This window comes from Pseudarthrobacter sp. rb (genome assembly GCF_056389225.1).
Genome location: NZ_JBWJAR010000002.1, coordinates 347906 through 403925 on the forward strand (window position 1 = coordinate 347906; position 56020 = coordinate 403925).

Here is a 56020-nt window from a genome sequence, read left to right on the forward strand (position 1 = left end):
CGCCACCGTACTGTTCACTGCGTGGCCAGATGGAGTTGGCCCGTTGGGTGACGCCTTCGGCCGCACGAAACGTCCAGCCGCCGGCATCATGGCGGTCCGGTGCGGGCCATGCTGCGTCCATGGCGGCTTCAAGGCCCAGGGGTGCGGGGTGGACCCGGCTCGGTGTGGTCACGGGGCTGTTCCTTCCTTAACGGCAGGAGGTCCCCCGGGCAGACCGGGGAACCTCCAATGATTGCGGCCTTGGGCCACTAACCGTGCACTACTGCTTGTCTTCGGGCTTCTTCACTTCCGGCTTCTTGGCCTCCGGCTTGAAGTCCACGCCGGCCTCCTTGCGCTGCTGGGGCGTGATGGGGGCCGGTGCTTCCGTGAGGGGGTCGTGGCCGCCACCGGACTTCGGGAAGGCGATGACGTCGCGGATGGACTCCACCCCTGCCAACAGCGACACCACGCGGTCCCAGCCGAACGCGATACCGCCGTGCGGGGGTGCGCCGTACTTGAAGCCCTCCAGCAGGAATCCGAACTTGGTCTGCGCGTCTTCCTTGTCCAGGCCCATCAGTTCAAAGACGCGCTCCTGCACGTCACGCTGGTGGATACGGATTGAACCGCCGCCGATTTCGTTGCCGTTGCAGACAATGTCGTAGGCGTAGGAGAGCGCCGACTCGGGATCTTTGTCGAACGTGTCAAGGAATTCCGGCTTGGGTGAGGTGAAGGCGTGGTGCACGGCAGTCCACTGGCCTCCGCCGACAGCAACGTCGCCGGAGGCAACGGCAGCGGCGGCCGGCTCGAACATGGGTGCGTCCACAACCCAGCAGAAAGCCCAGTCCGTGGGATCGATCAGGCCGGTACGGTGGCCGATTTCCACGCGGGCCGCACCCAGCAGGGCGCGCGAGGGGGTCTTTTCACCAGCGGCGAAGAAGATGCAGTCGCCGGGCTTCGCGCCCACAGCGTCGGCCAGGCCGGCGCGCTCGAACTCGGTGAGGTTCTTCGCCACGGGGCCGGCGAGTTCGCCGTCCTCCTTGTACAGGACGTAGGCAAGGCCCTTGGCGCCGCGCTGCTTGGCCCATTCCTGCCACGCGTCCAGGGCACGGCGTGCCTGGGAAGCGCCGCCGGGCATGACCACGGCACCCACGTAGGGAGCCTTGAACACGCCGAAGTTGGTGTCCTTGAAGAAATCGGTGAGCTCGGTCAGTTCCAGCCCGAAGCGAAGGTCCGGCTTGTCGGAGCCGTACCGCGCCATGGCGTCGGCGTAGGTGATGCGCTGGATGGGCGTCGGGATGTCCGCTCCGATGAGCTGCCACACTGCCTTAACGATGTTTTCGCCCAGCCGGATGATGTCGTCCTGGTCGACGAAGCTGGCCTCGATGTCCAGCTGGGTGAATTCCGGCTGCCTGTCCGCACGGAAGTCCTCGTCGCGGTAGCAGCGTGCAATCTGGTAGTACTTCTCGAACCCGCCCACCTGCAGCAGCTGCTTGAAAAGCTGCGGGGACTGCGGGAGGGCGTACCAGGAACCCGGGGCCAGGCGTGCCGGAACCAGGAAGTCACGGGCGCCTTCCGGCGTCGAACGCGTCAGCGTGGGCGTCTCAATCTCCACGAAGCCCTCCTGGTGGAGCAGGTCGCGCGCCACCCGGTTGGCCTCGGAGCGGAGGCGCAGGTTGCGGCTGGGGCCGGGGCGTCGCAGGTCAAGGTAGCGGTGCTTGAGGCGGGCTTCCTCGCCGACTTCCACGTGTTCGTCAATCTGGAACGGCAGGGGGTCGGAGGTGTTGAGGATGGTGACGTCCTCGGCAATGACCTCGATCTCTCCCGTCGCGAGGGCGGGATTCTCGTTACCCTCCGGACGCTTGGATACGGTGCCCGTGACCTGCAGGACGTACTCGTTGCGCAGTCCGTGGAACACTTCTTCCTCGCGGACCACCACCTGGGCCACGCCGGAAGCGTCGCGAAGGTCAACGAATGCCACACCACCGTGATCACGACGGCGGCCCACCCAGCCGGCCAGGGTTACGGTTTGTCCAATGTGCTCGGAACGAAGGGATCCGAGGTCATGTGTGCGCAGCACAGCACGCCTTTCTGCGGGAAAACAGTGGGAAGTTTCAATATGATCGTTGCGGGAACGATCCCGTCCGAGTTTACCCGCTGGAAAGGGAATGCCGCCGCATGAGCGAACCGCAGCAGCTGCAGCGCAGGCTCGGGACCTTTGATGCCACCGCGATCGGACTCGGTTCCATGCTGGGCGCCGGCGTGTTTGTGGTGTTCGCTCCGGCCGCGGCGCTGGCAGGGAATCTTCTGGTCCTGTCAGTACTGATCGCAGGAGCGGTGGCGTACTGCAACGCCGTGGCCTCTGCCGCCCTCGCCGCCAAGTACCCCACCAGCGGCGGTACTTATGTGTACGGCCGGAACCAGCTCGGCGAGTGGCCGGGCTTCCTGGCAGGCTGGGGTTTCGTGACAGGCAAGACGGCGTCCTGCGCAGCCATGGCGTTGACGTTCGGCAGCTACGTGGCGCGGGATTATGCGGTCCCGGTTGCTGTGGCCGCCGTCGTGGCGCTCACCGGAGTCAACCTGTTCGGCATTACCCGGACCGCCCTGCTGACACGCATTCTGCTGTGCATGGTCCTGGCGACGCTGGTCTTCGTCGCCGTGGCCGCGTGGCTGGGCCCGCACGCCGCGGCGGAACTGACCGGGCCGCCGTCGGGCAACCCGGCGGGAGTCCTGCCGGCAGCCGGGCTCATGTTCTTCGCTTTTGCCGGCTATGCCCGGATCGCCACGCTGGGTGAAGAGGTCAAAGACCCCACACGGGCCATCCCGCGGGCCATCCTGGCGGCCCTGGCAGCCGCTTTCGCCATCTACCTGCTGCTGGCACTGCTCCTGCTGAACCATCTCGGAGAGCGGCTTGCCGCGTCCGGAACTCCCCTGCTGGACGCAGTATTGGATTCCCGTCTTGCCCCTGCCGCGCCGCTGGTGCAGGCGGGCGCAGCCGCTGCGTGCCTGGGCGCCCTCCTAGCCCTCATCACCGGCGTGGGGCGGACCACCCTGGCCATGGCACGGGAACGCGATCTTCCGGGTCCGCTGGCAAAGGTAGGCGGCACCCACACCGTCCCGTTCGTGGCGGAACTTGCCGTGGCCGCCGTCGTCATCCTGCTCCTGCTGACCACCAACGTGATGACGGTGGTGGGCTTCTCAAGCTTCGGCGTACTGGTGTATTACGCCGTGGCGAACGCGTCCGCCTTCACCCTCACGACCCATCCCGGCTATGCTCCCCGCTGGCTGAACGCCGTGGGGTTCCTGGGCTGCGTCGTCCTTGCCTTCACCCTGCCGCCGGCGCCCGTCCTGACCATGGCCGCGGTACTCGCAGCGGGGGTGGCCGGGCGCTGGCTGGTGCTGCGCCTCCGGCAGCGCCAGCCCAAGCGCTGAGTTCCCGGGCTACACGGAGGCTGCTGCGGGGGCGGTTGTTTCAACCTGAACCGTCAGGTCCTCCAGCGGCGGCATCCAGGTTTCGGGTGCCGCCAGCACCTGTTCGCCGGTACGGATGTCCTTGACCTGGTGCGTGCCGTCCTCGTCGGTGAACCAGACGAACGGGATGCCCCGCCGGTCCGCGAACTTGATCTGCTTGCCGAACTTTTCTGCCTTGGCCGCCACTTCAGTGGGAATGCCCCTGCTGCGCAGGAGCGCGGCGACGTCCTGGGCGCCGCCCCAGCTGTCGTCGTGGTTCAGGGCCACCAGCACCGCCGTGGGAACCGAACGGGAGGCCTTGGCCAGGTCCTGGCTCAGGATCCGGGACACCAGACGGGTGACGCCGATGGACAGCCCGACGCCCGGGAACTTCCGGTTGCCCTTGGACGCCAGGGCGTCGTACCGGCCGCCGGAGCAGATGGACCCGAGTTGCTCGTGGCCCACCAGCACGGTCTCCACCACGGTGCCGGTGTAATAGTCCAGGCCGCGGGCGATGCTGAGGTCGGCCAGCACCTTGCCGGGAGCCCGCTGCACGGCGGCATCGATGACCTGTTCCAGTTCGTCCAGGCCTTCATCCAGGAGCTCGTTGGTGACGCCGAGGGCCCGGACCTGCGCCACGAAGGATGTGTCTTCCGTGCGGATGGCTGCCAGCTGCAGCGCCTTGGCGGCCTGGTCATCGGAAGCGCCCAGTTCGCTCTTCAGCAGTTCAGCCACCTTGGCGGGACCGATCTTTTCAAGCTTGTCGATGCTGCGCAGCACGCCTGCGGTGTCATCGAGGCCGATGCCGCGGTAGAAGCCCTCCGCGAGCTTGCGGTTGTTGATCCGGAGGCGGAAGTCGGGGATGGGCAGGGCGCTGAGGGCCTCGGCGATGACCAGTGCAATCTCAACGTCGTAACGGAACGGAAGCTCGCCGTCGCCCACCACATCGATGTCCGCCTGGGTGAACTCGCGGGCCCGGCCTTCCTGGGGCCGCTCGCCGCGCCACACCTTCTGGATCTGGTAGCGGCGGAACGGGAAGGCGAGGTAGCCGGCGTTTTCGACGACGTAGCGGGCAAACGGCACCGTCAGGTCAAAATGCAGGGCCAGCGCGTGGGGATCCGCTTTGCCGCCCTTCACCGGGTTGTCGCTCTCATCCTCCTGGAGCCGGCTGAGTCCGTACACTTCCTTGTCGATCTCGCCCTTGCGGAGCAACTGACCCACCGTCTCCACAGCCCGGGTTTCGATCGAGGCAAAACCATGGAGTTCAAAGACCCTGCGCAGGGTATCGAGCACATGCAGCTCCACCAGCCGCTCCTCTGGAAGCCACTCGGGGAATCCGGACAGGGAGGCGGTGCGTGCCATGGGGAAGGTTCTCCTTAGGGATGGAAGGCGCGGCGCACTGCCGGCCACACCGTTCAGAGACGGCGTACGGCGGCAGCACAGCCGGCCATGCATAAACTATGTGCGGCAGCCAGTTTATGCGTTCCTCCGTGTGCATCTCTAATACGGCGGACGGCACTGACTCGCCGCTGATTCCTGCGCGCCGCGGCCAACCGCGGCACACCCGCAGCCCGACGATGAGGAGGACCCTTGCCGGCCAGTTCACGCAGTGCCCGCGAAACGAAACGGCGCATCCTGCAAATGGAAGCCAAGCGTGACTTCCGGCGCGACCAGGAGAAGCGGCGCAAACGCGACAACCTCGTGGCCGCCGGCGCGGGAACCGCCGCCGTAGTGCTTGCCGTCGTCCTCCAACTCACGGCGTTCGCCGGGAACCCGACCGAGGACGAGTATGCCGCCGCCCAGGCAGGCCTGACGGAGCCATCCGCCTCGGCCAGCGCCTCCCCCACTCCATCCGCTGCGGCAACCAACGGGCCGAACATCCCGGCCGCAGACACCGCTGCGGGCAAGACGTTCACGGGCCAGCTGCTGCTGAACGGCAGCCCGCTCGGCGTGGAGGTGGATGGAACCAAGGCTCCGCAGGCCGCCGCGGTCTTCAAGTCGCTCAGCGACCAAGGCTATTTCAACGGCAAGACGTGCCACCGGCTCACCACCGCCGACCAGTTCGGCGTGCTGCAGTGCGGCTCACCCAATGGCGACGGCCAGGGCGACCCCAACTACACGTGGGGCCCGTTGGAAAACACCCCGGCGGACAACATGTACCCCGCCGGCACCATCGCCGTGGCCCGTACCGGCAACAACGCCTACGGCAACGGGACACAGTTCTTCATTGTCTACAAGGACACGGCAATTCCGGCAGACGCGGCAGGGGGCTATACCGCGGTGGGAAAGGTGACCTCGGGGCTTGATGTGGTGTCCAACATTGCTGCCGCCGGCGTCACGCCAGGCGCCAGCGACACGGACGGCGCACCAAAACAACCAGTCACGATAGACTCGTTTTCTCTGAAGTAGGAGCCGGGCCGGCAAGGCCGCGGTGCAGTACGTGAGTATTTCCCTCCAAGCGAAAGACTTTTAGCGGTGACAGACAGTCAGAAATCCGACGAAATAGCAACAGGCGTAACCGAACCAACGGCTCCGGCCGAGGACGCTGCCGATACTGCTGCACAGGCCGGGCAGGCACCTGCGGCCCCCGAAGCAACCGCTTCAGAGGAGGGCACTGCTGAAGAGAGCCCTGTCGACGAGGGCACTGTTGATGAGGGCTCTGTTGAGGAGGCCACTGCGCAGGACGCGGAAGACCAGTCCGCGGCAGCCCCTGCCGCGGAGCCGTCCGTGCCTGCTGCCGCAGCCGCTCCGGGGCCCCGGCCGTCAGCACCGTCGCCTGCTGCCTTTGCGTCGCGTCCCAAGCCCGCTGCCGCCGCTCCCGCCGCCGCACCGGTGCCCGCTGCTCCCAGCACATCTGTCGCCGAGGCCTCCAAGTGGGGCCGGGTGGAAGGGGACGGCCACGTCTACCTGAATATCGACGGCGGCGAGCACCCCGTGGGACAGTACCCCGGCGTGAGCGGCGATGAGGCGCTGATCTACTTTGCGCGAAAGTACGACGACGTCGTGGCGCAGATCGTCCTCCTCGAACAGCGCGTCAGCTCCAAGGCTCCCAGCACCGACATGCAGAAGACGGTAACGCACCTGCGTGAACAGCTCGCCGAACGGAACATGGTGGGCGACCTGCGGGCAGCCGAGGCGCGCCTGGACAAGCTCGCCGCCGAGATCACCGAGCTGGAGAAGGCAGAGAAAGCCGAGCACGATGCCGTGCGTGCATCCGAGCTTGCAGCGCGTGAGGCCATCGTCACCGAGGCAGAGCAGATTTCCGGCCAGGATCCCGCCCAGACGCAGTGGAAGACCTCCAGCGCCCGGATGAACGAGCTTTTCGAGAACTGGAAGGCAGCCCAGAAGAGCGGCGTGCGGCTGGGCCGCAGCAACGAGGACGCCCTCTGGAAGCGCTTCCGGGCCGCCCGCACCGTCTTCGACCGTCACCGCCGGGCTTATTTCTCCCAGCTGGACAGCAACAATTCCGCGGCCAAGGCTGCCAAGGAAAAGTTGATCGCTGAGGCCGAGGCGCTTTCCACGTCCACTGACTGGGGCTACGCCGCCGGCGAATACCGCCGCCTGATGGACCAGTGGAAGGCATCGCCGCGGGCAAGCCGCAAGGACGACGACGCGCTGTGGGCCCGGTTCCGCGCCGCGCAGGACGTCTTCTTCACCTCGCGCCAGGCTGCCAACGACGAAATTGACCAGGAATACGCCGCCAACCTTACGGTGAAGGAGGCGTTGCTGGCCGAGGCCAACGGCATCCTTCCGGTGAAGGACCTGGCAGCCGCCAAGAAGGCGCTCCAGTCCGTCCGTGACCGCTGGGAAGAGGCCGGCAAGGTACCCCGGGCGGACATGGGCCGGATCGAAGCCGGGCTCCGGAAGGTGGAAGACGCCGTCCGCCACGCCGAGGAAGAGCAGTGGCAGCGGTCCAACCCCGAACGCAAGGCACGCACCAACAGCGCACTCTCGCAGCTGGAGTCCGCCATTGCCGGGCTCCAGGAAGACCTTGCCAAGGCCGAAAAGAGCGGTGACCAGCGCAAGATCAATGCTGCCCGCGAGGCCCTCGAGGCGCGCCAGGCCTGGCTCGACCAGCTCCAGCGTTCCGCCAGCGAGCTGTCCTAAGCTCTTCTTGCGCTGAGCTTCTTTGGCTTGGGCTGAAGGACACAGGCCCGGTCCCGGTTATCCACATAACCGGACCGGGCCTGTGCCCGTTAACCACGGTCCGGGCAGGATAGGGGTATGGCCACACCACCAGCATCCCCAGCCGCCGGACCGGCAAGGGAACCCTCCGCTTCCGCACCGGGGCCGGGCTGCCCGGCAGGGGGAACAGAGGCGGCCGCGGCGCCACGCTTTCCCGAACTGTACGCACCCGGGGTCCCCTTCGCCGGTCCGGAACTCCAATCCCTGGCCGCCGACGGGCTGCTGGCCCGGTTCCACCAACACGGTTACACGCTTCCAGGGTTGCCGGCGTCCCCGCAGCTGCGGGCAAGGGCAGCCGCGGGCGCTGTGCCGGCGGCCATCCGGCAGCGGGTCGTGGCGGGGCGGATGACTGCGGCGTGGATCTATGGCTGCGCGGCGGAACCGGACAGGCTTGCGCTCCTGGTTGATGCCAAGCGGCGGGTATCCAGCCTGCGGAATACCCGCGGCTGCACGCTTCACGAAGTGAAGTTGGGGCCGTTCGATGTGATCAGCCTGGGCGGCCTGATGGTTTCCAGCCCCTTGCGGACCGCCCTTGACATCGCCCTGCACGTGGAACCGGAGCGTGCCGTGCCGGCCCTCGCCGGCTTGCTGGCGCGCCCGCAGCTGGACGTGCAGTTGCGGCTGCTGGTGCGGGCCATCGAAGCAACACCCAGAGTGCCCCACAAACGGGCTGCCCTGGAAAAGCTCGCCCTGTTAGCTCCTGCGTTTGTTGCCGGTGGTGCGGTAGACGTCGAAGACCCCGTCGATCCTGCGCACGGCGCTCAGGACGTGGCTGAGGTACTTGGGATCGCCCATCTCGAAAGCGAACTTTGAGATGGCCACCCGGTCCGTGGAGGTGTGGACACTGGCGGCGAGGATATTGACGTGGTTGTCGGAAAGGACCCGCGTCACGTCAGACAGCAGTGATTTGCGGTCCAGGGCCTCCACCTGGATTTCCACCAGGAAGACGCTCGACTGGGTTGGCGCCCAGTCCACGTCCACGATCCGGTCCGGCTGGTCCTTCAGGTCCGAGATATTGGTGCAGTCGGTGCGGTGCACGGAGACGCCGGATCCCCTGGTCACAAAGCCCAGGATCGGGTCCGGTGGAACGGGCGTGCAGCAGCGGGCCAGCTTCACCCAGACGTCGCCCACGCCGCGGACCACGACACCGGAGTCGGAGAAGCGGACCTTGCTGACCTGGGTGGGGATGCTGACCTCTTCGACGTCATCATCGGCACTCTCGTTGCCGCCCAGGCTTTCGATCAGCTTTTCCATGACCGACTGGGCAGATGTGTGCCCGTCGCCCACGCCGGCGTAGAGGCCGGAGATGTCCGCGTATTTGAAATCCTCGGCCACGGCGGCCAGGGCCTCGTGCGTCATCAGCCGCTGCAGTGGCAGGTTCTGTTTGCGCATGGCACGCGTCAACAGCTCCTTGCCGCGGTCAATGGCTTCTTCGCGGCGTTCCTTGCTGAACCACTGGCGGATCTTGTTGCGTGCCCTGGCACTCTTGACGAAATGCTGCCAGTCCTGGCTCGGTCCGGCCCCCTCGGCTTTGGACGTGAAGATCTCCACCCAGTCGCCGTGGTTCAGCTCGCTGTTGAGCGGGACCAGCTTGCCGTTGACCCGGGCGCCAATGGTGCGGTGGCCTACCTCCGTGTGCACGGCGTAAGCAAAGTCCACGGGCGTTGACCCTGCCGGCAGAGCCATGACTTCACCCTTGGGCGTGAAGACGAACACTTCGCGGGCGTTGATCTCGAAGCGCAACGAGTCCAGGAACTCGCCGGGATCCGAGGTTTCCTGCTGCCAGTCCACCAGGGAGCGCAGCCACCCCATGTCCCCGTCGCGGGGGCTTCCGGGGCCCACCGCCGTGCGGTTGGGCTGGTCCTTGTACTTCCAGTGGGCCGCCACGCCATACTCGGCCCGGCGGTGCATCTCGTGCGTGCGGATCTGGATCTCCACCGGTTTGCCGCCGGGGCCGATCACGGTGGTGTGCAGGGACTGGTACATGTTGAACTTGGGCATCGCGATGTAGTCCTTGAACCTGCCGGGCAGGGGGTTCCAGCGCGAATGCATGGTGCCCAGGGCGGCGTAGCAGTCCCGGACGGAGTCCACCAGGACACGGACACCCATGAGGTCGTTGATGTCGTCGAAGTCCTTGTCGCGGACAATCATCTTTTGGTAGATCGAGTAGTAGTGCTTGGGCCGGCCGGTAATCGTGGCTTTGATCTTGGCCGCGCGCAGGTCCTCGGTGATCTGGTCGCGGATGACGCCCAGGCTCTTCTCCCGCTCGGGGGTCCGGTCCCCCACCATCCTGACGATTTCCTCGTACACCTTGGGGTAGAGGGCCGCGAACGACAGGTCTTCGAGCTCCCACTTGATGGTGTTCATGCCCAGCCGGTGCGCCAGCGGGGCGAAGATTTCCAGGGTTTCACGGGCTTTGCGGGCAGACGATTCGGCTGATACGAAGCGCCAGGTACGGGCATTGTGGAGCCGGTCGGCCAGCTTGATCATGAGGACGCGGATGTCCTTGGCCATGGCCACGACCATCTTGCGGACCGTTTCCGACTGGGCGGCCTCGCCGAAGCTGACCTTGTCCAGTTTGGTCACGCCGTCCACCAGCATGGCCACTTCCGGCCCGAAGTCCCGCTTCAGGTCCGCGAGGGTGTACGGGGTGTCCTCGACGGTGTCGTGCAGCAGGGCCGCCGCCAGGGTGGTGCCGCTGAGGCCAAGCTCGGCGAGGATGGTGGCCACAGCCACCGGATGGGTAATGTACGGGTCGCCGCTCTTGCGCTTCTGTCCGCGATGGCTCCGCTCAGCTACGTCGAAGGCGCGCTGGATGAGGTCGAAGTCCTCTTTGGGATTGTTGGCCCGGACAGTGCGAAGCAGCGGCTCAAGGATGGGCGAATAGGTGGCTGCTCCACGACCGGTCAGCCGGGCAAGGCGGGACCGGGTGCGCTCCCTCCGGCCGGGAAACGTTGCGCGTGATCCCGAATTGTCGACAGGAACCAGGGACCCCGGGCGCGCGGAGGATGCCGCACCGGCTTGTACACCGGCAGGACTTTTTTCTTCCTCTGCCGTTGGCGCCGACGCCGAACGTTCTTCCAATGAAGCACCCCTCACCACCGTTTAATTACTCCAGTCTATTCCCCCGGGCAGCCACTTTTATAACCGGGCGCGGACAGCCGAAGGCCGGGCAACGCACAGTGTGCATTGCCCGGCCTTTGATGGAGTGACGAGGGCCTGTGGCTGGCCGGTCAGGCTTTAGCCGGCGATGCCGGAACTGCCCGTTCGGTTGAACCGGCACGCCGCTGCTGGACGCGCCGCGCCTGCTTGACCAGGTCCGGTTCGCCCTGGCGGAGCCAGGCGTACATCGGAGCTGCGACGAAGATGGTCGCGGCAGTGCCGATGAGGATCCCGACGAACAGGGCCAGGGACAGGTCGCGCAGCGTTCCGGCACCAAGGAGCCCTGCACCGATGAACAGGATGGCGCCCACGGGGAGGATTGCCACCATCATGGTGTTGATGGAACGCACCAGGGTCTGGTTGACGGCAAGGTTGACTTCCTCACCGAACGTCCGGCGCGTGGATGCGTCGATTCCGGTCGTGTTTTCCCGGATCTTGTCGAAGACCACCACGGTGTCGTACAGGGAGTAGCTCAGGACGGTCAGGAACCCGATGATGGCCGACGGTGTGACCTCGAAATCGCTGAGGGCATACACGCCGGCCGTGATGAACATGGTCACGGCCATGCCGGCAAGCGCGGAGAGGGACATCTTCCAGGTCCGGAAGTACAGGGCCATCAGCAGGGCCGCGAGCAGCACGAACACCACCAGGCCGATCAGCGCCTGCTTGGTCACGTCAGCACCCCAGGTGGGGCCAACGAACGTGGAGGTCACCTCGTTGTCGGTGACACCGTAGGCGCCGGTGAGGCCCTGCTTGATCCGAAGGGTCTCATCGTCGGTCAGCTTGTCCGTCTGGATGCGCATGGTGTTGCCGGCCACGTTCGCAACGCGCGGAACACTGCCGGCGACCACATCAGTTACCGCCTTTTCGCCGATGGTGGCGTCGGTGGTCTTGACGTTCGAAACCGTGAATTCGGAGCCGCCGCGGAATTCGATACCGAGGTTGAAGCCACCCTTGGCCACCGGGATGATGATGGACAGCGCCACTCCCACCGCCGCGATGATGAACCAGATCTTCTTTGCCCCTACAAAGTCGTAGGAACGCTTTCCGGTGTAGAGCTCGTTGCCGAACGTAGCGAAGCCTGACATTACTTGTTCTCCTTCGCGGAGGTCTTGGACGAGCCGGCCAGCTGTTCCTGCTTCTCTGCCAGGCGCCGTTCAGCGATGGTCATGCGGCGCTCGGCCTCGGCCGCTGCGCCGGTGTTCTTGGTGCGGACCACCACGGGCTTGTCCTCGGGAGTGCGGACCCGGCCCGCGCCGCGGTACAGCGGCACGGCGCCCAGCCGTTCGGGATCCAGGCCGGAGAACTTGTGGCCTTCACCGAAGAACCGGGTGCGTGCCAGCAGCTGCAGCGTGGGGTGGGTGAACATAAACACCACGATGAGGTCGGCGATGGCCGTCAGGCCCAGCGTGAACGCAAAGCCACGGACGTTGCCCACGGCCACGAAGTACAGGACCAGGGCGGCCAGGAGGTTGACGGCCTTGGAGGCAAGGACCGTGCGCTTGGCGCGCTTCCAGCCGTTTTCGACGGCGGACACCAGGCCGCGCCCTTCGCGCAGTTCGTCGCGGATGCGCTCGAAGTAGACGATGAAGGAGTCGGCGGTCTGGCCGATGGCCACGATGATGCCTGCAACACCTGCCAGGGACAGCCGGTAGTTCTCCGTCCAGCCCAGGATCGCGATGGCCAGGTACGTCAGGGCACCAGCCACCACCAGAGAGGCAATGGTAACGAAGCCCAGGGCGCGGTACTGGAACAGCGAGTAGACCACCACGAGCAGGAGCCCGATCAGGCCGGCCAGCAGGCCCATGCGCAGCTGTTCACCACCGAGCGTGGCGGAGATCTGCTGCTCGCTCTGGATGTCGAAGCTGATGGGAAGGGCGCCGAACTTCAACTGGTCGGACAGCGCCTTGGCGGTCTGCTCGGTGAAGCCGCCGGTGATCTGCGGACGTCCGTCGGTGATGACAGCCAGTGACCTCGGGGCGGAGATGACCTGGTCGTCCAGCACAATGGCGAACTGGGACTTGGGGTCGGTGCCGGACTCGCCGCCGGCGGCCACGTAGAACTGGTTGAGGCGCTCGGTGACGGATTTGAACTTGGCCGTGCCTTCGGCGTCGAACTGGATGTTGACGGCCCAGTCATTGGTCACGGCGCCCTGCGCACCCTGCTGAAGCTGGAAGGACGAGGTGACGATGTTGCTGCCCTTCACCTCCACGGGACCCAGGATGTACTTGATGGCAGGCGACTTGTCGGTGGCAGGTTCGCAGGTCACCAGCGGCTTGGTGGGATCTGACCGCTTGGATTTCTCGGCCGCGGGGCTGTTGCAGTCCAGCGCCTCGAACTGCTTGTAGATCTCTGGAGTGATCCAGTTCGTGTCACTGCTGTTGGCCGGCTCTGCTGTCGGTTTGGGCAGCTGGTCCTCCGGCGTTTGCGACTCCGGCGGCACTGGGGCGCCGTCGCCGTTGAGGAGGACGGGGCGGAAGTTCATATCCGCGGAGGCCTGGATCAGGTTCCGGGTCTCGGCGGAGGGCGTGCCGGGAAGGCTGACCACCACGTTGCGCCCGGACTGGGTGCTGATTTCCGCTTCGGAGACGCCGGAGCCGTCAACGCGCTGCCGGATGATCGCCACGGCCTGGTTGAGCTGCTGTTCGTTGATGTCCGAACCGCCCTCCACCTTCGGCGCCAGGATCATCTGGGTGCCGCCCTCAAGGTCCAGGGCCAGTTTGGGTGCCCAGCTGGCGTGCCCGGCGACGGTGCCGCCGGCCAGGACGGCTGTCAGCGCTGCCAGGAGTACGCCAAGCCAGACCAGGACGCGGAGCCCTGGTTTCTTGCGGCCAGTTCGTGCCATTGTCGATCTTTCTCTTATTCGCGGAAGAACCGCCGGCGCGGGTTGTTACCTGCGCCGGCGGTGGTCCGCAGCGGTAGAGGGAGGAAAGGGGCCAGCGGGCCTAGCTGTCCTTCTTGCCCTCGTCGTTGGGGCGCTTCAGGGTTTCTTCCGGAGTCTCAGTGCCCGTTGCAGTGCTCCCGGCTTCCGGCGTGGTCAGTGAGGATGCGTCATCCGGCACCACCGGCGAAGCAGCGGCGGGCTCGGCAATGGCTTCCGCGGCGGGCTCGACGACCTTGGTGACTGCCTGGCGGTGCACGGTGGCCAGGTTGCCGGGGGAAAGTTCAAGGGTGACCTTGTTATCGGCGTCATCGATGTCCACGATCCGGCCGAAAAGGCCAAAGCTGGTCATGACCTCCACGCCCGGGGCGAACTTCGACTGGAGCTCTGCCTGCTGCTGCTGCGTCTTCTTGTTGCGGCGGAACATCATGAAGATGAACACGCCGAGCATGACGAACAGGAGAATTGACATTGGATCCAAGGGGGAATTCCGTTCTTTTGCGTGGTGCTGCTGGTTTTCCAGCGACGTGGGCTTCGCTTCAGCCGGGGCGGTTGCTGGCACAGGCAGAACGCCTGACATTTCCTTCCCCAAGCGACGGGGGCGTCAGGGCCACCCGCGAAACAAAGACCCGAACGTGCCGGGCGTCATACCAGTCTAAAGGGAAAAGCTGAACGGAGCCTGCTATTGGCTCTCCGGGGCCCAGTCCCCCGCCGCCGCGGCGTCCCCGCCGGGCTCGAAAAGGTCCAGCTGCTCCTGGGCGAAGACACCGGATGGAATGGCGTAGCCCAGATGCGTCCACGCCGGCGCCATGGCAATCCTTCCGCGGGGTGTACGGCCCAGCAGGCCTTCCCGGACCAGGAAGGGTTCGGCCACGGTTTCCACCGTTTCGGTTTCCTCGCCAACAGCAATGGCCAGGGTGGACAGGCCGACGGGGCCTCCGCCGAATTTGGTGATGAGGGCATCGAGGACAGCACGGTCCAGCCGGTCCAGGCCTTTCTTGTCCACTTCGTACATGTCAAGGGCGGCGGACGCAGCCCTGGCATCGATTTGTTCGACACCGTGCACCAGCGCCCAGTCCCGGACCCGGCGCAGCAGGCGGTTGGCGATACGGGGGGTCCCCCGTGAACGGCCGGCGATTTCAGCGAAGCCGGCGGAGTTGACCTTCAGGTCCAGCAGCCCGGCTGAACGGCGCAGGACCAGTTCCAGTTCCGGAACGGAGTAGAACTCGAGGTGCCCGGTGAAGCCGAACCGGTCGCGCAGTGGGCCCGGAAGCAGCCCGGCGCGAGTGGTGGCGCCCACCAGGGTGAACGGCGGCAGCTCCAGTGGAATGGCGGTGGCGCCGGCGCCCTTGCCCACGACGATGTCGACGCGGAAGTCCTCCATGGCCATGTACAGCATTTCCTCGGCGGGCCGGGACATGCGGTGGATCTCGTCGAGGAACAGGACCTCGCCCTCGGACAGCGAGGACAGGATGGCCGCAAGGTCGCCCGCGTGTTGGATGGCGGGCCCGCTGCTGAGGCGCAGCGGAGCGTTCATTTCCGCCGCCACGATCATGGCGAGGGTGGTTTTGCCGAGGCCCGGCGGCCCGGAAAACAGCACGTGGTCCGCCGTGCGCCCCCGCATCCTGGAGGCCTGGAGCACGAGCGAAAGCTGCTTGCGCACCCGGTGCTGGCCCACGAAATCGTCAAGGTTCTTCGGCCGGAGCGCCGCCTCGATGGCCCGCTCCTCCGGCTCCTCCCCCGCGGCAACCAATGAAGGTTCAGCCACGGCTGCCTACGCGGTTGCCGGCGCGGGCGCCGTCCTGCCCCAGCCACCGGAGGGTGGTGCGGAGGATTTCGGCCACATTGCCGCGGAAGGACACTTCCGGCTCGTCAGCCAGGGCTTTGTCGATGCTGGCGGAGGCATCCTTCTCGGACCAGCCCAGGCTGGTCATGGCGGCCACCACCTGGGGCTTCCATGCGGCCTCGGCAGGGGTGGCGGCGCCGGCGGGTGCGGCGGTTCCGTGCGGTACCAGCTTTCCGGCCAGCTCCAGCACGATCCGGCCCGCGACCTTGGGCCCGATGCCGGGAACCTTGGTGAAGGTCTTGCTGTCCTCCGTATGGGCCGCAACCCGGATTGCTTCGGGGTCGTGGACCGCCAGGACTGCGAGGGCAAGACGGGGGCCGACCCCGCTGACACTCAGCAGGACGTCGAAAACTTCACGTTCGTCGTCGGATGCAAAACCAAAAAGGGTGAGCGAATCCTCCCGGACAATCAGGGACGTAAACAGCTTGCCCTCTTCCCCCACGCGCAGCCGGCTCAGGGTCTGCGGGGTGGCGTTGACGCTCATCCCGGCACCGTTGAGGTCAATCACGGCCGTTGACAGGCCAACGTGCGCTACGGTTCCGCGGAGGAAACTGATCAAGGCCGGGCTCCCGTTGTACTGCGGGCCTCCACAGTGGGAGCCCGGCTATCCGAACATATCTACGAATACCCTAGCAAGCGGCAGGGACAATCAGCGTGCACGGCGCGCTTTCGCCTCTGCGTCCGCCCATGCCCGCTGGGCCGGCGTCAGGGAGGAGCTCCCGGGACCGGTAGTGGCCACGGCCGCGCCGCTCCCGGCCCGCCACGCATGGGTGATGGCCAGCGCCAGCGCATCGGCAGCGTCGGCAGGACGCGGCGGAGCGTCAAGGCGGAGGATCTTGGTCACCAGTTTGGTCACGGCGTCCTTGTTCGAGGACCCGCTTCCGGTCACCGCGGCTTTAACTTCCGACGGCGTATGCAGCGCCACCGGGATTCCCCGGCGGGCCGCCGCCGCGATCACCACGCCGGACGCCTGAGCGACGCCCATCACCGTGCTGACGTTGAGCTGCGAGAAGACGCGCTCAACGGCGAGGACCTCGGGCTCGTAACGGTCCAGCCACTCGTCGATGGACGTGGCGATCACAAGCAGGCGGCGGTCAAGGGTCTCGTCCGGCGATGTGCCGACAACCCCTACCGCCACCATGCTGGCCCGGCGGTTGCGTTCCACATCCACCACGCCGATGCCGCAGCGGGTCAGGCCAGGGTCAACGCCAAGGACGCGGAGCGTCACTTCTGCCCCGCTGCGGGCGGCAGGCCCGGCTGGAGCTCCCGCTGCGGTCTAGCTGGCAAGGCCGGACGTCACTCTGATTCCAGGGCGGCCTGGACTTCGTCGCTGAGGTCGGCGTTGCTGTACACGTTCTGGACGTCGTCAAGGTCCTCAAGCGCGTCCGCCAGCTTCAGGAACTTGCGGGCGCCATCGACGTCGAGTTCCACCTGCATGGAGGGCACGAATTCAACTTCGTCCGTGTCGTACTCAATGCCGGCTTCCGCCAGGGCCTCCCGGATGGCCTGCAGATCGCCGGGTTCCGAGTGGATCTCGAAGGTCTCGCCGTTGTCCTTGACTTCCTCCGCGCCCGCATCCAGGACGGCCATCAGGACGTCGTCCTCACTCAGGCCGTTCTTGGGCAGGTTGACCACGCCCTTGCGGGTGAAGAGGTAGCTCACGGAACCGGGGTCGGCGATGGTGCCCCCGTTGCGGGAGATGGCCAGGCGGACTTCGGATGCTGCCCGGTTCTTGTTGTCCGTGAGGCACTCGATCAGCAGGGCCGAGCCCTGGGGGCCGCGGGCCTCGTACATGATCTCGGTGTAGTCCACCACTTCGCCGGTCAGGCCGGCGCCGCGCTTGATGGCGCGGTCGATGTTGTCGTTGGGAACCGAGGTCTTCTTGGCCTTGGTCACGGCAAGTTCCAGGCCGGGGTTGCCGGCGAGGTCCGGTCCGCCCATCCGGGCGGCAACTTCGATGTTCTTGATCAGCTTGGCGAACGACTTTGCGCGGCGACTGTCAATGATCGCCTTTTTGTGCTTGGTCGTTGCCCATTTGGAGTGGCCTGACATGCTTTACGCTTCTCCTCTGATCATTCGGATAAAAAGTTCGTGTACGCGTTTCTCGCCGGTCACTTCCGGATGGAAGGAGGTGGCCAGCAGCTGGCCGGAACGCACTGCGACAATTCTAGCCGCCCCGGGCAGCGGTACGGCGTGTGACGCCTGTGCGGGATCTGCCGGTTCCACCTGGGCCAGGACCTTCACGTCCGGTCCCACACGTTCCACCCAGGGCCCGCGGATGAAGACGGCGTGCACAGGTTCCACGCCCGATTCGGAGGCGCTGAAGTCCAGCCCTTTAAAGTCCAGGTCGGTTTCGAAGGATTCGCGCTGGCGGCCGAAGGCGTTCCGGCGGACGGTGATGTCCAGGCCGCCGAACGTTTGCTGGGGGGCGCCGGACAGGTCGGTAGCCGGATCGGCGATGTCCTCCGCGAGCAGGATCATTCCCGCGCAGGAGCCATACACGGGCAGGCCCTCGGCGATGTACTTGCGCAGCGGGTCGGCAAGGTCGAAGGCCCGCGCCAGTTTGTCGATGGCCGTGGATTCGCCGCCGGGAATGATGAGGCCGTCCAGGCCATCGAGCTCCTCCGGGCGGCGGACGGCAACGCCCTGCGCGCCGGTGGCCTCCGCGGCACGCAGGTGCTCACGAAAGTCTCCCTGGAGGGCCAGGACACCGATCCGCAGGCCTGAGCCCACGCGCGCAGGATCAGCAGAAGGGGGGTTTGTCATCCCTCCAGCATACGGCCCCGGCCCTCCATCCGGCGCGGCAAGGCCGGGGCGGGCAAAGGTTGCATGCCCCTGCTGGGATATATTCGAAACATGGTCTTCTTCAGTGTTCCGCTCGGCAAGCTGGTCCGCAGGGTATCCCGGCTGCGGGGCGGCGGGTCCGCACTTCCGGGCTTGGTGGTCGAGAAAATCGATCCCGGCTTCATGCGGCGGACGCTCACTACCCTGCCCCACGGCGTGGCCGTGGTCAGCGGCACCAACGGAAAGACCACCACCACCAAAATGGTGGTCGAACTCCTGGAAAGCCAGGGCCTGAAGGTCTTCACCAACCGGACCGGCAGCAACTTCACGCGGGGCGTGGCAGCCGCCCTCCTGGGCGAGGTGGACTGGCGCGGCAGGCTGGACGCGGACGTTGCCATCCTGGAACTCGATGAGGCCCACGCCGTCCATTTCGTGAACAGCGTTCCGCCCCGGTATTGCCTGCTGCTGAATGTGCTTCGCGACCAGCTGGACCGCTTCGGCGAAATCGACAAGACCGCACAGCTCCTGCAGCACATCGCCGCCAAAACCACGGGGACGGTGGTCCTGAACCGCGAGGACCCGCGGGTTGCGCGGATCGCGGACACGCTGACGGGACAGGACGTCAGGTACTTCGGCCTGGACGATTCCCTGCTGGGCACCTTCCCGAACGATGACGACATGCGTGCCGCTCCCGGCAGCCCCGCCCCGGCGGGCCTGCCCGCAAAGCCGCAGGCCGACGTCGTCCTCCGCAAGGTGGGCGCAGACAGCGCCGAATTTGAGTACGACGGCGGCACGGTCACCACGGCGATGAAGCTGCGCGGCGTCTACAACATCTTCAATGCAGCCGCTGCGCTCACCCTCGCCCGCAGCATATGCGGCGGCGGCGCCGCCACCGCGAACCACGAGACCCTGCTGCAGGCGCTGTCCCAGGTGGCCCCTGCCTTCGGCCGCGGCGAAAGCCTCACGGTGGACGGCCAACCCCTGGACCTGGTGCTGGTCAAAAACCCCAGCGGCTTCCGGCTGGGACTGAAATCCTTCCCCGCTGCCGGCTACGCCACCATGATCGCCATCAACGACAACTACGCCGACGGCCGGGACATGTCCTGGCTGTGGGATGTGGAATTCGATTCGCTTCGCGAGGACGGGGTGGAGGTGCTGACCGGGTCGCGCGCCTACGACATGGCGCTGCGGCTGCAGTACGACGAAGTACCCGTTGGCGCCGTGGACACCGATATTCCGGCCGCCCTTGCCGCCTTCATCCGGGAAGGGCAGGGCAAACCCAAGCGGATCTTCTGCACCTACACCGCCATGCTTGCCATCCGCCGCGAGCTGTCCAAAATCACCACCGTGGAGGTTGTCTCGTGAGTCCGGCAGAAGCAGCGGAAGCTGGCGACCAGTCCAAGGGCACCCTCCGGGTGGTCCAGCTGTACCCGCGGGACATGAACATCTATGGCGACTGGGGCAATGCCCTGGTCCTGCAGCGCCGCATTCAATGGCACGGGTACACCCCCGAACTGCTGGAGTACAACGTGGGCGATCCCTTTCCCGAAGACGTGGACATCATTGTGGGCGGAGGCGGCCAGGACAGTGGCCAGCTGGTCATTCAGGACGACCTGCAGGCCCGGGCCGGCCAGCTTAAGGAGTTGGCCGAGGACGGCGCACCCATGCTGGTCATCTGCGGCCTCTACCAGCTTTTTGGCCGGTTCTTCAAGACGCGGACGGGTACTGTCATCCCGGGAATCGGCGTCCTGGACGTGGAAACCCATGGCACCGATGAACGCCTGATCGGCAACGTGAAGGTCTCAACCACCGAGTTCGGCGAAGTCCTCGGTTACGAGAACCACAGCGGCCAGACCACTCTGGGCAACGGTGTGCGGCCGCTCGGGACGGTGGCCAAGGGAACGGGCAACAACAGCAACGACGGCCATGAGGGGGCGCGGTACCGAAACATCGTTGCCAGCTACCTGCACGGCTCGCTGCTTCCCAAGAACCCGGCCATTGCCGATTACCTCATCCGCACGGCCGCAGAGCGCAAGTTCGGCAGCTTCTCCCCCGGTACCCCCGACGACGCCTACGCGGTCCTGGCACGGGAGCACGCCGCCCGCCGGCCCCGCTGAACTGCGATCGCCTGAATCACCGCCACTGGAAGTACTCCCGGTGGATGTTGAGCCTGCGGACACCCGCTGCCCGGAAGGCTTTACGGAACTGCCGGAGCATGGCGTCGGGCCCACCCATGAAAACTGACAGCAGGCGCGGCTCGGTGCCCACCGCGGCCATAACCGCGGCCGGGGTCAGCCGCCCGTCCCTTTCGGTGTCCACCACATGGACCTTGAGCCGCGGGTGGTTCCTGGCGATGGTGGTGATTTCATCGGCAAAAGGCGAAGGGCCAGCGGAGGTAACAAAGAAGTCGACATCTTCCTGCAGCCCGCTGCCCGGGTCTGCGTCCAGCGACCGCAGCCAGCTGAGGAAGGGCGTGATTCCCAGACGCCGGCGATCCAGACCTGGTGGGCAGTGCCCTTGTGCCGGTCAAAGCGGCCGTAGGGGCCGCCCACCACGGCCGGCATGCCTGGCTGGACCACGTCGGGAAGCCTGGTGGTGTGGTCCCCCAGCGCCTTGACCGTAATGCTGATGCCGCCCTCCTGTGCGGGCCCGGAAATGGAAAAGGGGTGCCGCTGCCAGCCATCCGCCGTTTCGAGGTAAACCATGGCGAACTGGCCGGGTTTGAAAGCCAGGGGGCGGCCCAGGGGACGGAGTGCCACCTCCACCAGGTCCGCCGCAACCGGGCGGACTCCTGCAACCTGGTAGTCGTGATGGGGCAGGAAACGGCGCGCCAGCAGCTCCCGGTAAACGTAGAACGCCAGCCCCGTTCCGCCGATGGCCACATAGCTCCACCGCAGGACGGGCGCCGCTTCAAACGCACTGGCATCGAGCAGTCCGTGCAGGAAGCCGGCAGCCACGAACAAGCCTGTGAGTCGGTGGAAGCCGCGCCAGCGCTCATAGCCACCCAGCAGACGCACCACCAGGCGGACCCCCTTTGTCTGCAGGGCGGCGTGCACCATGCGGCGGACGGGCGCCGGCAGCATGGTCCGCCAGCGCGGCAGCACCGCCCACACCACCAGTGCGGCAAGTCCCGAAATGGCGACCACTGCCAGTGTTTTTCCCACGCTGGTTGCCTCCGGGTTGGACGCAAGTTCTATATGCGGCAGCAACAGGACGGTTGCCGTCACGGCGGCCCTGCGGTGCCAGATCGCGGCGTGGTCAATGCCGCCGAACACCGGCTCAACGTGCGGGAGTGTGCTGACCAGGACAAGTGCGATGGAATACAGCAGCACGGACTCCCCGCCGAACAGCTGGCCGACGTGCCTGAGGACCGGTTCGCCCGGCGGCCGCGCCAGATACCAAAAAATGCCATAAGCCGCCGCCAGGACCGTGACAGCGCCGGGCCCCACCCACCGGAACGGGACGCCCAGGAAGGCGGCTGCCGGCGTCGTGCGTCGTTTACTCATGGACCATGGCCCCTTCGTCACTGCCGAACCCGTACGCGCGCCCAGCGGGACGCGCAGAATAGGGCCCGGACCGGACCCCTTAGCGGCAATTCTAGGGATGCCGTCTGGGAGCCGGCACCATTTCCTTTCAATTGAGAACCGCGCCCTGCTGTGAAAGGTTTACCCCATGACCAACCCCCTCCTTGCCGCCAGTCCCCTGCCCTACGGCCTTCCGCCTTTCGAGGCCCTTACAGCAGGCCAGTACGGCGCCGCCATCGAAGCGGGCCTGGCCGCGCACTTGGACGAGATCCAGGCCATCAGCAGCAACGCCGCACCGGCCACGTTCGAAAACACGGCACTGGCCATGGAACGCTCGGGGCAGCTCCTCAACACAGCCGCCGCGGCATTTTTTACCTTGGTATCGGCGGATGCGTCCGCGGAAATCCGGGAACTTGAAACGGAGCTTTCGCCGCGCTTCCAGGCCCACCAGGACGAGGTGTTCCTCAACGCGGCGCTGTATGGGCGCTTTGCCGCCATAGATACGGACAGCCTGGATCCCGAGTCAGCCCGCCTCGTGGAGGAGTACCTCAAGGAGTTCCGCCAGTCCGGGATCCAGCTCGAGGCACCCGGCCAGGAGCGGCTGCGTGCCATCAACGCTGAGCTGGCCCGGTTGGGCACGGAGTTCGGCCAGCGGGTCAAGGAGGGGATGAAGTCCGCGGCGCTGCTGCTGGAGGACGCCGGCGACCTGGCGGGCCTGCCGGCGGACGACGTCGCCAGTGCAGCCGAAGCGGCACGCGCTGCCGGGCACGACGGAAAATTCCTGCTGACCCTGATCCAGCCCGGCAACCAGCCGGCACTGGCCTCGCTCGAGAACCGGGACGTCCGCCGTCGTCTGTTCGAGGCATCCGTGGCCAGGGGCAGTGGCGGCGGGAGCCTGGATGTCCTGGACCTGGCCCGGGAGATGGCCAGGCTGCGGGCGGAAAAGGCCCAACTGCTGGGTTTCGCCAACTACGCCGAACTTGTGGCCGACCTGCAGACGGCGCCGGACTTCGAGGCCGTCCGGACGATGCTGGGCCGCATGGCGCCGGCGGCCGTCCGCAATGCCGACGCCGAGGCCGCAGCCCTGGCGGAGGTCGCCGGGCATCCGCTGGAAGCCTGGGACTGGGCCTACTATTCGGCAAAGGTGCGGCGGGAGAAGTACGACGTTGATGAACAGGCCCTGCGTCCGTATTTTGAGCTGGACCGGGTCATCACTGATGGAGTGTTCTTTGCAGCCACTGCGCTGTACGGGATCACGTTCCACGAGCGGCCCGACCTCGGCGCCTATCATCCGGACGTTCGCATCTGGGAGGTCCGGAACGGGGACGGAACCGGCCTGGGGCTGTTCCTGGGCGACTACTACGCGCGTGAATCCAAGCGCGGCGGTGCGTGGATGAACTCGCTCGTGGACCAGTCGGGACTACTGGGCACCCGGCCCGTGGTGATCAACACGCTCAACATCTCCAAGCCACCCGCGGGTGAGCCGACGCTCCTCACCCTGGACGAACTGCGCACGCTTTTCCACGAGTTCGGCCACGCACTGCACGGCCTGTTCTCCAACGTCACCTATCCCCGCTTTTCCGGCACTGCGGTGCCCCGGGACTTTGTGGAGTATCCGTCGCAGGTGAACGAGATGTGGATCATGTGTCCGGAGGTGCTGTCCAATTATGCGCGCCACCACGTCACCGGCGAACCGCTTCCGCAGGACGTAGTGGACCGGCTGAAGGAATCCCGGCTCTGGGGCGAAGGGTTTGCCACCACCGAGTACCTGGGCGCAGCCCTCCTGGACCTGGCATGGCACACGCTGGAGCCGGGCGACGTTCCGGATGATGCCGTGGAGTTTGAGGCAAAGGCCCTGGCTGCTGCGGGGATTGCGCATCCGCTGATCCCGCCCCGGTACCGCACAGGCTACTTCCAGCACATCTTTGCCGGTGCCGGCTACGCGGCTGGCTACTACTCGTACATCTGGAGCGAGGTCCTGGACGCGGAGACCGTCGACTGGTTCAAGGAAAACGGCGGCCTGTCCCGCGCCAACGGCGAACGTTTCCGGGAAGAGCTCCTCAGCCGCGGCAACAGCCGGGACCCCCTGGAGTCCTTCCGGATCCTGAGGGGCCGCGAGGCGAACCTGGACCCCCTGCTAAAGCGCCGCGGCCTCGAGTAACCCCCATCGATTGCTCCGTAACGGCCCTATTGGAGGCTCAAAACGGCGTTTACGGAGCAATCGACTTAAAAGAACGACGCCGGTCCCCCACCAAAGAAGGTGGGGAACCGGCGTCGTAATAAAAACCAAAGGCGACCACTAGCGCCGGACGGTGCGGTCCGGCAGCGTGCGTAAAAGGGGCCCCGCCCCCAACCACCGCGGGTATGGCGGCAGCGGGAGGCGGGGAATAGCACGCAGAGGATCGCGCCGTTCGGCGCGATCATCTAATTGACGACTACCAGCCGCGCTCAGCGAGACGGTGCGGCTGGGGGATCTCGTCAACGTTGATGCCCACCATGGCTTCGCCGAGCCCGCGGGAGGCCTTGGCGATGACATCGGGGTCGTCGAAGAAGGTGGTGGCCTTGACGACGGCGGCGGCGCGCTGGGCGGGGTTGCCGGACTTGAAGATGCCGGAGCCGACGAAGACGCCGTCGGCGCCGAGCTGCATCATCATGGCAGCGTCAGCGGGGGTGGCGATGCCGCCTGCGGTGAAGAGGACCACAGGAAGCTTGCCGGCAGCGGCAACTTCCTTGACGAGTTCGTACGGGGCCTGCAGTTCCTTGGCGGCAACGTACAGCTCGTCCTCGGGCAGGGAGGAAAGCTTGGCGATCTCCGAGCGGATCTTGCGCATGTGCCCGGTGGCGTTGGAGACGTCGCCGGTGCCGGCCTCGCCCTTGGAGCGGATCATGGCCGCGCCCTCGTTGATGCGGCGCAGGGCCTCACCGAGGTTGGTCGCACCGCAGACGAAGGGAACCTTGAAGTTCCACTTGTCGATGTGGTTGACGTAGTCGGCCGGGGTCAGGACCTCGGACTCGTCGATGTAGTCGACACCGAGGGACTGCAGGACCTGGGCTTCCACGAAGTGGCCGATCCGGGCCTTGGCCATCACAGGGATGGACACGGCGTCAATGATCTGGTCGATCATGTCGGGATCGGACATGCGGGACACGCCGCCCTGGGCGCGGATATCGGCCGGAACACGCTCCAGCGCCATGACTGCCACGGCACCGGCGTCTTCGGCGATGCGGGCCTGCTCGACGTTGACGACGTCCATGATGACGCCGCCCTTGAGCATCTCGGCCATGCCACGCTTCACGCGGTTGCTGCCCGTGACGCTGTTCGCGGACGAACCGGCCTCGTTGCTTACATCAGGTGTAGACACAAAAACCCCTATGGGTAGACAGATGATCTTCGCCGGGCATGCGGCGGCAGCTGCCGGAGGTGCACGCACGGGTTGCCGGGTCGCTTGACCGGGCACTTATATACTAGTCCCCCGCCGCGCGGCCAGCTTAATCATGCTTAATCAGCGGGCGTGGGTTCCGCCAGTGCCTGCCGGCGCACGGAAACCACGCGTTGCACGACGGTGACGAGGCTCGCCGCGGCCAGGAGGACCAGGGTGACCAGGAGCACCACGGTTGGCAGTCCCAAACCGGTCAGACCGGTGACCACCAGCACGGAGACCAGGCGTTCGGCCCGTTCTGCGATCCCGACATTGGCGGTGAACCCGAGCGACTCGGCCTTGGCCCTGGCGTAGGAGACAACCATGCCCAGGACCAGGCACAGCAGCGCGCTGACGGCGATGGCGGTGTTGTTTCCGCCGGTGAAGAACCATACGGACACGCCGGCGAAGAGTGCGCCGTCGGCGACCCGGTCCAGCGTGGAGTCGAGGAAGTTTCCCCATCGGCTCTTGATGTCCTGCATCCGCGCCATGATGCCGTCCAGGACGTCGGAGAAGATGAACGCGGTGATGAAGACGGTCCCCCAAAAGAGTTGACCCAGGGGGTAGAAGATGAGGGCTCCTGCGGCGACACCCGCGGTTCCGAGGATGGTGACCGCGTCCGGGGAGACGCCAATTTTCAGGAGCCAGCGGGCCAGTGGGGTAAACAGCGCGGTGAAGAAGCCGCGGGCATGCCTATTCAGCATCCGACTCCCCGGGCCAGGCCTCAGCCACCTGTTGCCGGACCTCATCAAGGGTCTGGGTGATGGCTTTGGTCTGGGCGATGATGGGGAAGAAATTACCGTCGCCACCCCAGCGCGGAACAATGTGCTGGTGCAGGTGCGCGGAGATACCTGCACCGCCCACCACGCCCTGGTTCATGCCCAGGTTGAAGCCGCCGGGATTGGATACTTTCCGCAGGACCCGCATGGCCGTCTGGGTCAGCTCGGCGAACTCCGCTGTTTCTTCAACCGTGAGGTCCGTGTAGTCCGGAATGTGCCGGTAGGGGCAGACCAGCAGGTGGCCCGGATTGTAGGGGAACAGGTTCAGCACCACATAGCAGGTCCGACCGCGGTAGACGATGAGCGCCTCTTCGTCAGTGCGGCCGGGGCCTACGCAGAACGGGCAGTCGTTCTCGTTCTTGAACTGGTGCTGGCCGCCTTTGATGTAGGCCATACGGTGCGGAGTCCACAGGCGCTGGAAGGCGTCCGGGACACCGGCGAGGGCAAAGTCGTCGGTAACGCCGGCATCGCCTGGATATCCTGCGCCTGTGTTCTCCTGCACTGTGCTGTTTCCGTTCGGCTAGCTGGTCCGGTTGCGGACGGCTTCGGTGATTCGCTTGACCGCTTCCGCGACGGGCACACCGTTGTCCTGGCTACCGTCCCGGAAGCGGAACGAAACAGCGCCCGCCTCTGCGTCGTCGCCGCCCGCGATCAGCACGAACGGGATCTTGTCCTTGCTGGCGGTGCGGATCTTCTTGGGGAAGCGGTCCGAGGACGTATCCACCTCGGCGCGGATGCCCGCCGCCTTGAGCTGGCCGACGACGTCGAACATGTAATCGTTGAACGCCTCCGCCACGGGGATGCCTACCACCTGGACCGGAGCCAGCCACGCGGGGAACGCCCCGGCGTAGTGCTCGGTGAGGACGCCCATGAAGCGCTCCACCGATCCGAAGAGCGCGCGGTGGATCATGACGGGACGCTGGCGGCTGCCGTCGGCTGCCTGGAATTCCAGCTCGAAGCGTTCGGGCAGGTTGAAGTCCAGCTGGATGGTGGACATCTGCCAGGTACGCCCCAGGGCGTCCTTGGCCTGCACGGAAATCTTGGGACCGTAGAAGGCTGCTCCGCCTGGATCGGGCACCAGCTCCAGTCCGGACTCCTGGGCTACCTCGGCGAGGGTCCTGGTGGCTTCCTCCCAGGTGGCGTCGTCGCCGACGTACTTCTCGGGGTCCTTGGTGGACAGCTCGAGGTAGAAGTCGTTCAGCCCGTAGTCCTTGAGCAGGTCCAGGACGAAGGTGAGGGTCTTGGTGAGTTCGTCCTTCATCTGCTCGCGGGTGCAGTAGATGTGGGCGTCGTCCTGTGTCATGCCCCGGACACGGGTGAGGCCGTGGACCACACCGGACTTCTCGTACCGGTACACGGAGCCGAATTCGAACAGCCGCAGCGGCAGCTCGCGGTAGGACCGGCCGCGGGAGCGGAAGATGAGGTTGTGCATGGGGCAGTTCATCGGCTTCAGGTAGTAATCCTGCGCCGGCTTTCGAATGCTGCCGTCGGCGTTGAGTTCCTCATCCACCCGCATGGCGGGGAACATGCCGTCCTTGTACCAGTCCAGGTGCCCGGAGACCTCGTACAGGTGGCCCTTGGTGATGTGCGGGGTGTAGACGAACTCGTAGCCGGCTTCGACGTGCCGCTGGCGCGAGTAGTCCTCCATCTCCTTGCGGATGATGCCGCCCTTGGGGTGGAAGACCGGCAGGCCGGAGCCCAGCTCGTCCGGGAAGGAGAAGAGGTCCAGCTCCGAACCGAGCTTGCGGTGGTCGCGGCGCTCGGCCTCGGCAATGCGCTCCTGGTAGGCCTTCAGGGCGTCCTTGGTGGGCCAGGCGGTGCCGTAGATACGCTGCAGCTGCTGGTTCTTCTGGTTGCCCAGCCAGTAGGCCGACGACGAACGGGTCAGCGCGAAGGCGTTGGAGATCATCTTGGTGTTGGGCAGGTGGGGGCCGCGGCAGAGGTCGCACCAGACGGTGGTGCCTTCCTTGCGTTCCACGTTGTCGTAGATGGTGATGTCCCCGGCGCCGACTTCAACGTTCACGCCTTCCCCGGCTTCGGCGGCTTCGTTCTTTTTGCCCAGGAGCTCGAGCTTGTAGGGCTCGTTCTTCATGGCTTCGCGGGCCTCGTCCTCATTGACCACGCGACGGACAAACTTCTGGTTCTGGTTGATGATCTTCTGCATCATCTTTTCGAGGGTCTTGAGGTCCTCGGGAGTGAACGGCTCGGCAACATCGAAGTCGAAGTAGAAGCCGTCGGTGATGTAGGGGCCGATGCCGAGCTTGGCATCGGGACGCAGCTGCTGCACGGCCTGGGCCATGACGTGGGCAGTGGAGTGCCGCAGGACGTTCAGGCCGTCGGGGGAATCAATGGTGACGCCTTCCACCTCGGCGCCTTCCGGAAGTTCCTGGTCCAGGTCCTTCAGCTCGCCGTTGACGCGGGCAACAACAACGTCACGGCGCTCAAAGAAGAGTTCCGCACCGGTTGTCCCGGTAGTCACCTTGGTCTCTTCGCCATCGACGAGAAGGGTGATCTGCTGGGCATCTGACACGGGTGTCTCCTATTCAAAGTTGAGGCTTCATAGCTTGTGGCATACGGGGACCACAGCCAGCCACCGTCAATGCTATCGGTTCCGGTATGGGCCGACCAACGCGGCACACGGGGGGTGCGGAACCGCGGTCACCCATTGAACCCGGTGATCGCCAACGTCCTGCTGATGCCATCGAGGGGATGCGGCCCATCGGCGAAGGCCTCCGGGCTGGACACCCCGGCGTACCCGCCGATCGACTCCGGCAAGGGCAAACTGTCCGTCTTGCCCAGGTCCCAGGCCATGCTCGCACTGATGCTGATGCCCCGCGGACCGGTCCTTCGGGTGGTCCCGCGGATCAGCAGCAGGCGGGTTCCAAACAGAAGCGGGCCAGCGTTTTCCTGGGCCTCGTGGAAGAAGACCGAATCCACGCAGCCGGTGCCGTCGTCGATGCTGATGAACACCACCCGCCTGCCGCCGCGCATGGGAGGAGTCTGGGTGGCCACCCGCACCCCTGCCACCAGCACTTCGGTCCCGTTGCGCAGGCTGAGGAGTTTATCGGCAGTGGTGACACCCAGCCTTTCCAGCAGGGGCCTGTGGCTGTCCATCAGATGGGAACTGACATCGACGGCCATCAGATCCAGTTCCGCCCTGACGTTGTCCACCACCGTGGGGGCTGGAAGTCCAGGTTTGATGTTGCGCAGTTCGACGTCGCCCAGGGGAAGGGACAACTGTCCCTCCAGCACCTCCACGCCTTTCCGCGCGCCATTGGCTGATTGAAGCTGCTGCAAATGGTGCACCAGGTCCGCTCGGTTGGCGGTGCCTCCGGCTTCGCGGTGGAGGGAATCAAAAGCCCCAAGCTGCGCAAGGCGCCGGATGCTTGGCTTGCTGAGCCGCGAGCGCGTCCGGAGATCCGCCAGTGAGTCATAGGGCTGGCCGGCGACAACCCGCTTCAGTTCAGCAGCAGACAGACCGTAAATCCCGTTCAGGCTGAGCCTGATTCCCAGCCTGCCGGCGTCCCTGCCTGTCCCGATCCGCTCCACCCGGTACTCGGCTTTGCTGCGGTTTATGTCCAGGGGAAGGATGGGAATGCCCAGCCGGCGGGCTTCTGCCACCAGCAGCCGTTTGGGGTACATGCCGGGGTCGTGCTCCCATAAGCCTGCAAGGAAGGCTTCGGGGTGGTGTGTCTTGAGCCAGGCGGACTGGTAGGTGGGGACGGCGAAAGCAGCCCCGTGGGCTTTGCAGAATCCGAAGCTGGCAAAGGACTTCAACGTCCCCCACACCTTGTCCACCACCTCGGGGGTGTACCCCTTGGCTTTTGCATGGCGCCGGAAGTACTCCTCCACCTGCGCTTCTCCGGCCTCGCTGCTGAGTGCCCGGCGGAATTCGTCGGCTTTTGCCAGGCCGCAGCCGGTCATGACGTGGAGGGTTTTCAGGATCTGCTCGTGGAAGACGGTGACCCCGTGGGTTTCCTGCAGCACCGGCTTGAGGTCAGGGTGCGGGTAAACCTCAGGGGCGAACCCGTGCCGGTGTTCCAGGAAGGGCCGCACCATGTCCGATTTCATCGGTCCCGGGCGGAACAGTGAAATATCGATGATGAGGTCGTTGAACTCCCGCGGCGCCATTTTGCCGATCAGCTCCCGCTGACCGGGTGATTCGATCTGGAAGCAGCCAAGGGTATGCGTGCTCCTGATCAGCTCATAGGTGGCTTCGTCGTCGAGGGGGACGGCGTTGAGGTCTATCCGGCCGTTGGCGGCAATGTAGTCGGGGCCGGAACCTTCCGGCCCCGCAGGGTGGTTCCCTGCCTTGACCACTTCCTCCTTGGAGGGATGGATCCTGATGATCTCCCGGACCGCGAACGCCATGGCGCTTTGCATGCGGACACCGAGGACATCGAGTTTGAGCATGCCCATGGGGTCCATGTCATGTTTATCGAACTGGCTCATGGGCAGTCCAAGACCGCTTGGCTGTACCGGGGTACGGTCCAGGAGGGTTGCATCACCCAGGATGACGCCGCACGGGTGCATGGAGATGTGGCGGGGCAGCCGGTCGAGCCGTTCGGTCAGGTCCACCAGCAGGTCCAGTTGCTGGTTTCCATGGGCGTCGCGTTGTTCCACCCGGCCGGCAAACTCACGCAGTTCCGGTTTTTCCTGCAGTGCTTCCCGGAATTTTCGTGCAGAGAACCGCCAAAGCTGCTTGGCGATCTCCCCCACCTCGTCGTCGTCCATGCCCAGTGCCAGACCGGCGTCGCGCACGGCACCGCGGGCGCGGTATCCGTTCTGCATGCTCATCAGGGTTACCCGTTCAGAGCCGAAGCGTTCGAAGATCCGGTGGTAGACGTTGTGGCGTTCAGCGCTTTCGACGTCGATGTCGATGTCCGGAAGGGTGGCGCGGTCGTTGGAGAGGAAACGTTCAAATATCAGGTCGTGCTGGAGGGGATTCACATGGCTGACGTCGATCAGGTAATTGACCAGGCTGGATGCTCCCGACCCTCTTGCTGCCGCCCTGACCCCCATGTCCTGGATCATCCGGGACACCTCGGCAACAGTCAGGAAGTATGAGGAGAAGCCCAGGTTGTGGATGATCCCCAGCTCATGGCCCAGGCGGGCCAGGATCTCCTTCTCCGCGTTGCCAGTGGCTCCCGGGAACCGCCGGCCGATTCCTGCATGGCAGCGCTGGATGAGTTCAGCGTGCGGATCCTGGCTGATGCCAATAACGGATGCTTCGGGCACCACGGGCTGTTTCCATCCCATGTCCGAGGTGGGGTCGATCCGGCAGAGATCGGCGAGCGCCTCCGTTTGGGTCATCAGCTGCTTGAGGTCGGCGGCACCATAACCGGCCGCTGAAATGATCTCCTTGCCTATCCCCAGCATCTGCGCCGGGGTTTTCAGCCACCCCTGGCCAGTGGGTTGCAGGAGGGGTTCCCCTGCCAGTTCGGGCAGGGACTTCAATGTCCGGGCAGAATCCAGGACGTCAGCGGTTGGTGCTCCGTCCGCAGCGCAGTACCTCACCGCATTGGCGAGTACTGCCGGCACCTGGTGTTCCTCGGCGAGCCTGAGCATGCGCACAGCGTGCGCCGTGCTCAACGGGGTACCAGGTGCGCTGAGTTGGGAGACTATTTCAGCCACCACGGTTCCGGCGGGCATTGCGTCAAGCCACTGCTTGAAAAGGGTCCGGGGCCGCAGGTAGCGCCGTCCGCCCATGGCACGGCCCACATCCGAATCAGGGCCGAGCAATACGGTGAGCACCGGCTTAAGGGTTTGGGGGTCAAGGGTGCGGGAAGCCAGTTCGGCACGGGTGACAGCAGCGGGCACCGCTCCCCCGGCTTTCCCCGAGGTCCTTGCGTGGGCGTCGGAGACCAGCCGGCACAGCGCACGGTATCCGGCACCGTTGTTTTGGCCGCGGGCCAGCACCACCACCCTGCCTGCCACCTGCGTTCGGTGATCACCGTCGTCGTCAAACACTGCAAGGTCCACCCCCACAATGGGGTCGATGCCCGCGGCCATGCAGGCCTTGAGGTGCTTGATGGTTCCGTAGAGGCCGTCCCGGTCTGTACAGGCAAGAGCTGTGGCGCCGTCGGCTGCGGCAGCCATGGCCAGTTCCTCCGGCCAGGAAACACCGTAATGGGCGCTGAACGCCGTGGAAACGTGAAGGTGGGTGAAGCTCATGCTGGACTGGTCATGCTGTTCTGTGGCGGAGGGCGTCATGGATCCGCAGCAGCCGCCAGCGGTTGCTGCGGATATGGCGGGTCAGGTCAAGGGTGAGGGGCTCAGCGCCGGCCGCATCTTCCGGCGCTGAGGGACTGGAGGCCACCCGGGCAGGCAGCACCTGCACGCGCCAGATTTCGTGATCCACCACGCCCGGTCCGCTTCCCAGCGGGGCCTTGCTGTCTTCCGCCCACCATTGCCGGCGTTCGTACCACCGGAGGGGTTCGGCGCAGACGGTGTAGGAAGCACCTGCCCAGGTCAACGTTTCCGGTTGTCCGGCTTCGGTGCACACCACGTCAACAGACTCGCTGAACATGCCCATGTGCACCTCCCCAAAGATTTTCCCCAAACGGGTATTCGAATATGTATTCGAATAAAACCAGTCTACGCCGGGATGGCATCAAAACATAGGCGGGGGTGGACGGGGGGTGCGGCAGGGAGCAGGATGTTGGCATGAGTACCGATGACGCACTCCTGAAGCAGGCCAGCATCAAGACCGAGGACTCCACCCTGGTCGCCACATTCGATATCGACGGCACCATTCCGGTATCCGGTGCCTACGTGGTGGGGTTGATGGGGGCCTCGCCGGATTATTCGGCACAGCGCCGGCTGTGCATTGAGTTCATGAACGGGGAGGCCATCGCCTGCTACGCGTTCAACCGGGACCAGGGAATCGAGGAGGATTACGACCTGTCCGGAGTCACCCACTCACAGAGCAGCATCACCGGCAGCTTTCCCCTGACGGCGTTGAACGGGCTCGGGCAGGGGCACGTCCTGTCCGCCTTCAGCGAGGCGGACGGACGGGAGTTCCAGCACGGGGTGCCGGTGGAGGAAGCGCCCTAAGCTTCCTCAGCTGTTTTCTTTATGGATCCGCAGTTCAAGTTCAATGAACGCGGAGATCATGGCCCGGTAGGTTGACTCCACGATGTCCGGGTCAATGTCTTTTTTCTCGGCAGCAGCCCGCACGTGTTCAATGATCCGCTCCACCCGGCCCGGGGCGCGCACCTCGGCGTCATCACCCTTCAGCGTGCCGGCGATCCTGATCAGCCGTTCGCGGCGGGCGATGAGGGTGACAATCTGCTCATCCACCTCGTCAACAGCAACCCGGACGGCAGCGAGCTGTTCCCTGTCGGCCCGGGCATCCCTATCGTTTCCTTGAATTGTCGCCATCATCTGACAGTATCGAAGCATGGAGCCCAGAGTCGACTTTATCTCCCTCGGTGTCCGCAGCGTCGAGGCCTCGCGCGCCTTCTACGTTGACGGCCTTGGCTGGCCCGTCCACCGCGAGGTTGCCGGGGAAGTCCTGTTCATCCAGGTGAACCATGGGCTGGTGCTCTCCCTCTGGGACAGCACCCAGATGCAGGCCGAAGCCGGCACCAGTCCTCCCGCCGGCGTCCCCGGCATCACGCTCAGCCACAACCTGGCAAGCCCGCAGGAAGTGGACAGCGTCATGGAACAGGCCGCGGCTGCCGGTGCTGCCATCGTTGCCGAGCCCGTCACCAAGGCATGGGGAGGCTACGCAGGATATTTTGCCGACCCTGACGGGTTCCGCTGGGAAGTGGCGTACAATCCCACCTGGGCAGTGGACGACGCCGGCACGGTCACCGTCTGACGGGTACCGGCCAGGCGGAGGCTGCTAGAACAGGGCTTCCACCGGGCGGATCAGTTCCGGGCCGTTGTTACGGACATTGCCCACTTCCTTGCCCACGGATTCCACGTGCCAGTCGGCTGCCGCGTCCTTGACCCCCGACCGCACCAGGTCAACCAATGCGGCGGCATCATCAGCCTGCGGGTCCAGCCAGGCCTCCATCGTGGCCTTGTCCATGGGGAGCGGCACTCTGTCATGCAGCTCGGTCAGTTTCCCGAAGATGGTGGATTCAGTCCCCGGCGGCGGGGTGTCAGCCGTGAGGATCGACGTGGACAGCAGCCAGCGTCCGGGCTCCCCCTCCGGCACTGACGGGTCCTTCCACCACTCATAGAGACCGGCGAAAACCAGCCCGCGTTCCCCGCCCGGGTGCACGTAGTAGGGCTGCTTCGACTTTCCCGGGCCCTGCTTCCATTCGTAGTAGCCGTCGGCGGGCACGGCACAGCGGCGGGACTGCACAGCCTTCCGGAAGGCCGGCTTCTCCAGCACGGATTCGCTCCGTGCATTGATCATGCGGGAGCCGATCCCGGGATCCTTTGCCCAGGACGGGACCAGGCCCCACCGCGCAACGTGCAGCTGGCGGACCTGCCGGGGCGCAGCGCTGTCTTCCACCAGCCGCTCCAGCACAATGGGGACGGCATCCGTGGGTGCCACGTTCCAGGACGGCGGGATGGTGACCTCGTCCTCCAGCTCGGCGTCGAACTCGGCCAGGAGATCCCCCACGGCCCGTGCCATTACGTAGCGTCCACACATGGCACCAGCTTGCCACCGCCCGCCACAAACTGTCATCCAGGCACCGCAGCAGCGCCCGGGACCGGGGAATACCGGCGGCCACGCTAGGGTTGACAGTAAGGAAACCTTTCAAGCGACGTATAGGAGATCCCTGTGGACTTCACTCCCGAATCAGGCACCATCACCATGTTTTCCACCACCTGGTGCGGCTACTGCAACCGGCTCAAGAAGCAGCTGGATGCCCAGGGCATCGGCTACACCGAAATCAACATCGAAGAGGTGGACGGCACGGCTGAACTCGTGGAGCAGCTGAACGGTGGCAACCGCACCGTCCCAACGGTCCTCTTCCCGGACGGCACCGCCGCCACCAACCCGTCCGCCGCCGAGGTCAAGAGCCGCCTGGCCGCCTGACCGGCCGCCGCGCCACAACTGATGCGGGTCATGCCCCCAGGCTGCTGAAGGAAGCAGTTTCCAGGGTGGCATGGCCCGCATACGTCTTAAGGATGGCCTGCTCGACGGCGGCGACGTCCAGGCCGGGCACCAGATCGTTGGCGGCGCCGGCGGTGGCAGGATCCCAGTCCAGGCCGAGCGCGGCATAGCTGTCGGTAAGGACCTTCCGGATCGGGGCGGAGTCCTCCACCACGATCACCGAGCTGAAGAGCCAGCCGCCGGAAACAACCCGCTGGGCAGTGCCCACCAGTTTCACTCTCCGGGAGCTGTCTGCCGGGTCGGTGCCGTGGACACTGAATTCGCCCGGACAGTATTCGCCGGGAATCTCACCCACGGCAGCCTGTACGCCCACGCTTCGCAGCGCCTCCGCAAACAGCTCCCCGAAGTAGCCGAACCGGGCCTTGGATCCGGCGACGGCGTCCGTATCCGGTTCAATGTGGTCCACCACCAGGGTGCCACGGTGGTAGGCCGCAGCGCGTCCGCCCGCCCGCCTGACCAGGGGTTCGAAGCCGTTGTCCCGGCAGGCCTGGGCGGCGGCGTCGAATCCCGGCAGCCGGGTATCCCGCTGCCCGAACGCCACAGTGGGCGCGGGCCGGTACAGCCGCAGGGTGGGACCAATGGCGCCGCTCCGTGCCCTTGCCAGCAGCTCCAGGCCGAATTCGAGGTCTCGGCCCGCGCCGAGTGACACGTCCTGCCGCACCACGGTGAGCGTGCTGGATCCGGTACCGGTGTGGTGCATTGTTGCGAAGCTCCCATGGTGTGGCGGCGACAGATTCAACGTCGACGGGTTTTAGCGGCGGCGGTTCACAGCCCGCGGACGGGCAGGCCACCCCTAGGTTACGCCCGACGGCGGCGGCCGCCTTAACGTCCCCGGCGCCCCACCCACAGCGCGTGCAGCAGCGGAAGGGCCGACGCCGTCATCAGCACATTGCCCAGCGCAACGTCGTCAGGGCGGACAATGGCTCCCGCGAGCAGCAGGGCCCCGAAGACCAGGGCGGAGGCTGAGCGGCGCACAGCCCGGTCCAGCCGCGCAGCCTGGCGCTCCAGGCGGGGGACGGCAACCTGCAGCGATCCTTCCTCCAGCCTCCCGGCCAGGGCGTCCAGGCGGCCCGGGAGCCGGAAGGCAACACCGGCAGCGTCGAGGGCCTGCCGGGCCACATCCTGCACCACGTTGCCCCGTTCGTTCCGCAGCAGCTGGGCGGCGTAGGGCTCCACCGAATCCCAGAGGTTGAAACGCTCATCAAGGGCACTGCATACCCCGGAGGTCAGGGACATGGCCCGGATGATCAGCAGGAAGTTCTCCGGCAGCTGGAACGGCAGCGACCGGACCACGTCACCGAACTCCACGGCAAAGTCACGGAACTCCCGTGGGTCGACCTCGCGCAGTTCGGCGAAGCCCATGCCGCCGAAGCGGGCGAAGAGCTGTGTCATGGCGCGTTCCAGGGCCACGCTGTCGGCTGACGGCATCAGGACGCCCACATCATTGATGGCCGCCACGAGTCCCTTGCCGTCCCGGGCGGCGGCTGCGATCAGCAGCTTCCGCAGTCCGCTGCGCGTGGAAGCCGTGACTTCGCCCATCATCCCGAAGTCGATGAACGTCAGTTTCCAGGGAAGCCCTGCACCTGGAGGGACTGGGGTGACGAAGATGTTCCCCGGATGAGGGTCGGCTTGGAAGAAGCCGTTGGTGAACAGTTGGTCGAACATGATGGACGCGAACACCGGCGCGACCGCGGCGGGATCGATGCCGGCGCCACGGAGCGCCCCGACGTCCGTGATCTTGATGGCAGTGACGTCCTCCAGGGTGAGCACACGGCGGGTGGTCCGCTCCCACACCACGCCCGGGACTTCCACGCGGTCGTCCCCGGCGAAATCCGCGGCGAACCGCTCCGCGTTGACGGCCTCGTGCAGGTAGTCGATCTCCAGCAGGCTGGTCTGGGCGAATTCCTCCACCAGCGCCGGCATGTCGGCGCGGCGGGAAACGAGCCGGATGTGGCTGAGCCAGCCGGCAACCTTGCGCAGGGCGGCAAGGTCGACGTCGACAATGGCGCCGATGCCCGGGCGCTGCACTTTCAGCACCACGGCGTCTAGTCCGGTGTCCCCGGCGTCGGCAGGATTCAAGCGGCCGCGGTGGGCCTGGCCCAGGGAGGCAGCGGCTATGGGCGTGGGGTCCACGGAGGCATAAACCCTGTCCAGCGGCGTCCCCAGTTCCCGGGCGGCCAGGGCGGAGATGGCAGGGAAGGCGACCGGCGGCACCTCGTCCTGCAACCCCTCCAGTTCTTTGGTGATCTCCGGCGGAAGGACATCAAGCCGGGAGGACAGGAACTGGCCCACCTTGATCATGAGGCCACCGAGGTCCACGGCCAGGTCATGGAACCGCTGGGCAAAGCGCCGCATCCGCCGTGACCGCGTCCTGGCGGCCACCCGGCCAAGTCCAATCCGCGGCAGGAACAGCTCGAACCACCACGTGGCGGCGAGGTTCCATGCAGCGAAGCGCAGAATCCGCCGGTAGCGGCCGCGGTGCTCCCGCAGGGGCAACTGGGCGTCGGCCCTCTCCTGGACGGTGGACGCCACCCGCGTCAGTCCTGGGCGAGGATGGCGTACAGACGGCGGCGGGCCTCGTCCAGCACCGCCACCGCCTGGTGCACCTGCTCCTGGGTGCCGGTACGGCCAACCTGGGCTGCGGCCTGGGCCAGTTCGATCCCGGCCTTGGGCAGGGAAGCAACGCCGCCGGCCATGGGGCCGGCGGGATCCCATGGCGCAGCCCCGTGGTGGGCTGCCACTTCCTCGCGGCCGGCTTCGGTCAACGAGTAGATTTTTCGGCCGTTCGTTTCCTCGGCTGTAATTGATCCTTCATCCGCCAGCAGCTGCAGGGTGGGATAGACGGAGCCTGCGCTCGGTTTCCAGCTGCCCCCGCTGCGTTCCTCGATCTCGCGGATGATCTGGTAGCCGTGCATGGGCCGCTCGGCCAGCAGGGCCAGCACCGCCGTCCGCACCTCACCTTTCCCGGCGCGGGTTCCGGCCCGCTTTTCAAACCGGGAGCGCAGTTCCTCGACGGCCTGCCACATACCGTCCAGATTGTTCCCGCCGAATCCGCCAGCAGGGTTTGAAGCACGCATCATGAACTCCTTTGTCAATCGTGAACGATATACAACGATACTCAGCGATACATGCCCGCACCATAGGTCAGGACCCAGGCGCGGCAAGGACCAGTCGCAGGGTCAGGACGAACCCTTTATCAGGATTTGCGCAGGGTGAGGATCTGTTCAGCGCGGCCGAACGGCCCCTGCCGGTCGTGCAGCACGGTGGAGGTCAGCCCGATCCCGTCGCTGCCGAACGACACCGCATTGTCCAGTCCCAGCCATTCCCCCCGGGGCCGGCGGTACATGTGGATCTGCAGGTCCAGATTGGGGAACGCGTAGTTGCCCTTCCCCGGCGGAACCCTGGCCGCGATGCCGTTGGCCGTGTCCACCAAGCCCATGAGCCGGGCCAGGTCGCCGCTGTCGGCGCGGTCGGTCAGGGGGTGGTCGGTGCGGAGCCACACCTTGCCGGCTCCGGGACGGTGGCCCTCGGCCACCCTCATTTCGAGGGAGCGGATGTAGCCGCCGGGCCAGACGGCGGCGCCGTCGTACGGCTTGCATTCGTCGGGGCCGGGGATCGCTGCGTCCTCGACGGCGGCGACTTCAGCGGTGTCACTGGTCAGCATGCGCCACCCGGCGGCGCGGATGGCGGTGCGGCCGCCGGCCACGAGTTCCGCCTGCACCAGTTCGATGGTCCTGCCGGGACGCAGCGTGGTGGTCTCGATCCGGAACTCGCCGCCCGGGATCAATCCAAGGATCTCGTAGCTGAGGCGGGCCATCCGCATGTCTTCCCGCGGCTGGTGCCGTTCAAGGACATCGGCCATGAGGCCCGATGCCGGGGCCATGTGCTGTTCGTGGACGTTCCAGGCACCCTGCGCGTGGATGGTGGAGCGGAACCGGCCGCCGCCCAGGTCCTGGTAGTAGAAATTGCCTTCGGCGAGTTCAGGCAGGTCTGCAGTCAAGGCTGGCCCCTTACGGAAATTCAGTGAATTGCCACTAACTCTATCCCCCGCGGACAGCGCACGGCGCGCCAACGCGGGCAACGAAATGTTGGAGGGTGCGGGTGGCAATCGGACTAGAGTAAGGAACTGGTCCTGTCAGCAACCCTCAAAAGAGGTGTTTCATGCGCGTCATCAGCTACAACCTCCGCAAGCACAAGGCCAGCGGCGAACTTCTCGCCCTGGCCCGCAACCATGACATCGATGCGCTGTGCCTCCAGGAAGTGGATGCCAGCGACCTCCCGGAGACCCTGGGCCCGCTGCACCTGGCGGATGCCACCAAGGGCAACCGGCTGGGTCTGGCCATCTACTACCGCACCAGCCGCTTCACCGCACTGGATACGCAGTCCTTCGCGTTGAAGAAATCAATGCATGACAGGGTGCTGGCTCCGGCCCATGAACGGCTCATCGGCACCAGGGTGATGGACACCGAAACGCAGCACGAGCTGGTGATCGGATCCTTCCATGCAGCTCCGCTGACGGCGTCGAACTCTTTGCGGCGCAAGCAGATCCACGCAGCCCACGCTGAACTGCTGAGCATGGGCAAAGGCCTGATGACCCTGATGGTGGGTGACTTCAACTACCCGTTCTTCACCAAGAACCTGGACATGCACATGAAGAACTCCGGGTATGCCCTCTCCCTGAGCAACCGGCGCACGTACACCCGGTACAAGGTGTTCAAGGGCCACTTCGACTTCGCCACCTCGCTGGGCCTGGACATTGCCAGCGTGGAGACGCTCCCGCGCGGAAATTCAGACCACCTGCCCATCCTGGTGACCGCCGACTACGGCGAAGGCTACTAGCCGGAGGCTCCCCGGGAGGAGTCCGGGGCCGGCCTACCAGGGTTCGCCGGTGTCCAGCTGCGCCAGCAGCTCCGGCCACGCGGCCGCGAAACCGGGGTGCAGGTCCAGGGCCTCCACCTCTGCCACCGGGATCCAGAGCAGGGCAATGCTCTCGGGGTCGCTGATCACCGGCTCGAAGGATTCCCGCACCCTCACCACCACCGTGGTGTAGGACCAGTAGCCATGGTCCAGCACGGACGTGAACAGCACTTCCACGCTCTCCGACGGGACCGCGGCTTCCTCATACGCCTCGCGGAGGGCGCCGTCAACGGGTTCTTCGCCCTGGTGCAGGGCGCCGCCGGGCAGCCCCCAGGTTCCACCGTTATGACTCCAGACCGCACGGTGCTGCAGGAGCACGCCTTTGGCGGGGTCCCAGGCAAGGACGCCCGCCGCGCCGAAACGGCCCCAGTACCTGCCGCGGTCCCCTTCCACCCAGGCGTCGCCCGGGTCGCGGGGACCTGTGCGCTGCGGTGGGGTGGAGGACATGCCTGCGGACGGAAAATGATCCATTGCTCCAGTCTGACAGGTGAAGCCGCTGGGTGCAGTCCCGCAGGAGCGTCAGGCGTTGTGTCCGTGCTCGACGGCGAAATCGCCACCGGGATACATGACGGTTTCGTGCCCGTCGTCGAAGCGGACGACATACGGCGGGCTTCCACCCTCGCCACGGACCTCCAGAATCACCCCGTGCCGGTCCGAGGACCCCACCGTCCTCCCGCGCACAACGATGCGGTCGCCTTGGGCTGCCTCCATGGCAATCACCTCCAAGCCCCCAGATTACGACTCCACGCGGCATGGGAACAGGGCCCTATGGCAGGATGCCGGGTATGCCGTTGAACCTTGTCCTGCTTGCCGATACCCATGTGCCCAAGCGCGCCAGGCACCTGCCGGAGCAGGTGTGATCCGCAGTGGAACTCGCCGACGCGGTTTTCCACGCCGGTGATTGGGTGGAGGCGGAACTGCTGGACGAATTCGAACGCCGGAGCAAGCGCCTGCTGGGCGTTTTCGGGAACAATGACGGCCCCAACTTCGCCGCCGGCTGCCAGAAACGGCCACTGCCACCATTGGCGGGGTTCGCTTTGCGGTGGTCCACGAAACCGGCCAGGCGAAGGGCCGTGAACAGCGGTGCGAGGCGCTGTTCCCCGATGCCGACGTCCTGGTGTTCGGGCATAGCCACATCCCTTGGGACACGGTGTCGCCGAACGGGCTGCGGCTGTTGAATCCGGGCTCGCCAACCGACCGACGCCGCCAGCCGGCATGCACCTTCATGGAGGCCGTGGTGGACAGCGGGCGGCTGGCGGAGGTCAGGCTGGTGGAGGTCCGCCGCGACTGAGCCCGCGGAGCGGCTTGGCAGGGCAGGGGGCTTCTGCCTAGGGTAGGAAACGTAAGCATGCTTAGTTTCCAGTGGTTGCCCTCGGCAGCCCCAGGCTGCTTCACCATCCCGGGCGATGAACCAGCCCGCGTCCCGCACGAACAGGAGTACCACCATGACTGACCAGTACACCTTCCGTAATCCCGTGACTGCCTACGAAAAGATCTCCCCGCCCAAGCAACACCAGCCTGAGCCCGGGCTTGATGCGGAACTGGCGCCCAAGGCCGACCTCGGGGAAGAGACCTATCGGGGCACCGGGCGGCTGGAAGGCCGCCGGGCGATCGTGACCGGCGCGGACTCAGGCATCGGGGCAGCGACGGCGATCGCCTTTGCACGGGAGGGCGCCGACGTCGTGCTTTCCTACCTGCCGCAGGAAGAGGAGGACGCCTCCCGCATTGCCGGAATCATTGAGGCCGCCGGCCGCAAGGCCGTCAAGGTCCCCGGCGACCTGAAGGACTCCGCCGTGTGCCGGGACCTGGTGGACACGGCGGTGGCCGTCCTGGGCGGGGTTGACATCCTGGTCAACAATGCCGGGAAACAGGTTGCGCAGGAGGACCTGCAGGACATCAGCGACGAGCAGTTCGACCACACCCTGAAGACCAACGTCTATGCCATGTTCTGGGTGACCAAGGCCGCCGTGCCGCACATGCCGGCGGGCTCAACCATCATCAACACCACGTCGATCCAGGCCTACAACCCGTCCCCCACGCTGGTGGACTACGCCACCACCAAGGCCGGCATCAACAACTTCACCAAGGGCCTGGCCCAGCAGCTGGCGCCCAAGGGAATCCGGGTGAATGCGGTGGCCCCGGGGCCCATCTGGACGCCCCTGCAGGTCAGCAGCGGACAGCCCAAGGAGGAACTGCCGGAGTTTGGCCAGTCCACTCCCCTGGGCCGCGCGGGCCAGCCCGCCGAGCTCGCCCCCGCCTATGTCTTCCTGGCCTCGCCCGAGTCCAGCTACGTGGTGGGCGAGACGCTCAATGTCAACGGCGGCAGCCCCACGCCTTAGCGCGCCCCGGGCTCCCCGTACCCCGCGCAGCAGCGGGACAGAAGCCGGGTTTCAGCCGGCCGCGTCCTGGCCGGCCAGGAGCTCGTCCGTGGCCGGGTCCGGTTCCCCGTTGAAGAACTGGGCCAGGACGGTCTTGAACACTGTTTCTCCGGGCGCCGCCCGGAGGAACAGTGTCATGCTGGAGCGGAGCTTCCTGGCGTCGATACCGCCGAAAATGTCTTCGGCGGACTGGTCGGCGTGGTTTGCCAGGACCAGCGCGCACTCCAGGAGCCGCGGGCCCAGCACCTCGTGGTCCAGGTAGGCGCGGGCCTCCGCCAGCGAGGAAATGGCGTACTTGCGGGAGGTGGCGCTCTGTCCCAGCCCGGCAATCTGCGGGAAGACAAACCACATCCAGTGCCCGGACTTCCGGCCGACCTGCAGTTCGCCCAGCGCCTGCTCATAGGTTCCGCCGGTGTTTTGCGCGGCAACAAAACGCTCAAGGTCAAACGGCTCATTCATGGGGATCTCCTCGGTACGTTTCAAATGGTCAAGTCTTTTTCAAGGGCGTCGGCCGCCGCCCGCAACTGGGGGTCCGGGTCTTCCCGCCACCGCGCCAGGACAACGCCTGCCCGCTGCCGTTCGCGCTCCCCCAGCCCCGCCAGCAACGGGACCAGGACGTCGGCGAGAAGGGGCCCGGTCAGGTCCGCTGCCTGCGCGGAGCGAAGGAAACCCTCCAGCCGGGTCAGGTCAGAGTGACGGAGCAGCCGCACCCGTGACTGCAGCAGGACCACCGCTGCCAGGCGGCGCTCGAAAACCGGCCGGGAACCGGGCCGCGGCTGGCCCCACAGGGCGGAGGCCAGCATGACCGTGCCGTCATGGTCCAGGTCCTTGAACTTCCGCAGCGCATCGCGCACGGTCCCGCGAACGGCCCCCACAGAGGAACCATAAGAGGCAAGCACCCCGCCCAGCCGCGCCCCGACGTCGTCCGCCCGGTACCAGGCGCCCTCGTTCTGCAGGGTCCGGTCCACGAAATCCGCCGCCGCGGACACAACGTCCGCCGTACCGGTCATCGCCCGCGCCCGAACGCCGCGTGGTGGATGCAGTACGGGGTCCACGGGCGGGCTTCCAGCCTGCCCTCGGCGATGGGCTCCCCGCATACGGCGCAGGTTCCATAGGTCCCCGCCGCCAGCCGGGCAAGCGCCGCTTCAATCTGGTCCAGGCCCGCCGAACTCTGTTTCAGGAGCGCAGAGGCCTGTGAGAGTTCGAAGGCGATGGTGGCACCCTCGGGATCGTGCTCGTCGTCGACATTGGAACCCTGGCGCGCCGAGTTTGCTGCCTCGATGTCCGCCCGCAGCGCCGGCAACAGTGCCAGGCGCCGCGCCCGCTCCTCTTCGAGCAGCGCACGGAACCGTTCGAAATCTGGCATGGAGACAGCCTAACGCGTCAGTCAGTACCAGTTCAGGGTTGCGGAGTGGTTCCAGGCCGCGCACGGTGAACCGTAGCGGTCACGCATGTAGCCCAGGCCCCATTCGATCTGGGTGCGATAGCTGGTGAGCCAGTCGCCGCCGGCGCTGGCGTACTTCCCCGAGGGCAGGGCCTGGGGAATCCATAGGCTCCGGAGTAGGCGTTGGTGGGGGTGGTCAACCAGTCGGACTCCTCGGTCCACAGCTGGGCCAGGCACACGAACTGGTCCTGGCCCCACCCGTAGGCGGGCAGGCGTCCGGACGCGTAGCTTTTCGCCCCGGCGGGATCGTTGACCGCACCGTCGGGAACGGAAGGCACGACGACGGCGGGAGGGCTTGGTGGGGCCGGTGCCGGGGCTTCCGGAGCGGGAGGGCCGGGGTTGCTGACGGCGGGATCATTGACCGCGCCGGGGGCCGGACCGGGTTGGGCCGGATTGGCCTGGGCAGGGTCGGCACGGGGTGCGGGCTCCTGTGGCTGCCGGGCTGCCGCTGCGGCGGCCTTGGCTGCGGCCTCCGCCTGTCCGCGGGCCTGCTCCTCAGCGGCGGCGCGCTTGGCCGCCTGGGCCGCCTCATAGGCAGCCAGTGCAGCCTGGCCCTGCCGGTACTCACCCTCCATGGCCGCCGTCGTACCTTTCAGCGTGGCGAGCTGGGCGGTCAGCTCAGTGCCGTGCCGCTGCTCCTCCGCGACCTGCCGGGCCAGCGAAGCCTGGGCAGAACGTGCGGCGTCCAGTTTTGCTTTCGCTTCCCCGGACAGGCGTTCCCGCTCGCTCCTGGCGGCCTTTTCCTGTTCGGTGAGGGCGGTGGCCGTCTTTTCGGCGGCCGCAGCATTGCTGACCAGGGTGGCCAGGGCAACGGCCATGAAGCCCCCGCCAAGGGGGAGCCTCCCTAAGGTCACGAACGGGCGCATAGTCCCGAAGGTTACCGTCGGGATTGGGCGCAGGGCAGGGGCCTGTTTCCACATTGTTACCGTGCTTCACGGGCAAAGTATCACCTGAGGTCAGGCCCTGGCTCGGGGTGTATGTCCAGACGTTTGCCCAATGCGAGAGAACAACCTCGTATGTTATCCAAATGTGACAATCACGCCGCACGTGGGTTATGGTCTTTTGGTGTCCCTCTCAGACGGGACATTCCCGTCAGCATGCCGAGCCCTGCCGCTGATCATGGGATTCAACCGCTCCAGTTGGCAGGGACGGGGGAACCAAGTTTCCGCGGCCACTTGTGGCCTTGGGGTTAAGTCGATAGCGCCTCCGCACGTCGCGGGGTTGCTTCCGGCCGGGTATCTCCAGCCCGAACCCGACAGCTCACCCCGCAGGCATGGGAGAGGCGATCAACCGTGTCAAAAATTTCAACCACTGCCCGTCACCGCGCGACCCCGGCCCGCTCCATTGTGCTCGAGGGCCTCGCAGTAACAGCCAAGTCCCAGGCCCGCTCCCTGGGCCGTCCCGCGCTCGCCGTTGCTGCGGCATCCGGCATTGCCTTCGGAGTCGGCGCCCCGGCCCATGCAGGTGTATCCGCCCCGGACACCACTGAGCAGACCAGCGTCCAGGCCACCTCGGCTCCTGCCGCCCCGGCCGCAGCCCCCGCCGCAGCAGCAGGGAACGTCCACACGGTCGTTTCCGGCGACACCCTCGGCGCCATTGCAGCAGCCTACGGCGTCAGCCTCAACGGCGTGCTGTCCGCCAACGGCCTGGGACTGTCCTCGGTCATCTACCCGGGCGACCAGATCCAGATTCCCGGCGCAGGCTACACCGCCGCCCCGGCGCCCGCCCCTGCAGCAGCACCCGTGCAGGCCGCAGCCGCCACCGCACCGGCGAACACCGGCATGAACATGTCCTACGCCTCGGCCACCCCGGTGGCATCCACCACCGGCACGGGCACCGGCGCTGCGATCCTCGCCTCGGCCTACAGCCAGCTGGGCTTCAAGCAGGATTGCACCGCCATGGTCGAGAAGGCTCTGCGCTCCGTCGGCAAGTCCGTGGGCGATCTGGCCCCCACCCAGTTCTTCCAGTACGGCACCGTCGTAGGCGCTCCCGCCCCCGGTGACCTGATCATCACCTCCGGCCACGTGGGCGTTTACGCAGGCAACGGCCAGGTTGTCAGCGGCGGCGTCAACGGCTTCGACACGCAGGTGCACTCCATCAGCTGGCTCGGCGGCTACTCCGCTGTGCGCGTAGCCTAGTCTTCGCACTGTCCGGCGCCGTTGGCGGCGCCGGACGAAGCAGGAGGGTGGCAGCCGGGAACACCGGCTGTCACCCTCCTGTCGTTTTACCCCGCGGGCCGCCTCGGTCAGGTCCCGCAGAAGGTCATGTAGCTGCCGAAGTCGTCGGGCGCCCCCTGCAGGTAACGTTCCAGCCCGGGCCGCTCGGTGAAGGGTTCACTGACCGCCTCCAGCAGCTGCTGCAGCGGAGCCAGGTTTCCGCCGGTGGCAGCGGACAGCGCCTCCTCCACAAGGTGGTTCCGCGGAATGTAGGCCGGGTTCACGCTGTCCATCAGCTCCGCGTCAGGCTGCAGCGCCTGCCACCGCTCCAGCCAGGCATCGAGGGCGGCCAGGTCAAGGACCATGCCGCGCACGGGACGGAGGTCCCCGCGAGCCGCTTTGCCCAGGTTGCGGAAGAACAAGGTGTAGTCCACGGGTCCGTCCTTCAGGATGTCGAGGACATCATCCACAAGGGCCCCGGCGGCGCCGCTTTCATCGACGCCGCCCAGGCCCAGCTTGCCCGTCATCCCGCGGGTCCATGCCTCGCTGTACTGACCGCGGAAGCCGCCGAGTACCTCCACCGCCGGGGCCACGGCTTTTTCCTGGTCCTGGTCAATCAGCGGCAGCATGGCCTCGGCGAGCCGGGCCAGGTTCCATTCGGCAAGGACCGGCTGGTTGGCGTAGGCATAGCGTCCGCCGACGTCGATGGAACTGTAGACGGCGGCCGGGTTGAAGGCGTCCATGAACGCGCACGGGCCGTAGTCGATGGTTTCCCCGGAGATGGTCATGTTGTCCGTGTTCATGACCCCGTGCACGAAGCCCACCAGCATCCACCGGGCCACCAGCTCCGCCTGGGCGGAGACGACCGCCGCGAACAGAGCGAGGTAGGGGTTGGCGGCATCAGCGGCGTGCTGGTAGTGCCTGCTGATGGCGTGGTCCGCCAGCCGTTTCAGGAGGTCCATATTTTCGGTTGCGCGCGCGTACTGGAAGCTGCCTACGCGCAGGTGGCTGCTTGCCACCCGCGCCAGGACGGCGCCGGGCAGCATGTCATCGCGCCGGACCTGCCGCCCGGTGGCCACGACGGCGAGCGACCGGGTGGTGGGAATGTGCAGTGCGTGCATGGCCTCGCTGACAATGTATTCACGCAGCATGGGCCCGACGACGGCACGGCCGTCCCCGGCGCGGGCGAAGGGCGTTCGCCCCGAACCTTTGAGATGGACGTCCAGGAGGCGGCCGGCCCGGTCAGTGACCTCGCCCAGCAGGAGGGCCCGTCCGTCGCCGAGCAGGGGCGAGTATCCGCCAAACTGGTGTCCGGCGTACGCCTGCGCCACGGGTGTGGCACCGGCCGGCACGTGGTTTCCCACCAGGAGCCGCACACCCTCGGGGCTGCGCAGGTATTGCGGGTCGAGGCCCAGGTCCGCTGCCAGCTTCTCGTTCAGGACGAGGAGCTCAGGGCTGGGCGCTTCCTCGGCCTGCCAGGGCACGGCGAGTTCCGCCAGTTCCCGGGCGAAACGGCCATCGAAAGTGACCGTGGATTCAGCTGCTGCTGTCATGGTTTAACCCTATCGCCGTTGTTGGGCCCGCTGCTTCTCCCGCTGGTTGCCGCCGCCGCGGAACAGGGATGCGGTCAAGGTCGTTGGCGGCGATCACGGTAACCCCTGGGGCCCGTGCCTGCGCCTGTTGTTCCAGCACGGAGACGTCGTCACCGTACCGTGCGGAGAAATGGGTGAGCACCAGGGTGCGGACCCCGCCGGACGCCGCCAACTCCCCGGCCTGCCCGGCAGTAAGGTGCAGGTACTGCCGTGCCAGGACGCCGTCGTCGTCGCTGAACGTTGACTCGGTGACCAGCAGGTCAGCGCCGTCCGCCAGGTCGTCGGCGCCGGGGCACGGCGCGGTGTCCATGATGAAGGCGAAGCGCTGGCCCGGCCTGGGTACGCTCACGTCCTCCAGCCTGACTGCCCCAAGGACGCCGTCGCGTTGCAGCCGGCCCACGTCCGGGCCTCCGATTCCTGCCGCCTGGAGCCGCTCCGGCAGGAAGGTGCGTCCGTCAGGCTCCGTCATCAGGTAGCCGTATGTCTCGATGCGGTGCCTCAGTGGCCGCACCTCCAGGCAGTCCGCCACGGGCCCGGCCCCCGAATGCGGATGGAGCCGCAGGTCGATGCCGGGCGAACCCACGGCCACCAAGGCCTGGACCACCGGGTCACCCGACGCCGGATAGTGCAGGTGGACCGGGTGTGCCACACCGTCGAGGGCCATCCGGGACAGGACTCCCGGCAGCCCGTAGCAGTGGTCTCCGTGCACATGCGTGAGGCAGATCCTGTTGATGTGGCTGGCCGCGACGCCGGCGTGGATCATCTGGCGCTGGGTTCCCTCGCCGGGGTCGAAAAGCAGCCCTTCGCCGTCCCAGCGCAGAAAGTAGCCGTTGTGGTTCCGGGTCCTGGTGGGGACCTGTGAGGCGGTGCCCAATACCACCAGTTCACGCACCGCCGGCGCCTGCCGTCCCGGCGTGCAGCCCCTTGGCGTAGGCGGCCTGGCCGAGGTGCTGAAGGCAGTCCCCCAGGATGCTGACCAGCCGCACTCCGAGGGTCACAGGCGGATTCCAGTGCCTGTCAACCACGCGGTCCAGGTCCGGATCAGCAATGTCTTCCAGGACCTTGGCGGTCTGCCGGTGGACGGCATCGTAGTACTCCAGCAACAGCTCCCGCGGCGCCCTGACGGCGTCCACCTGTTTACTGGAGTGGCCGTAGCCCGTGTCGCGTTCCCCCAGGGGAAGGCCGAAGCGCTTCACGAAACCTTCCGCCGTCCACACCTGTTCCAGGCCCGCAGACGAGGCTACCTGCGCATCCTCCACCCGGCCCGAGTGCCAGATCAACCACGCGATGGAATTGCCGTTGCCACCCGGACGGCGCTGCAGCTGCGCCGCGTCAAGCCCGTCGAGGGCTTCCCGGACCAGGACCGGGAGGCGATCGAAGGCCTCCAGCAGCAGTTCTTTGGATTGCATGGGACTCCCTCCACTGCGGGCCGGGCCACGCCGGCCCGGCCCGCGGGGTTGCTAGCGTTCCAGGTCGTCGGGCTCAAACTCACTGAGCGGCGAGCCGCCAAAATTCTCCTCGTCGTCGCTGCCGTCAGCTTCGAGGCCGGTGGGGGCTTCCCCAAAATCAACATCCGCTGCGGCCTCCCCCAGGGTGGGGGTGTCAGGCGATACCTGCTCATCGCCTGAACGGTAACGCGCCCTGGCGCTTTCATCCCGCAGCGTCTGGTCGCTCAGGAAGTCCTCCTCTTCACCGGAGACGGCCTCGTCCTGCAGCAAGGGGTCCTCCTGCCAGCGGTCGGGGTTGTTTTCGGCAGCACCGGGGTAGTTGTCCGGCTCCCCCGATACTGGGTCCAGTTCCAGGGACGACGCCGCGCCGGGAGTTTCGTCGAGAAGCACATCGTCCTGCTCCACGACTTCCAGCTCATCGTCCGGGACGTTCTGTTCAGTCATGATGGTGCCTTTCTCGTTGCGTTGGGCCGTCAATAGTAAGCATACTGACCACCGCGTGCGGATGGGAACCGTCGATGCCATGCCACCCGTCCCGGCTCCCCGGCAGTCGCGGAATCCACCAGTAAAAACCCGGAAGGTCAGCACCGACCATAAGGGGTAACAGCAACAGTAACGACGTACTGTTTGGAGCCGGACAACAACGGCAGCAAGGAGAAAGCCAATGCAAGGCAATGAGCCCCTGGACGGGGACGCGGCAGATCCGTCCCATCCCCGGTCTTTTACCGGCAGGATGTCTGTACTGTGGACCGACGGCCTGGGCCGGGCAAGCATACGGGCAATCCAGACGCTCTCCGTGCTGGCGCTCGCCTGGGCAGTGGTGACGGCCGCAACCCGTGTTCCACTGGTCACCATCCCGGTTATGGTGGCCTTGATCCTGGCCTCGGCCATGGCTCCCGCGGTCCGCTGGCTTGCCGCCCGCGGATGGCCCCGCGCCCTGGCCGTCCTGTCGTCCTTCCTGGTGATCCTGGCAGTGGCAGCCGGCGTGGTGGGAGGCATCACCACACTGGTCAGGCAGCAGGCCTCCGTCCTGGCAGCCCGGGCAGAAGCAGGAATAGGCCAGCTTCAGCAGTTCATTACCACCGGCCCCGTGGCGCTGACGAACGACCAGATCAACGCCGCCCGCGGGGAGTTCCAGAAGTTCCTTGCCGGCGGCAGCCTGGGGGCCGACGCGTTGACGGGGCTGAGGACTGCCGGTGAGATCGCGGCCGGTACGGTCCTGACGGCAGTCATCCTGTTCTTCTTCCTCAAGGACGGCGAGAAGATCCGCTCGTTCCTGATCGGTTTTCTCCCGGCAACCCGCCAGGGCAAGGCACATCTGGCGGCCGGGCGAAGCATCGTGGTGCTGGGCGGCTACGTCCGCGGGACACTCATCATCGCTGCGATTGACGCCGTGATGGTCCTGATCGGGCTCCTGGTCCTGCGGGTTCCCCTGGCAGTGCCGCTGGCCGCGGTGGTCTTCCTGGGCGGTTTCATTCCGATCATCGGAGCAACCGCCGCCGGCAGCCTCGCGGTGCTGGTGGCCCTGGTGGAAAACGGGCCGGTTACCGCTCTCATTGTCCTGGTGATCCTGGTGGCCGCCAACCAGTTCGAGCACCATATCCTCCAGCCCCTTTTCATGGGCCGGGTACTGCGGATCCACGGGCTGGTAATCATCCTCGCCCTGGCCGCCGGGGCCACCCTGGCCGGCGTCATCGGGGCGCTGCTGGCAGTGCCGCTCACCGCCGTCGCCTGGACCATTTTCAAGACCCTCGCAGAAACGGACACTCCGGGCCCGGAGCCGGTCGCTCCGGCAGAACCCGGAGCGTAGAAGCGCCTGAGCAGCGCTTCCGTGACTTTTGGCCCTACAGCGCCGCCAAGGCCGGGGCCAGTCTTGAAAAGCAGGAAACCCCAGTTCACGACGAGCAGGAAGTGCGGCCATGACATCGCAAAAACCCATAGCTGCGGGCACCAACGACTCAGCCCAAAGCCAGGCCGCGGTCCTGTGGGCAGCCCGCCGGGCGCACCGGGCAGGCCTGCCGCTGGTGGTCCTCCACGTGGTGGACGACCGCTGGGTTGCCGAACCCTATCCGTGGTTCGGAACCCTCCAGCAGGCTGGCGAGGAACTCCTCAAGACCGCCGCCGGCCGCCTGGAAGGAGCGGTTCCCATCACCCCCGCCACGGAACTGCTCACCGGAAGCGTGGGCGGCTCCCTGGCCAAGTACTCCAAGAAAACTTCGATGATGGTCATTGGGTCCGGCAGCGGCCACCTCGGCGGCGCCCTTGCCGACCGCGCCCTCCAGGTCGCCACCGCTGCCAAGGTCCCCGTTGCCGTCGTCGGAACCCAGGACCTCGAGGGCAGGTCGGGAGTGGTGGTAGGCGTTGACGGCTCACCAGAGGCCACCCAGGCCGTTGCCTTCGCAGCCGCTGAAGCAGACCGCGAAGGAGACGAACTCACAGTCGTGTACGCCGTCAGCGTGCCGGATCCCATCATCGATGCCGGCTTGACGCCGGGCGCCCTCGCGGACCTCATCGTGGACGAGGACCGGGTTGTCCTCTCCGAAACCGTCGCCGGACTGAAGGAAGACTACCCCGACCTCACCGTGCACCAGCGGCTGGAAACCGACAAAGGCCCCGTGGACGCCCTCGTCGACGCCGCAGCAGGAGCCCGGCTCCTGGTGGTGGGCAGCCGCGGCCGGGGCGCCTTCAAACGCCTCCTGCTCGGTTCCACCGCCCATGGGGTCCTGAAGCACCTGCCCTGCCCCACCATCATCACCCGGACCCAGGCAGCAACGAACGCCATCTAGGCAGCACCGCCCGCTGATCCTCCCACCGCCCTGCCCGCATACCCAACGCGGAAGGTTCACCCCATGAAGAAGCCCGCAGCCATCATCATGCTGATCCTCGGGATCCTGATAACGCTTCCGGGCCTGGCCGCGCTGGCGGGCGGGGCCGTGGCGTCAGCAGTGGGAACGATCCAGGGTGACGGATACCTGACATCCGGCACATCACGGTTCTCCGTGAGTTCATTCGCCCTGACCTCGCCGCGGGCGGACGCCATTGGAGACGATGTTCCCGGCAGGCTGCCCTTCGACGTCGGCACCCTGCGGCTGCGCGTTGAATCAGTGACCCCGGATAAACCGGTGTTCGTTGGCATCGCCCCGCAGGCCGACGTCGAACAATACCTGTCAGGGGTGCACCACTCGGAGCTGCTCAACATCCGCCAGCGGCCGTTCCGCGCCGAATACCGCGATGTACCGGGCGGCAACCCGGCATCACCGCCCGCGGACCAGCGCATCTGGACCGCCTCCGCGTCGGGAACGGGACAGCAGGAGCTGACCTGGAACATCACGCCGGGCGCGTGGGAAGTCGTGGTGATGAACGCCGATGCCTCCCCCGTGGTTGATGTCCAGGCGCAGGCCGGCTTCCGGTCCGACCTGATCCGGCCGGCAGCCACGGGCCTGCTGGTGGGCGGGATCATCGCCCTGCTGATTGGCGTTCCCCTCATCATCTTTGGAGCCGCGGGTCTGGGCCGGCATGCCGCACGCCCTGACGGCGGGCGCCCCATGGGTGGTCCGGACACGGGTGGGCCGGGCATGGGTGGGCCGGTTTACCGGGAACCGTCAATGAATGGTCCGGCCGCGGCCGGGCCGCCCTACCCTTCTACAACCCCGGCATCATGGGACCAGCCGGGAGCGCCGGGGACGGCCGGAACGCCGGGGGCCGTCCCGCCACCACCGCCCCAGCAGTACAGCCCGGTAGCTGCCGCCCCCACCCCCTACCCCTCCAGCCTCTTTGGTGAACTCGATCCCGGCCTTTCACGCTGGATGTGGCTGGTCAAATGGTTCCTGGCCATACCGCATTTCATCCTCCTCTTCTTCCTCTGGTTCGCGTTCGCCATCACCACCATCGTGGCCGGGTTCGCCATCCTCTTCACCGGCCGCTATCCGCGGGCACTGTTCGACTTCAACGTGGGCGTCCTGCGGTGGAACTGGCGTGTGGCCTTCTACGCCTACGCCGCCGTGGGCACCGATCTTTACCCGCCGTTTACGCTCAAGCGCGCCAATTACCCGGCCGATTTCGACGTGGAGTACCCGCAGCGGCTCTCGCGCGGACTGGTCCTGGTGAAATGGTGGCTCCTGTCCATTCCGCACCTGCTCCTGGTGGCCGCCTTCGCAGGCACCACGGGAACCATCTGGCGGTCGCAGGCAGAAGACAACGTCCTCGGCGCCACCTATGAACGGGCATCCGGACCGTCCCTGCTGGGGCTGCTGGTCCTGATTGCTGCAGTGATCCTACTGTTCACCGGCCGCTACCAGCGCCCGCTGTTCGATTTCATCCTGGGCATCAACCGCTGGATCTACCGCGTTCTGGTGTACACCGCGCTGATGCGCGACGAATATCCCCCCTTCCGGCTGGACCAGGGCGCCGCCGAACCGGAGGGGCCCGGAGAGGTGGTTCCCACAGGGGGCGTGCCGCCTGCCGGTGCGCCATGACCTTCGGCCCTAGCCCCGCCCCACGTACGCAGGCATGATGGGCCCTGACAACGCGGGTCCGACGAGGGAGCAGAGATGAGCATTGCCGGGGCACCAATAGCCAGGATCGTGGTGGGCGTCGACGGGTCGGAGGCGTCCGTGGAGGCACTTCGGCAGGCCCAGCGGATGGCCACCCCCCTTGGCGCCAAGGTCCAGGCGGTTGCCTGCTGGGAGTACCCGCAAATGTACAGCGGCTACGTGATGATGGGCGTCGAGGGCTTCGAGGAGGGTGCCCGCAAGGTCCTGGACGATGCTGTGGCGCAGGCCTTCGGAGCCGAAATGCCGGCCAACGTCAGCTCGACCCTTGTGCGCAGCCATCCCCGGGAAGCCCTGATAGATGCCAGCCGGGACGCGGACATGATCGTGGTGGGCCGCCGGGGACACGGCGGGTTCGGCGGCCTGCTCCTGGGCTCGGTCAGCTCCGCCGTCGTGGCGCACGCCCATTGCCCCGTCCTGGTGGTCCACACACCGGAGACCGAATCCGACGGTTCCAAGGGCTCCTGAACGGAATATCGGCGGCAGGGACGGCTGACTTTCAAGGCAGGTGATGGTGGTGCCGGCCAGTGAGGCACGACGACGGGCGCCCGCCATAGCGCTCGCCGCCGCCCTGGCGGTCCTCGCCATCATCCTGGCCCTGTTGCTTCCGGCACCCACGGCCGGGCCGCCGTCGGCCGCCTCTCCGTCCCCATCACCGGCGCTCCCATCCCCACTGCCGGGATCAATTAGTACGTCACCCGCGGGCAGTTCCGCGCCGGCGCAGGAGCCGCAGGAAACCGACACCCCCGAGGCAGGCCAGGCTCCGGTCGAGCCACCGGTGACCGTGCCGCCGGTTCCCGAACCAGAGCCGCCCGAAGCGCCGGCCCAGCCTCCGGAACCGCCCCAGCCGGCGCCGTTTCCCGTGTCCCTCCGCGGCCAGGACCTGACCGTTATTCCGGGGGCCGGCCGCGTCGTGGCCCTGACCTTCGATGCAGGAGCCAACGCTGCAGGGCTGCCGAAAATCCTGTCCACCCTTGCCGCCCGGGGCGTTGCCGGGACTTTTTTCCTGACCGGCAACTGGGCCGCGAACAACCCGCCGGCCGTGGCGCAAATTGTGGCCGCCGGGCACCGTGTGGCAAACCATTCGATGACCCATCCGGGGTTCACGGGCCTAAGCGACGACCTTATAACGCAGCAGCTGCGCGGTGCCGAGCAGACCATCCTCGCTGCCGGGGCCGATCCCAGGCCGCTGTTCCGGTTCCCCTACGGTGAACGCGACACCCGCACCATCGCGGCCGTCAACGCCCTGGGGTACGTGGCCGTGAGATGGACCGTGGACACCCTCGGCTGGAAAGGCACCAGCGGGGGCGCAAGCATCCAATCGGTGGCCGACCGCGTCCTGGCCGGGCTGCAGCCCGGCGAAATCGTGCTCATGCATATCGGGTCCAACCCCGACGACGGGACGACGCTGGACGCCGACGCCCTCCCACAGGTCATGGACCGCATCACGGCAGCGGGGTACGGTTTCGCCACCCTCGACGCCCTGCTGGGACACTGATCCGGGCAGCCGCACCCATGGCGAAGAGCAAGCACTCCCGGAACAGTCACATGAAGACGAGGCAGCCGGGCCCGTCCGGCATTGGCACCGGGCGCGCATACACCGGGGATCCGGCCCATCACGGACTGCCGGTCCACGAGGTGGTGCTGCTGCTTGAGACGGATGCCGCCAGGGGCCTTGACCAGGAAGAAGTGGTGCGCCGGCGTGCCCAGTTCGGCGTCAACGAGCTGCCACGGTCACAGCGCGCGGGCATCGTGCGCAAACTCGGACGCCAATTCAACAACCCGCTGGTCTATGTCCTGTTGGCCGCCGCCATGGTCACCGTCTTCCTGGGTGAATTCCTTGACTCCGCCGTGATCCTCGCAGTGGTCCTGGTCAACACGCTGATCGGATTCATCCAGGAAGTACGGGCAGAGGCGGCCCTGGATGCCCTCCATTCATTGGTCCGCACGCATGCCGCCGTGATGCGCGGCGGCGAACGGAAGCACGTCCCGTCCGAGGACCTGGTTCCCGGCGACCTGGTCCTGCTGGAAGCCGGCGACAAGGTACCGGCCGACCTTCGCCTGGTACGCCTGTCCGCCCTGCGGGTGGACGAATCCGCACTGACCGGCGAATCAGACCCCGTCGCCAAGGACGAGGTGGTGCTGCCCCAGGTCACACCCGTGGCGGACCGGAGGAACATGCTGTACAGCGGCACCCTGGTGACCGCCGGCACCGGCGCGGGAATCGTCGTGGCCACCGGCGGCGAAACGGAACTCGGCGAAATCCACCGGCTCATGGGTGCCGTCAGGCCCGTGGCCACGCCGCTGACCCTGAAACTGGCACGGTTCAGCACCACCCTCACCGTCGCCATCCTGGCCCTCGCCGCCGTGGCGTTCCTCGCCGGACTGGCACACGGCGAACGGCCGGGGCAAATGTTCACGGCCGCCGTCGCCCTGGCCGTGGGGGCCAT

56 protein-coding genes, 1 pseudogene and 1 riboswitch (2 of these 58 cut by a window edge) are annotated in these 56020 nt (G+C 66.4%); of the genes and pseudogenes, 21 read left to right on the forward strand and 36 right to left on the reverse strand.

Annotated features, from left to right (window positions below; translation table 11 throughout):
• Together ACWRN3_RS04310 and aspS are read right to left on the reverse strand one after the other, a co-directional pair.
• Positions 1-121: the 5' portion of a GNAT family N-acetyltransferase gene (locus ACWRN3_RS04310; RefSeq protein WP_255175593.1), read on the reverse strand. It extends 644 nt beyond the left edge of the window; 121 of the gene's 765 nt are visible here — the first part of the coding sequence; its start codon is at positions 119-121; its stop codon lies off the left edge, out of view.
• 138 nt (positions 122-259) lie between these two features.
• Complete coding sequence (gene aspS, locus ACWRN3_RS04315; RefSeq protein WP_224026163.1) at positions 260-2056, reverse strand: aspartate--tRNA ligase; 1797 nt, start codon at positions 2054-2056, stop codon at positions 260-262.
• Positions 2057-2154: 98 nt separating this feature from the next.
• On the opposite strand from aspS, the gene ACWRN3_RS04320 reads away from it, so the two are divergent.
• The gene (locus tag ACWRN3_RS04320) at positions 2155-3408 is read left to right on the forward strand and encodes an APC family permease (protein ID WP_255172327.1); all 1254 of its coding nucleotides are present in this window, start codon (positions 2155-2157) and stop codon (positions 3406-3408) included.
• A 9-nt stretch (positions 3409-3417) separates the two neighbouring features.
• Here the strand turns inward: ACWRN3_RS04320 and hisS are convergent, their stop codons facing one another.
• Complete coding sequence (gene hisS / locus ACWRN3_RS04325; RefSeq protein ID WP_476739949.1) at positions 3418-4788, reverse strand: histidine--tRNA ligase; 1371 nt, start codon at positions 4786-4788, stop codon at positions 3418-3420.
• Between the two features lie 228 nt (positions 4789-5016).
• Here hisS and ACWRN3_RS04330 point away from each other — a divergent pair, with 228 nt between their 5' ends.
• The 3 genes from ACWRN3_RS04330 to ACWRN3_RS04340 all read left to right on the forward strand — a co-directional run bounded on the left by ACWRN3_RS04330 (position 5017) and on the right by ACWRN3_RS04340 (position 8424).
• Positions 5017-5835 carry a peptidylprolyl isomerase gene (locus ACWRN3_RS04330; RefSeq protein ID WP_476739950.1) on the forward strand — a complete coding sequence of 273 codons (819 nt, stop codon included), beginning with the start codon at positions 5017-5019 and terminating at the stop codon, positions 5833-5835.
• Between the two features lie 66 nt (positions 5836-5901).
• A complete protein-coding gene (locus ACWRN3_RS04335) occupies positions 5902-7533 on the forward strand; it encodes a DUF349 domain-containing protein (RefSeq protein WP_476739951.1) in 1632 nt (543 codons plus the stop codon).
• Positions 7534-7650: 117 nt separating this feature from the next.
• Positions 7651-8424 carry a hypothetical protein gene (locus tag ACWRN3_RS04340; RefSeq protein ID WP_476739952.1) on the forward strand — a complete coding sequence of 258 codons (774 nt, stop codon included), beginning with the start codon at positions 7651-7653 and terminating at the stop codon, positions 8422-8424.
• Here ACWRN3_RS04340 and ACWRN3_RS04345 read toward each other — a convergent pair.
• From ACWRN3_RS04345 to pdxT, 9 genes are all read right to left on the reverse strand, one after another.
• Positions 8305-10695 carry a RelA/SpoT family protein gene (locus ACWRN3_RS04345; RefSeq protein WP_324642075.1) on the reverse strand — a complete coding sequence of 797 codons (2391 nt, stop codon included), beginning with the start codon at positions 10693-10695 and terminating at the stop codon, positions 8305-8307. The two genes, ACWRN3_RS04340 and ACWRN3_RS04345, sit on opposite strands and share 120 nt — an antisense overlap.
• 149 nt (positions 10696-10844) lie before the next feature.
• A complete protein-coding gene (secF, locus tag ACWRN3_RS04350; protein ID WP_324642076.1) occupies positions 10845-11861 on the reverse strand; it encodes a protein translocase subunit SecF in 1017 nt (338 codons plus the stop codon).
• Positions 11861-13618, reverse strand: coding sequence for a protein translocase subunit SecD (secD, locus tag ACWRN3_RS04355; RefSeq protein WP_476739953.1), 1758 nt, complete (start codon positions 13616-13618; stop codon positions 11861-11863). Before secD ends, secF begins: the two co-directional genes overlap by 1 nt.
• Positions 13619-13718: 100 nt before the next feature.
• Positions 13719-14126: a preprotein translocase subunit YajC gene (yajC, locus tag ACWRN3_RS04360; RefSeq protein WP_476739954.1), complete on the reverse strand. Its 408-nt coding sequence runs from the start codon at positions 14124-14126 to the stop codon at positions 13719-13721.
• Between the two features lie 210 nt (positions 14127-14336).
• Positions 14337-15422, reverse strand: coding sequence for a Holliday junction branch migration DNA helicase RuvB (gene ruvB, locus ACWRN3_RS04365; protein ID WP_324642080.1), 1086 nt, complete (start codon positions 15420-15422; stop codon positions 14337-14339).
• Positions 15415-16059: a Holliday junction branch migration protein RuvA gene (gene ruvA / locus ACWRN3_RS04370; RefSeq protein WP_159631891.1), complete on the reverse strand. Its 645-nt coding sequence runs from the start codon at positions 16057-16059 to the stop codon at positions 15415-15417. Before ruvA ends, ruvB begins: the two co-directional genes overlap by 8 nt.
• A 90-nt stretch (positions 16060-16149) precedes the next feature.
• Entirely contained in the window at positions 16150-16728 is a 579-nt protein-coding gene (gene ruvC / locus ACWRN3_RS04375) for a crossover junction endodeoxyribonuclease RuvC (protein ID WP_255172336.1), read from the reverse strand.
• Positions 16729-16796: 68 nt separating this feature from the next.
• Positions 16797-17552 (reverse strand): YebC/PmpR family DNA-binding transcriptional regulator, encoded by a 756-nt coding sequence (locus tag ACWRN3_RS04380; protein WP_159631889.1) that lies wholly within the window; start codon positions 17550-17552, stop codon positions 16797-16799.
• A 3-nt stretch (positions 17553-17555) separates the two neighbouring features.
• On the reverse strand, positions 17556-18266 hold the full coding sequence (gene pdxT, locus ACWRN3_RS04385) for a pyridoxal 5'-phosphate synthase glutaminase subunit PdxT (RefSeq protein WP_476739955.1): 711 nt from the start codon (positions 18264-18266) through the stop codon (positions 17556-17558).
• Positions 18267-18356: 90 nt separating this feature from the next.
• Here pdxT and ACWRN3_RS04390 point away from each other — a divergent pair, with 90 nt between their 5' ends.
• Together ACWRN3_RS04390 and ACWRN3_RS04395 are read left to right on the forward strand one after the other, a co-directional pair.
• The gene (locus tag ACWRN3_RS04390) at positions 18357-19649 is read left to right on the forward strand and encodes a MurT ligase domain-containing protein (RefSeq protein ID WP_476739956.1); all 1293 of its coding nucleotides are present in this window, start codon (positions 18357-18359) and stop codon (positions 19647-19649) included.
• Complete coding sequence (locus ACWRN3_RS04395; protein ID WP_255172339.1) at positions 19646-20401, forward strand: type 1 glutamine amidotransferase; 756 nt, start codon at positions 19646-19648, stop codon at positions 20399-20401. Before ACWRN3_RS04390 ends, ACWRN3_RS04395 begins: the two co-directional genes overlap by 4 nt.
• A 16-nt stretch (positions 20402-20417) precedes the next feature.
• Here the strand turns inward: ACWRN3_RS04395 and ACWRN3_RS04400 are convergent, their stop codons facing one another.
• Both ACWRN3_RS04400 and ACWRN3_RS04405 read right to left on the reverse strand, forming a co-directional pair.
• Positions 20418-20603 carry a hypothetical protein gene (locus tag ACWRN3_RS04400; RefSeq protein ID WP_476739957.1) on the reverse strand — a complete coding sequence of 62 codons (186 nt, stop codon included), beginning with the start codon at positions 20601-20603 and terminating at the stop codon, positions 20418-20420.
• On the reverse strand, positions 20576-21790 hold the full coding sequence (locus ACWRN3_RS04405) for a ferric reductase-like transmembrane domain-containing protein (RefSeq protein ID WP_476739958.1): 1215 nt from the start codon (positions 21788-21790) through the stop codon (positions 20576-20578). The genes ACWRN3_RS04400 and ACWRN3_RS04405 overlap by 28 nt, the downstream gene beginning before the upstream one ends.
• 166 nt (positions 21791-21956) lie before the next feature.
• On the opposite strand from ACWRN3_RS04405, the gene ACWRN3_RS04410 reads away from it, so the two are divergent.
• On the forward strand, positions 21957-23969 hold the full coding sequence (locus ACWRN3_RS04410; protein ID WP_476739959.1) for a M3 family metallopeptidase: 2013 nt from the start codon (positions 21957-21959) through the stop codon (positions 23967-23969).
• Between the two features lie 274 nt (positions 23970-24243).
• Here ACWRN3_RS04410 and pdxS read toward each other — a convergent pair whose 3' ends face one another.
• The 6 genes from pdxS to ACWRN3_RS04440 all read right to left on the reverse strand — a co-directional run bounded on the left by pdxS (position 24244) and on the right by ACWRN3_RS04440 (position 32541).
• Positions 24244-25170: a pyridoxal 5'-phosphate synthase lyase subunit PdxS gene (gene pdxS, locus ACWRN3_RS04415; RefSeq protein WP_303693350.1), complete on the reverse strand. Its 927-nt coding sequence runs from the start codon at positions 25168-25170 to the stop codon at positions 24244-24246.
• A gap of 137 nt (positions 25171-25307) precedes the next feature.
• A complete protein-coding gene (gene pgsA / locus ACWRN3_RS04420; protein ID WP_255172342.1) occupies positions 25308-25931 on the reverse strand; it encodes a phosphatidylinositol phosphate synthase in 624 nt (207 codons plus the stop codon).
• Complete coding sequence (locus tag ACWRN3_RS04425) at positions 25921-26508, reverse strand: HIT family protein (protein ID WP_159631881.1); 588 nt, start codon at positions 26506-26508, stop codon at positions 25921-25923. The genes pgsA and ACWRN3_RS04425 overlap by 11 nt, the downstream gene beginning before the upstream one ends.
• 18 nt (positions 26509-26526) lie before the next feature.
• Entirely contained in the window at positions 26527-28536 is a 2010-nt protein-coding gene (gene thrS / locus ACWRN3_RS04430) for a threonine--tRNA ligase (protein ID WP_255172343.1), read from the reverse strand.
• Positions 28537-28664: 128 nt separating this feature from the next.
• Positions 28665-32180 carry a DNA polymerase III subunit alpha gene (locus tag ACWRN3_RS04435; RefSeq protein ID WP_476739960.1) on the reverse strand — a complete coding sequence of 1172 codons (3516 nt, stop codon included), beginning with the start codon at positions 32178-32180 and terminating at the stop codon, positions 28665-28667.
• 10 nt (positions 32181-32190) lie between these two features.
• Complete coding sequence (locus tag ACWRN3_RS04440; RefSeq protein ID WP_476739961.1) at positions 32191-32541, reverse strand: DUF6504 family protein; 351 nt, start codon at positions 32539-32541, stop codon at positions 32191-32193.
• A gap of 131 nt (positions 32542-32672) precedes the next feature.
• Here ACWRN3_RS04440 and ACWRN3_RS04445 point away from each other — a divergent pair, with 131 nt between their 5' ends.
• The gene (locus ACWRN3_RS04445; RefSeq protein WP_255172345.1) at positions 32673-33062 is read left to right on the forward strand and encodes a hypothetical protein; all 390 of its coding nucleotides are present in this window, start codon (positions 32673-32675) and stop codon (positions 33060-33062) included.
• 6 nt (positions 33063-33068) lie between these two features.
• Here the strand turns inward: ACWRN3_RS04445 and ACWRN3_RS04450 are convergent, their stop codons facing one another.
• Positions 33069-33392: a chorismate mutase gene (locus ACWRN3_RS04450; RefSeq protein WP_159631877.1), complete on the reverse strand. Its 324-nt coding sequence runs from the start codon at positions 33390-33392 to the stop codon at positions 33069-33071.
• A gap of 16 nt (positions 33393-33408) precedes the next feature.
• Here ACWRN3_RS04450 and ACWRN3_RS04455 point away from each other — a divergent pair, with 16 nt between their 5' ends.
• Entirely contained in the window at positions 33409-33831 is a 423-nt protein-coding gene (locus ACWRN3_RS04455; protein WP_476739962.1) for a VOC family protein, read from the forward strand.
• Between the two features lie 24 nt (positions 33832-33855).
• On the opposite strand, the gene ACWRN3_RS04460 is transcribed toward ACWRN3_RS04455, so the two are convergent.
• Positions 33856-34617: an SOS response-associated peptidase gene (locus ACWRN3_RS04460; protein ID WP_476739963.1), complete on the reverse strand. Its 762-nt coding sequence runs from the start codon at positions 34615-34617 to the stop codon at positions 33856-33858.
• Positions 34618-34749: 132 nt separating this feature from the next.
• On the opposite strand from ACWRN3_RS04460, the gene ACWRN3_RS04465 reads away from it, so the two are divergent.
• Positions 34750-35007, forward strand: a complete 258-nt coding sequence (locus tag ACWRN3_RS04465) for a mycoredoxin (protein WP_141941622.1) — start codon at positions 34750-34752, stop codon at positions 35005-35007.
• A 28-nt stretch (positions 35008-35035) separates the two neighbouring features.
• Here the strand turns inward: ACWRN3_RS04465 and ACWRN3_RS04470 are convergent, their stop codons facing one another.
• The 4 genes from ACWRN3_RS04470 to ACWRN3_RS04485 form a co-directional block, all read right to left on the reverse strand.
• Positions 35036-35785, reverse strand: a complete 750-nt coding sequence (locus tag ACWRN3_RS04470; protein ID WP_476739964.1) for a lipoate--protein ligase family protein — start codon at positions 35783-35785, stop codon at positions 35036-35038.
• Positions 35786-35907: 122 nt separating this feature from the next.
• The gene (locus tag ACWRN3_RS04475; RefSeq protein ID WP_476739965.1) at positions 35908-37617 is read right to left on the reverse strand and encodes an ABC1 kinase family protein; all 1710 of its coding nucleotides are present in this window, start codon (positions 37615-37617) and stop codon (positions 35908-35910) included.
• 5 nt (positions 37618-37622) lie between these two features.
• A complete protein-coding gene (locus tag ACWRN3_RS04480; RefSeq protein WP_476740012.1) occupies positions 37623-38162 on the reverse strand; it encodes a PadR family transcriptional regulator in 540 nt (179 codons plus the stop codon).
• A 119-nt stretch (positions 38163-38281) separates the two neighbouring features.
• Positions 38282-39085 (reverse strand): thioesterase family protein, encoded by an 804-nt coding sequence (locus tag ACWRN3_RS04485; protein WP_476739966.1) that lies wholly within the window; start codon positions 39083-39085, stop codon positions 38282-38284.
• Positions 39086-39246: 161 nt separating this feature from the next.
• Between ACWRN3_RS04485 and ACWRN3_RS04490 the strand changes: the two genes are divergently transcribed.
• The gene (locus tag ACWRN3_RS04490; protein ID WP_255172349.1) at positions 39247-39924 is read left to right on the forward strand and encodes an endonuclease/exonuclease/phosphatase family protein; all 678 of its coding nucleotides are present in this window, start codon (positions 39247-39249) and stop codon (positions 39922-39924) included.
• Between the two features lie 33 nt (positions 39925-39957).
• Here the strand turns inward: ACWRN3_RS04490 and ACWRN3_RS04495 are convergent, their stop codons facing one another.
• Together ACWRN3_RS04495 and ACWRN3_RS04500 are read right to left on the reverse strand one after the other, a co-directional pair.
• Positions 39958-40473 (reverse strand): NUDIX domain-containing protein, encoded by a 516-nt coding sequence (locus ACWRN3_RS04495; protein WP_159631870.1) that lies wholly within the window; start codon positions 40471-40473, stop codon positions 39958-39960.
• Between the two features lie 48 nt (positions 40474-40521).
• Positions 40522-40713: a DUF1918 domain-containing protein gene (locus tag ACWRN3_RS04500; protein ID WP_476739967.1), complete on the reverse strand. Its 192-nt coding sequence runs from the start codon at positions 40711-40713 to the stop codon at positions 40522-40524.
• Positions 40714-40787: 74 nt separating this feature from the next.
• Here ACWRN3_RS04500 and ACWRN3_RS04505 point away from each other — a divergent pair.
• Both ACWRN3_RS04505 and ACWRN3_RS04510 read left to right on the forward strand, forming a co-directional pair.
• A pseudogene (locus ACWRN3_RS04505) lies at positions 40788-41293 on the forward strand (metallophosphoesterase family protein).
• Positions 41294-41447: 154 nt separating this feature from the next.
• Entirely contained in the window at positions 41448-42341 is an 894-nt protein-coding gene (locus tag ACWRN3_RS04510; protein ID WP_476739968.1) for a glucose 1-dehydrogenase, read from the forward strand.
• Positions 42342-42392: 51 nt separating this feature from the next.
• Here ACWRN3_RS04510 and ACWRN3_RS04515 read toward each other — a convergent pair whose 3' ends face one another.
• The 4 genes from ACWRN3_RS04515 to ACWRN3_RS04530 are packed head-to-tail and all read right to left on the reverse strand — an operon-like array spanning position 42393 to position 44022.
• Entirely contained in the window at positions 42393-42839 is a 447-nt protein-coding gene (locus ACWRN3_RS04515) for a DUF1810 domain-containing protein (RefSeq protein WP_324642094.1), read from the reverse strand.
• Positions 42840-42859: 20 nt separating this feature from the next.
• Entirely contained in the window at positions 42860-43390 is a 531-nt protein-coding gene (locus ACWRN3_RS04520; RefSeq protein WP_476739969.1) for a DNA alkylation repair protein, read from the reverse strand.
• Positions 43387-43746 carry a TraR/DksA family transcriptional regulator gene (locus ACWRN3_RS04525; protein ID WP_476739970.1) on the reverse strand — a complete coding sequence of 120 codons (360 nt, stop codon included), beginning with the start codon at positions 43744-43746 and terminating at the stop codon, positions 43387-43389. Before ACWRN3_RS04525 ends, ACWRN3_RS04520 begins: the two co-directional genes overlap by 4 nt.
• A 21-nt stretch (positions 43747-43767) precedes the next feature.
• On the reverse strand, positions 43768-44022 hold the full coding sequence (locus ACWRN3_RS04530) for an aggregation-promoting factor C-terminal-like domain-containing protein (RefSeq protein ID WP_476739971.1): 255 nt from the start codon (positions 44020-44022) through the stop codon (positions 43768-43770).
• Between the two features lie 185 nt (positions 44023-44207).
• Here ACWRN3_RS04530 and ACWRN3_RS04535 point away from each other — a divergent pair, with 185 nt between their 5' ends.
• Both ACWRN3_RS04535 and ACWRN3_RS04540 read left to right on the forward strand, forming a co-directional pair.
• Positions 44208-44672 (forward strand): hypothetical protein, encoded by a 465-nt coding sequence (locus ACWRN3_RS04535; RefSeq protein WP_476739972.1) that lies wholly within the window; start codon positions 44208-44210, stop codon positions 44670-44672.
• A gap of 270 nt (positions 44673-44942) precedes the next feature.
• Positions 44943-45113, forward strand: a riboswitch (cyclic di-AMP (ydaO/yuaA leader).
• 3 nt (positions 45114-45116) lie between these two features.
• Positions 45117-45962, forward strand: coding sequence for a C40 family peptidase (locus ACWRN3_RS04540; protein WP_255172356.1), 846 nt, complete (start codon positions 45117-45119; stop codon positions 45960-45962).
• Between the two features lie 107 nt (positions 45963-46069).
• Here the strand turns inward: ACWRN3_RS04540 and ACWRN3_RS04545 are convergent, their stop codons facing one another.
• Genes ACWRN3_RS04545 through ACWRN3_RS04560 form a run of 4 tightly spaced genes read right to left on the reverse strand, consistent with a single transcriptional unit; the run spans position 46070 to position 49464 of the window.
• Positions 46070-47533, reverse strand: a complete 1464-nt coding sequence (locus tag ACWRN3_RS04545; protein WP_255172357.1) for a protein adenylyltransferase SelO — start codon at positions 47531-47533, stop codon at positions 46070-46072.
• On the reverse strand, positions 47517-48464 hold the full coding sequence (locus tag ACWRN3_RS04550) for a ribonuclease Z (RefSeq protein WP_255172358.1): 948 nt from the start codon (positions 48462-48464) through the stop codon (positions 47517-47519). Before ACWRN3_RS04550 ends, ACWRN3_RS04545 begins: the two co-directional genes overlap by 17 nt.
• The gene (locus ACWRN3_RS04555) at positions 48457-48981 is read right to left on the reverse strand and encodes a mycothiol transferase (RefSeq protein WP_255172359.1); all 525 of its coding nucleotides are present in this window, start codon (positions 48979-48981) and stop codon (positions 48457-48459) included. Before ACWRN3_RS04555 ends, ACWRN3_RS04550 begins: the two co-directional genes overlap by 8 nt.
• A 51-nt stretch (positions 48982-49032) precedes the next feature.
• Positions 49033-49464 carry a hypothetical protein gene (locus tag ACWRN3_RS04560; RefSeq protein WP_255172360.1) on the reverse strand — a complete coding sequence of 144 codons (432 nt, stop codon included), beginning with the start codon at positions 49462-49464 and terminating at the stop codon, positions 49033-49035.
• A gap of 220 nt (positions 49465-49684) precedes the next feature.
• On the opposite strand from ACWRN3_RS04560, the gene ACWRN3_RS04565 reads away from it, so the two are divergent.
• From ACWRN3_RS04565 to ACWRN3_RS04590, 6 genes are all read left to right on the forward strand, one after another.
• Entirely contained in the window at positions 49685-50830 is a 1146-nt protein-coding gene (locus ACWRN3_RS04565; RefSeq protein WP_255172361.1) for an AI-2E family transporter, read from the forward strand.
• A gap of 109 nt (positions 50831-50939) precedes the next feature.
• A complete protein-coding gene (locus ACWRN3_RS04570; RefSeq protein WP_255172362.1) occupies positions 50940-51806 on the forward strand; it encodes a universal stress protein in 867 nt (288 codons plus the stop codon).
• Positions 51807-51869: 63 nt separating this feature from the next.
• Positions 51870-53495, forward strand: coding sequence for a DUF4389 domain-containing protein (locus tag ACWRN3_RS04575; RefSeq protein WP_476739973.1), 1626 nt, complete (start codon positions 51870-51872; stop codon positions 53493-53495).
• A gap of 75 nt (positions 53496-53570) precedes the next feature.
• Entirely contained in the window at positions 53571-54038 is a 468-nt protein-coding gene (locus ACWRN3_RS04580) for a universal stress protein (protein ID WP_476739974.1), read from the forward strand.
• A gap of 43 nt (positions 54039-54081) precedes the next feature.
• Complete coding sequence (locus ACWRN3_RS04585; protein ID WP_476739975.1) at positions 54082-55068, forward strand: polysaccharide deacetylase family protein; 987 nt, start codon at positions 54082-54084, stop codon at positions 55066-55068.
• 50 nt (positions 55069-55118) lie between these two features.
• On the forward strand, positions 55119-56020 hold the start of the coding sequence (locus ACWRN3_RS04590) for a cation-translocating P-type ATPase (RefSeq protein ID WP_476739976.1). Its footprint extends 1909 nt past the window's final position; only the first 902 of its 2811 coding nucleotides appear in the window; its start codon is at positions 55119-55121; its stop codon lies off the right edge, out of view.

Bases quoted from the DNA above. Each gene is read 5' to 3' on its own strand.
- ACWRN3_RS04320 (WP_255172327.1), top strand. From the start codon at position 2,155: ATGAGCGAACCGCAGCAGCTGCAGCGCAGGCTCGGGACCTTTGATGCC.
- hisS (WP_476739949.1), bottom strand. From the start codon at position 4,788: ATGGCACGCACCGCCTCCCTGTCCGGATTCCCCGAGTGGCTTCCAGAG.
- ACWRN3_RS04340 (WP_476739952.1), top strand. From the start codon at position 7,651: ATGGCCACACCACCAGCATCCCCAGCCGCCGGACCGGCAAGGGAACCC.
- secF (WP_324642076.1), bottom strand. From the start codon at position 11,861: ATGTCAGGCTTCGCTACGTTCGGCAACGAGCTCTACACCGGAAAGCGT.
- secD (WP_476739953.1), bottom strand. From the start codon at position 13,618: ATGGCACGAACTGGCCGCAAGAAACCAGGGCTCCGCGTCCTGGTCTGG.
- yajC (WP_476739954.1), bottom strand. From the start codon at position 14,126: ATGTCAATTCTCCTGTTCGTCATGCTCGGCGTGTTCATCTTCATGATG.
- ACWRN3_RS04380 (WP_159631889.1), bottom strand. From the start codon at position 17,552: ATGTCAGGCCACTCCAAATGGGCAACGACCAAGCACAAAAAGGCGATC.
- pdxT (WP_476739955.1), bottom strand. From the start codon at position 18,266: ATGACAAACCCCCCTTCTGCTGATCCTGCGCGCGTGGGCTCAGGCCTG.
- ACWRN3_RS04390 (WP_476739956.1), top strand. From the start codon at position 18,357: ATGGTCTTCTTCAGTGTTCCGCTCGGCAAGCTGGTCCGCAGGGTATCC.
- ACWRN3_RS04405 (WP_476739958.1), bottom strand. From the start codon at position 21,790: ATGAGTAAACGACGCACGACGCCGGCAGCCGCCTTCCTGGGCGTCCCG.
- ACWRN3_RS04410 (WP_476739959.1), top strand. From the start codon at position 21,957: ATGACCAACCCCCTCCTTGCCGCCAGTCCCCTGCCCTACGGCCTTCCG.
- pgsA (WP_255172342.1), bottom strand. From the start codon at position 25,931: ATGCTGAATAGGCATGCCCGCGGCTTCTTCACCGCGCTGTTTACCCCA.
- ACWRN3_RS04435 (WP_476739960.1), bottom strand. From the start codon at position 32,180: ATGAGCTTCACCCACCTTCACGTTTCCACGGCGTTCAGCGCCCATTAC.
- ACWRN3_RS04440 (WP_476739961.1), bottom strand. From the start codon at position 32,541: ATGGGCATGTTCAGCGAGTCTGTTGACGTGGTGTGCACCGAAGCCGGA.
- ACWRN3_RS04445 (WP_255172345.1), top strand. From the start codon at position 32,673: ATGAGTACCGATGACGCACTCCTGAAGCAGGCCAGCATCAAGACCGAG.
- ACWRN3_RS04450 (WP_159631877.1), bottom strand. From the start codon at position 33,392: ATGATGGCGACAATTCAAGGAAACGATAGGGATGCCCGGGCCGACAGG.
- ACWRN3_RS04455 (WP_476739962.1), top strand. From the start codon at position 33,409: ATGGAGCCCAGAGTCGACTTTATCTCCCTCGGTGTCCGCAGCGTCGAG.
- ACWRN3_RS04460 (WP_476739963.1), bottom strand. From the start codon at position 34,617: ATGTGTGGACGCTACGTAATGGCACGGGCCGTGGGGGATCTCCTGGCC.
- ACWRN3_RS04470 (WP_476739964.1), bottom strand. From the start codon at position 35,785: ATGCACCACACCGGTACCGGATCCAGCACGCTCACCGTGGTGCGGCAG.
- ACWRN3_RS04480 (WP_476740012.1), bottom strand. From the start codon at position 38,162: ATGCGTGCTTCAAACCCTGCTGGCGGATTCGGCGGGAACAATCTGGAC.
- ACWRN3_RS04490 (WP_255172349.1), top strand. From the start codon at position 39,247: ATGCGCGTCATCAGCTACAACCTCCGCAAGCACAAGGCCAGCGGCGAA.
- ACWRN3_RS04495 (WP_159631870.1), bottom strand. From the start codon at position 40,473: ATGGATCATTTTCCGTCCGCAGGCATGTCCTCCACCCCACCGCAGCGC.
- ACWRN3_RS04500 (WP_476739967.1), bottom strand. From the start codon at position 40,713: ATGGAGGCAGCCCAAGGCGACCGCATCGTTGTGCGCGGGAGGACGGTG.
- ACWRN3_RS04510 (WP_476739968.1), top strand. From the start codon at position 41,448: ATGACTGACCAGTACACCTTCCGTAATCCCGTGACTGCCTACGAAAAG.
- ACWRN3_RS04515 (WP_324642094.1), bottom strand. From the start codon at position 42,839: ATGAATGAGCCGTTTGACCTTGAGCGTTTTGTTGCCGCGCAAAACACC.
- ACWRN3_RS04520 (WP_476739969.1), bottom strand. From the start codon at position 43,390: ATGACCGGTACGGCGGACGTTGTGTCCGCGGCGGCGGATTTCGTGGAC.
- ACWRN3_RS04525 (WP_476739970.1), bottom strand. From the start codon at position 43,746: ATGCCAGATTTCGAACGGTTCCGTGCGCTGCTCGAAGAGGAGCGGGCG.
- ACWRN3_RS04545 (WP_255172357.1), bottom strand. From the start codon at position 47,533: ATGACAGCAGCAGCTGAATCCACGGTCACTTTCGATGGCCGTTTCGCC.
- ACWRN3_RS04555 (WP_255172359.1), bottom strand. From the start codon at position 48,981: ATGCAATCCAAAGAACTGCTGCTGGAGGCCTTCGATCGCCTCCCGGTC.
- ACWRN3_RS04560 (WP_255172360.1), bottom strand. From the start codon at position 49,464: ATGACTGAACAGAACGTCCCGGACGATGAGCTGGAAGTCGTGGAGCAG.
- ACWRN3_RS04565 (WP_255172361.1), top strand. From the start codon at position 49,685: ATGCAAGGCAATGAGCCCCTGGACGGGGACGCGGCAGATCCGTCCCAT.
- ACWRN3_RS04570 (WP_255172362.1), top strand. From the start codon at position 50,940: ATGACATCGCAAAAACCCATAGCTGCGGGCACCAACGACTCAGCCCAA.
- ACWRN3_RS04575 (WP_476739973.1), top strand. From the start codon at position 51,870: ATGAAGAAGCCCGCAGCCATCATCATGCTGATCCTCGGGATCCTGATA.
- ACWRN3_RS04580 (WP_476739974.1), top strand. From the start codon at position 53,571: ATGAGCATTGCCGGGGCACCAATAGCCAGGATCGTGGTGGGCGTCGAC.
- ACWRN3_RS04585 (WP_476739975.1), top strand. From the start codon at position 54,082: ATGGTGGTGCCGGCCAGTGAGGCACGACGACGGGCGCCCGCCATAGCG.